Raw genomic sequence first — 55,559 nt, forward strand, 5'->3', positions numbered from 1 at the left:
TGGCGCCGACGCGCGGCGCGGCCTGGGCGCTGGCCCGCTTCGGGCCCGAGCGGGCGCTCTGCACCGATCCGCTGCCGGCCTTGGCGCCGCTGCCGGTCGCCGGGCTGCGGCTTTCGGGTGAAACCCTGCTGCTGCTGCGCCGGCTGGGGCTCAAGACCATTGGCGATCTGGCGGCGATTCCGCGGCTGGCGCTGATGCGCCGCTTTGCCCGCGCCGCGGCGCAGGACAATCCGCTGATCCGCCTCGACCAGGCGCTGGGGCGCGCGGCCGAGCCGCTGGACGCGCCCGAGCCCGCACCGGCATTCGCCGCCGAGGCCCGGCTGGCCGAGCCGGTGATGGACCCCTCGGACTGGCTGCCCGGGCTGCTGGAGACACTTTGCGCGCAGATGGCGGCGGCGGATCGCGGCTGCCGGCGGCTCTGCCTGTCGGTGTTTCGCGTCGATGGCGAACGGCGCGACATCCGCGTCGCCATGGCGGCGCCCACGCGCGAACCCGGCCATCTGCTGCGCCTGTTCGACGGCCGGCTGGAGCGGCTGGACCCCGGCTATGGCTTCGACCTGATCCGCCTGGCCGCCGAGGCCGTCGAGCCGCTGGCCCAGGCCCAGCCCGGCCTGGACGGCGCCGCACCCCAGGGGCTGGCGCTGGCGCGGCTGGTGGACCGGCTGGCGGCGCGCTTCGGCACGGCGGCGATCAGCCGCCCGCTGCCGCGCGAAAGCCATGTCCCCGAACGCGCCCAGACGCCCGGCCCGCCGCTGGCCACCATCCCCGCCCCACCCGCCCGCCCCGAGCGGCCGATCCGCCTGCTGACCCCGCCCGAGGAGATCCGCGTCCTGTACGCCATCCCCGAGGGGCCGCCGGCGCAGTTCCTCTGGCGCCGCCAGACCCTGCGCATCGCCCGCCATGCCGGGCCCGAGCGCATCGCCCCGGAATGGTGGCACGACCGCCCCGGCACCCGGCTGCGCGACTATTTCCGCATCGAGGACGACAGCGGCCTGCGGCTGTGGATCTATCGCGAGGGGCTGGTCCATGACGGCCGCGGCGGCACGCCGCGCTGGTTCCTGCACGGGATCTTCGCCTGATGCCCGACCATCATGCCCGCCCCGAGATCCCGCTGCCCCCCGTCGAGCACCCGAACCCGCCCGCGGATTACGTCGAGCTGGCGGTGACCAGCGCCTTCAGCTTCCTGCACGGCGCCTCGCACCCGCGCGAGCTGGCGCTGGCGGCGCATCTCATGGGCTATGACGCGCTGGGGATCGCCGACCTGAACAGCCTGGCCGGGGTGGTGCGGCTGCATGCCGCGGCCAGGAAGCTGCAACTGCGCCCGGTGATCGGGGCGCGGATCGTGCTGGCGGACGGCACCGCTTTCCTGGCCTATCCGACCGACCGCGCGGCCTATGGCCAGCTCGCCGCGCTGATCACCAAGGGCCGACGGCACGATCTGGACGGGAACTGGCAGCAGAAGGGCCGTTGCGACCTGAGCCTCGACGATCTGGCCGGCCATGCCCGGGGGATGCGGCTGATCTGGCTGCCGGGCAAGGATCTTGCCCCCCTGCCCGACCTTGCCGCGCGGCTGCCGCAGCTCACGCATGTCGCGGCCAGTTGGCTTTACCGCGGCGACGACCGGGCGCGGATCAACCGCCTTGACCGGGCGGCGCGGGCGGCGGGCCTGTCGATCGTCGCGGTGAACGACGTGCATTACCACGCCCCCGACCGCCGGCCGCTTCAGGACGTGATGACCTGCATCCGCGCGGGCACCACCATCGCCCGGGCCGGGCTGCTGCTGGCGCAGAATGCCGAACGTCACCTGAAGCCCCCGGCCGAGATGGCGCGGCTGTTCGCCGACTGGCCCCATGCCATCCGCGCCACGCGCCAGATCGCCGACAGCTGCCGCTTCTCGCTGGACGAGCTGCAATACGAATATCCCCGCGAAAGCGTGCCGCCGGGCCTGACGCCGCAGCAGCATCTGGAAAACCTGACCTGGCAGGGCGCGGCCTGGCGCTATCCGGCGGGCGTGCCCGGGAAGGTCCGCGCCACGCTGGAAAAGGAACTGGCGCTGATCGGCGGGAAGAAGATCGCGCAATATTTCCTGACCATCCACGACATCGTCCGCTATGCCGAAGACCAGGGCATCCTGAACCAGGGCCGCGGCTCGGCGGCCAATTCGGCGGTCTGCTACGTCCTCGGCATCACCCCGGTCGATCCCGCCAAGCATGAGCTGCTGTTCGAGCGGTTCATCAGCCAGAACCGCAAGGAGCCGCCCGACATCGACGTGGATTTCGAGCATGAGCGGCGCGAGGAGGTCATCCAGCACATCTACAAGCGCTACGGCCGCCACCGCGCCGGACTTTGCGCCACGGTGATCCATTACCGCCCGCGCAGCGCCATCCGCGAGGTCGGCAAGGTCATGGGCCTGTCCGAGGACGTGACCTCGGCCTTGGCCGATACGGTCTGGGGCAGCTGGGGCAAGGACATCCCCGCCGCCTCGGCCGATCAGGCGGGACTGGACCTGGACGACCCCTTGCTGCGGCGCACGGTCCGGCTGGCCGAGGAAATGATCGGCATGCCGCGCCACCTGTCCCAGCATGTCGGCGGCTTCGTGCTGACCGAGGGGCCGCTGTCCGAGACCGTGCCCATCGGCAATGCCGCCATGCCGGAGCGGAGCTTCATCGAATGGGACAAGGACGACATCGACGAATTGCGCATCCTCAAGGTCGATGTGCTGGCGCTGGGGATGCTGACCTGCATCCGCAAATGCTTCGAACTGGTCCGGGTGCATTACGGCAAGACACTGACGCTGTCGGATTTCGACCGGGACGACCCGGAAACCTATGCCATGCTGCAAAAAGGCGACAGCATCGGCACCTTCCAGGTCGAAAGCCGGGCGCAGATGGCCATGCTGCCGCGCCTGAAGCCCAAGGAATTCTACGATCTGGTGATCCAGGTCGCCATCGTCCGCCCCGGGCCGATCCAGGGCAACATGGTCCACCCCTATCTGCGCCGCCGGGCCGGGCTGGAGACGGTCGACTACCCCGGTCCCCGGGATGGCGACCCGGACGAGCTGAAGAACATCCTGTTTCGCACCGAAGGCGTGCCGATCTTTCAGGAACAGGCGATGAAGATCGCCATGGTCGCGGCGCAATTCTCTCCCGACGAGGTGGACGAGTTGCGCAAGGCCATGGCCACCTTCCGCTCGCGCGGGACCATCGGGCGATTGCAGGGCCGCATGGTCGGCAAGATGGTCGAACGCGGCTATGACCGCGAGTTCGCCGAACGCTGCTTCAACCAGATCAAGGGCTTCGGCGATTACGGCTTTCCGGAAAGCCATGCCGCGGCCTTCGCGCATCTGGCCTATGTCTCGGCCTGGTTGAAATGCCATCACCCGGCCGCCTTTGCCGCGGCGCTGCTGAACAGCCAGCCGATGGGCTTTTACGCGCCCGCCCAGATCGTGCGCGACGCCCGCGACCACGGCGTCGGCGTGTTGCCGGCCGATGTGAACATCAGCGCATGGGACAACACGCTGGAGCCCTGCGACGGCAGTTTCGCCCTGCGCCTCGGCCTGCGCCAGATCGACGGGCTGTCGAAACCGCTGGCCGAGCGCATCAAGAAGGCGCGGCGAAGCGAACCCTATGCCGACCTGGCCGATCTCAAGACCCGCGCCGGGCTCGATGCCCGGGCCATCCGGCTGATCGCGGCGGCGGATGCGCTGCGCTCGATGGGGCTGGACCGGCGGGCGGGGCTGTGGCAGGCGCGGGCGCTGCGCGATGCGCCGGACCTGCCGCTGTTCGGACGCCGCGACGAGGGGGCCGAGCCCGCCGTCACCCTGCCCGCCATGCCGCTTTGCGAACATGTCACCGCCGATTACCAGACGTTGCGGCTGTCGCTGAAAGCGCATCCCATGGCCTTCCTGCGCCGCAGCCTGACGGCGCAGGGCTATGTTTCGGCCGCGGACCTTGCCGCCCTGCCGAACCGGGCCAGCCTGCGCATGGCCGGCATCGTGCTGGTGCGCCAGCGCCCCGGCAGCGCCAACGGCACCTGTTTCGTCACGCTGGAGGACGAGACCGGCGTGGCCAATCTGGTGATCTGGGAAAAGACCTTCGCGCAGTTCCGCAAGGTGGTGATGACCGCCCGCCTGCTCGAGGTCCAGGGCCGGCTCCAGCGCGCCGAGGGCGTGACCCATATCGTCGCGCATGGGCTGGGCGACCGGTCCGACGCGCTGCTGCGCCTGGCCGGAGAGGCGCCGGCCGCGCTGCCCCAGCCCCGGCCCAGCCATCCGCGCCAGGTGCGCATCCTGCCCAGATCGCGGGATTTTCACTAGCCGGCCGGGCCAGCGCGCCTTGCAGCGGCAGAAACGGCTGGAGCCGCGCGGGCCCTGCCCCCGAACCGGCTTTGCCTGCGCGCGCAAGCGCAAGCCCGGACGGCCGCCTTCCCCGCCCGCGGGCAGGGATTCCCGCGTATGCCAGCCGAAGCCCTGGCAAAGCCGCGCCGGATCGGGCCCGCGACCCTGATCCGCGCCCATGCGGAAACCGCGCCCCTTGCGGGACGCGGTTCCAAAGTTCTTCCGTCAGGGGCAGATCTTACTTGATCTTGCCTTCCTTGTACTCGACATGCTTGCGCACAACCGGGTCGTATTTGTTGACCGTCATCTTTTCGGTCATCGTGCGGGCGTTCTTCTTGGTGACATAGAAGTGCCCGGTCCCGGCGCTCGAGTTCAGACGGATCTTGATCGTCGTCGGCTTCGCCATCTGTTTCGCTCCTGCTGCGGGGCAAAGACGCGTGGCGCGGACCCCGTGGAATTCTCTTGAAGCCCGCCTTTTAGCGGCAGAACCGACGGAGTCAACCGGGAATCGGCCGGAAATCGGCGGCTTCGCGGCGAAAAACGCCTGGCCTGGAACGGACCGCCGGACGCCCTGCCGGACGCCCCGCAGCCGGCCGTATCGGCGGGATGCGGGGAAATTTGCGCGGATGGCCTGTAAGCCGGATTTTGTTCCGGGGTCGCCCCCTTCGATGACCATTCCTCTGGCCCCGCCATTGCTGACGGGATCTAGCTGCCAACCCGGACCTGCTGGGGCGAAGGCGGCCCTGTCTTGCGACGCGCGGTCCCTATTCGGCATTGCTCCCGGTGGGGCTTGCCGTGCCGGGCCTGTTGCCAGCCCCGCGGTGGGCTCTTACCCCACCGTTTCACCCTTGCCCATGCGCGCATGGGCGGTCTGTTCTCTGTGGCGCTTTCCCTGGGGTTGCCCCCGCCGGGCGTTACCCGGCACCGTACCTTCATGGAGTCCGGACTTTCCTCGACGTTGCCGCCGCGGTCATCCGGCCATCCGCGCAGCAAGGCAGATAGAACCGGTGGCGGCCAAGGTCAAGCGCCGCGCCGGTCGCGCCGCCGCAGGGGTACTGAAGAAACGGTGAAAGGGTCAGGCTCGCGTCCAGCCCCGCGCGCTCCGGAGCCGCGATCCTCGATCCAGCCCGGCCGCACGCCAACCCGCGACGCCGCCTCGTGCCCCAGGGGCGTCAGCGCCTATCCCGCATGCGGCGGCACGGTCCGGACGACGGCCGCATCCCGTCGCGGCTGATCGGCCGGCCGATCGCGGCGCTGGCCGAGGCGGTGCGCGCCGCGCTTCAAAACGGCACGTTGTCCAGCCCGCCCGCCTGCGCTGCGGGCTGCACATAGCCCGCCTTGATGGTCCTGAAACCGGTGGAAAACTCGACGGTCAGCGTGTCCTCGGCGATGCCCATGATCGTGCCGTTGCCGAACTTCTGATGGAACACCCGGTCACCGACCGCAAACCGCGCCGCCGGCTCGGCGTCGATGACGACCGGCGTGCGGTGTACGGGCTGTGTACGCTCGGCGGACCGCTCCTGCATGCGTTTCCAGCCCGGCGAATTATAGACATCCGCCCGCGCCGCGCGCTCGTGCATCACCGATTGCGCAAAAGGCTGCGCCGCCGCGCCGTAGCCGCCGCCATAAAGGCCGGGCGGCGTCAGCACCTCGACATGATCCTCGGGCAGCTCGTCGATGAAGCGCGAGGGCAGCGAGGACTGCCATTGCCCATACATGCGGCGGTTGCCGGCGAAGCTGATCGTCACCACTTCCTCGCCGCGGGTAATGCCGACATAGGCGAGGCGGCGCTCCTCCTCGAGCCCCTTCATGCCGCTTTCGTCCATGCTGCGCTGGCTGGGGAACAGCCCGTCCTCCCAGCCCGGCAGGAAGACGACGGGATATTCCAGCCCCTTGGCGGCATGCAGCGTCATGATCGAGACCTCCTCGGACTGCTCGCCCTTGTCATTGTCCATGACCAGCGCGACATGTTCGAGGAAACCCTGAAGGTTTTCAAATTCTTCCAGCGCCTTTATCAATTCTTTCAAGTTGTCGAGCCGCCCCGGCGCATCGGGCGACTTGTCGTTCTGCCACATGGCGGTATAGCCGGATTCGTCCAGAATCCGCTCGGCCAGCTCGACATGGCGCACCCGGCTGTCCAGCGCATCGGCATGCCAGCGGCCCATGGCCTCGGTGAACTGCCGCAGCGCCCCGGCACCCTTGCCGCCAAGCGCGCCGGCGGCCACGGCCGAGGCCGCGCCCTCCAGCAGCGACAGGCCGCGGTCCCGCGCCTCGCGCTGGATGGTCTGCACCGCCTTGTCGCCGAGGCCGCGCTTGGGCACGTTCACGATGCGCTCGAAGGCCAGGTCGTCGGTGGGGCTGACCACCAGCCGGAAATAGGCCATGGCGTCGCGGATTTCCTGGCGTTCGTAGAAGCGCGGGCCGCCGATCACCCGATAGGGCAGGCCGATGGTCATGAAGCGGTCCTCGAAGGCCCGCATCTGGTGGCTGGCCCGCACGAGGATGGCGATGTCGTTCAGGCTGCGCCGGCCGACGCTGTGGCGGTGGCCGCCGTGGAAAGCCTCGATCTCCTCGCCGATCCAGCGCGCCTCGGCCTCGCTGTCCCAATGGCCGATCAGCCGCACCGGCTCGCCTTCGGTCGCGTCGGTCCACAGCGTCTTGCCGAGCCGCCCCTTGTTGGCCGCGATCAGCCCCGAGGCGGCGGCCAGGATATGCGGGGTCGAGCGGTAGTTCTGTTCCAGCCGGATCACCTGGGCGCCGGGGAAATCGCTCTCGAACCGCAGGATGTTGCCGACCTCGGCGCCGCGCCAGCCATAGATCGACTGGTCGTCGTCGCCGACGCAGCAGATGTTGCGATGCGCCTGCGCCAGCAGCCGCAGCCACATGTATTGCGCGACGTTGGTGTCCTGGTATTCGTCCACCAGGATATAGCGGAACCGGTCCTGCCAGGTCCGCAGCACGTCGGGATGCGCCTGGAACAGGTTCACGCAATGCATCAGCAGGTCGCCGAAATCGACCGCGTTCAGCTCGAGCAGCCGGCGCTGATAGGCGGCGTAAAGCCGCCCGCCGCGGCCGTCGAAGGCGCGCTCCTCGCCCCGGGGCAGCCTGGCGGGCGACAGGCAGCGGTTCTTCCAGCCGTCGATCAGATGCGCGAGCTGCCGGGCCGGCCAGCGCTTTTCGTCGATATTCTCGGCCTGGATCAGCTGCTTGAGCAGCCGGATCTGGTCGTCGGTGTCGAGGATGGTGAAGCTGGGCTTCAGGTGCAGCTCGGCATCGCCGATCAGTTCGGCATGGCGGCGCAGGATCTTGACGCTGATCGAATGGAAGGTGCCAAGCCAGGGCATGCCCTCGACCATCTCGCCCAGCAGCCGGCCGATGCGGTCCTTCATCTCGCGCGCGGCCTTGTTGGTGAAGGTCACGGCCAGGATCTGCCCCGGTCGTGCCTTGCCGAGATTCAGCAGATGCGCGATGCGCGTGGTCAGCGCCCGGGTCTTGCCGGTGCCGGCGCCGGCCAGCAGCAGCACCGGCCCGTCCAGCGCCTCGACCGCGTCGCGCTGCGCCGGGTTCAGCCCGTCCAGATAGGGCGCCGGCCGCGCGCCCAGGGCGCGTTGTGAAAGCGGCACCGGCGCGGCTGCGGCCTCGAAGGCATCCGAGTCGTCGAAATTGCTCATGCCCGCACCATAGCCGCTGCCGGCGCGTCGGGAAAGCCCGTGTTCACGCCTTGTTCACATCACGCCCTGAGGCCGGCGAAGATCGCGGGGTCCAGGCTGGCATGGGCGAAGGTCTCGCCCTGGGTCAGCACCGAAACCGCGTCATGCGAATGCAGCGATTCCTGGTGGCTGGCGACGACGCGGAAATCGCCGATGCGCGGCTCGGCCATCAGTTCGGCGGCAAAGGCGCGCACCGCGTCCTCGACGAAGATCGGGTTCGCGGCGTTCAGCTCGGCGAAGGCCTGCTCGTCCTCGCGCTTGACCATGACCTGGGTTTCGGTGGCGACGGCCCGGCGGCACAGCGCCACCAAGTCCTCGAACCACAGCGTGTCGCCCTGCATCACCACCGAGATCCGGGCGATGCTGCGCTGCGAATGCGGCGTCGCCAACTGGCCGCGCATCTGCCGGGCGTGCTCGCTGAGTTCCAGCGAGCAGGGGCAGGTCGAGGAATAGACATAGTCGAAATGCATGATCCGCAGCCGCTGCCCGGCCTTTTCGACCAGTTCCAGCGCGATGTCGTAATATTGCCAGCCCGACAGGCCCGAGCGCAGCGATTCGACCTGCATCGGGTAGCTCAGCCGCATCTGGATGCGGGCGTCGATGCTGTCGAGGTCGGATTTGTAGTCGTCCAGCGCCGCCTGCAGCACCCCCATCGAGAACTGCTTGTCCGCATGGGCGTAGAACGAGCGCATGATGCGGCTCATGTTGATGCCCTTGCGGTCGGCTTCCAGGCTGACGGTGCCGGTGACCGAGGTCTCCAGCGTGATCTCGCCGCCATGATCGGCCGAATCGGGGCGGGTCTGGTAGCGGATCGGCAGGCGGAAATTCGAGATGCCGACATGCTGGATCGGCGCGCGGGCGCCGACGATCAGGCTGGCCGGACCATTCTGCAGGTCCGGCAGGCTGGCCTTGTAGCGGTCATCCACCCGGAAATCGGCCGGATATTCGCGGTTCAGCGCCGGATAGGCGCGGTCGGTGGCAACGGGGCGGGCCTCGGTCATGGTCGTCCTCGCTTGGCGGTCGGCAACAATTTGGGGACTCGTGACCGGAAAGGAAAGAGGCACCCGGCAAGTTCGGGTGCCAATGTGTCAGCTTAGCGACTGGCGAAGGTCCGCGATCAGGTCTCCGGCATCTTCGAGTCCGATGGACAGGCGCAGCAGGCCGGGGGTGATGCCGAGACCCGAACGCACCTCCTCGGACAGGCGCTGGTGGGTGGTGGTCGCCGGATGGGTGACGATGGATTTCGCGTCGCCCAGGTTGTTCGAGATCTGGAAGACGCGCAGCCGGTTCATCGCCGAGAAGGCCGCCTCCTTGCTGCCCAGATCGACCGCGACCATGGTGCCGCCCGCCCCCATCTGCCGCTGCACCAGATCGTGCTGGGGGTGATCGGCGAGACCCGGATAGAGGATGCGGGCGACCTTGGGCTCCTGCTTCAAGGCGGTGGCAAGGCGCAGGGCGCTTTCCGTCTGGGCACGCACGCGCAGCTCCATCGTCGCCAGCCCGCCCAGCATCAGCCAGGCGTTGAAGGGGCTGATCGCGCCGCCGGTATGTTTCAGATAAGGTTCGGCCACCTGGCGCACGAACTGCCGGGTGCCGCAGATCACCCCGCCCAGGCAGCGGCCCGAGCCGTCGATATGCTTGGTCGCGGAATAGACCACCACGTCGGCGCCCTGCGCGACGGCGCGGGAATAGACCGGGGTGGCGAAGACATTGTCCACCACCACCAGCGCGCCGACCGCATGGGCCAGCTCGGCCACGCCGGCGATGTCCACCACCTCCAGCGTCGGGTTCGACACCGACTCGAAGAACACCGCCTTCGTGCCGGGCCGGATCGCGGCGCGCCATTGTTCCAGCTCGGTGCCGTCGACATAGGAGACCTCGACCCCGAAGCGGGCCAGCACGTCCAGCACGTAGAGGCAGGAGCCGAACAGCGCCCGCGACGAGACGATGTGATCGCCCGGCTTCAGGAAGCACATCAGCGCCCCGTTGACCGCCGCCATGCCGCTGGCGGTGGCGAAGGCATCCTCGGTGCCTTCAAGATTGGCGATCCGGTCCTCGAACATGCGCGAGGTCGGATTGCCGTAGCGGGCATAGATGAATTCGTCCGGGCCGGCCTTGATGAAGCGCGCCTCGGCCTGCTCGGCGCTGTCATAGGAAAAGCCCTGGGTCATGAACAGCGCCTCGGCCATCTCGCCATACTGGCTGCGACGGATGCCGTGATGAATGGCGCGGGTGCGCGGCTGCAAGGGCTGGTTCGACTCCTGGGACTTCGACTCCTGGGACATGGCTCGCTCCTATGGTCAGAAGCTCCGGTTACTCCCGCCCGGACAACCGCGCAAGGGCGCAGCGGGCGCTATTCGCCGTCGCGAGGCTGCGCGTGGCGCTCGAACAGCCGGGCATTGGCGACGAAGAACACCACCATGATCGCCGGCAAGCCGAAGGTCTTGAAATTGACCCAGGCGGTTTCCGACATCAGCCGCCAGACCGCCTCGTTCGCGGCGGCCAGGCCCAGGAACAGCGCCGCCATCCGCAGCGTCAGGATGCGCCAGCCCTCGGCACTCATCGGCAGCGCCTCGGCCATGACCAGCTGCAGCCAGTTGCGGCGCAGCGCCAGGCTGATGCCCAGCAGGGCAGCGAAGATCAGGTAGATGATCGTCGGCTTCATCTTGAAGAATTTCGGGTCGTTCAGCCAGACGGACAGCCCGCCGAAGACCACCACCAGCACCAGAGTGGCGATCTGCATCGGCGACAGCCGGCCGGTCAGCCGCCACAAAGCCAGCGTGGTCAGCACCAGGACCGGGATGAAGACCAGAGTCGCGAGGATGAAGCCGGAATATTCCCGCCCCGCCAGCGTGACCGCATGGTCGCGAAAACGCGAGAAAACGAGAAAGAACAGGATGAGCGGGCCGAATTCCAGCGCGGCCTTGAGCCAGGGATTGATCTTGCGGGCTTCGGTCAAGGCAGGTTCCTCTCATGCCGGGGTGGCGCGGTTTTGCCCCGGGCGCGGCCGCGACGCAAGCGGCGCGCGTCAGTCCAGCCGGATCGCCGCCAGGATCGGCCCGCTGGCCGAGCGGGGATCGCCGGCGCCCAGCTCCTGCGCCAGGATGGCGTGGCGGGTATCGGCGGGGAAGGCGTCGCCGCTGCGCGGATCCGGCTTCACCGTCAGGCGCAGCGGCGCCCGGCCATCCCATTCCGCGATGCGCTCGGCCGCCAGCACGACATTGCGATAATCCAGCGCGATGCCGCGATTCTCGCCGGCCTTGATCTCGACCTTCCGTGCCGGCGCATAGCGCACCAGGATGATCGCCACCCGGTCGCGGATGGCGCCGCGCGGTGTCAGCTCGATGCGATAGCCCCCTTCTTCGCGGTTGCTGGAGGAGACCATGACCATCGGCGGGCGGGCCATCTGCGCCTGCAGCAAGCCCATCAGCTCGGCCGGGCGCAGGGCGATCAGCGTGTCGGTACCGCCCACGACCATCTGCGGGGTGTAGATGGCGCGTTCGCCCGATTGATGCGCATAGGCCTGCTGGCGGCGGGTGAATTCGGGGCGGGCGAATTCGTCCGCCCAGCCAAGATAGTCCCAGTAATCGACATGCCAGGACAGCGCCAGCACATCCTCGCGGTCGGCGAGGTCGGCCAGCATCTCGTCGGCGGGCGGGCAAGAGGAACAGCCCTGCGAGGTGAACAGCTCGACCACCACCGGCGGATGGTCGATGGGACCGAACATCCGCCGCGCCTGCACCTCGGCGAAGGAGGCCACGCCCGGCGCGGCGAAATCGCTGACCTGCATGCCCGGCGGCAGCAGCTCGGCAGGCATGCCGGGCAGGCCCTCGGGCGCCTCGATCAGGCCGATCACCCCGTCATCCGCCGGTTCCGGCTCGGCGGCGGCGGGGCCGGTAGCGGCAAAGGGGTCGGTGACGGCATCGGCATGCGCGGGCCCGCCGGCCGGGGCGTCCAGTCCGGTCCAGCCCGACTCGGGCCCAAGACCCGCCGCGGGGCCGGACTGCGGCGCGGCGGAAAACCCTGACAGGCCGGGATCTGCCGCCCCGCCCAGCCCTGCGTCCTGCGCCAGCAGCGGGCCACCCGCCCCCATCGCCATGATCCAGGCCGCGCAGGCCATGCCCAGAAGCCGGGCCGGCCGGCCCTGTCGCCCCCGAGATGTCGTCTTGTCGCGCGTCACCGCCATATTCCGTGCATTCCCGGCCCTTCCGATCCCGCCCCAGCTAACCCGCCGGCCGCGGGAACGACAAATCAATGGTTTGTTAGCACCGCGTTCCCTTGGCGTGACCGTGATGGAAAGCCCACATCTTGCAGTCGCAGCAAAAAATTGGCATACAATGGCATACAACGCCTGTCCCGCCCCCTTGAACCCCATCCGGAAAAGGGGCAAATGGCAGGCAGCACCGCCATTCAGCCACCTTTTTCAAGGATAGGGAGCCGAGTCATGCCCATCGAAACCGGAACCGACACCGCAAGGACGCGCCGCCAGCTCGAGGTGGGCGGCGCATCCTATGCCTATTACTCGATCGACGCCGCGACGGAAGCGGGACTGGGCGATTTCTCGAAGCTGCCGGCTTCGCTGAAGGTCGTGCTGGAAAACCTGCTGCGCTTCGAGGATGGCGGCCGCACGGTCAGCGTGGACGACATCAAGGCCTTTGCCGAATGGGCGGAAAAGGGTGGCCAGAACCCGCGCGAGATCGCCTATCGCCCGGCCCGGGTGCTGATGCAGGACTTCACCGGCGTTCCGGCGGTGGTGGACCTGGCGGCGATGCGCGACGGCATCAAGGCGCTTGGCGGCGACCCGCAGAAAATCAACCCGTTGAACCCGGTGGACCTGGTCATCGACCATTCGGTGATGATCGACGAATTCGGCACCCCCCGCGCCTTCCAGCGCAACGTCGAGCTGGAATACGAACGCAACCTGGAACGCTATACCTTCCTGAAATGGGGGCAGAACGCCTTCAACAATTTCCGCGTCGTGCCTCCGGGGACGGGCATCTGCCACCAGGTGAACCTGGAATACCTGGCCCAGACCGTCTGGACCGATACCGACCAGAAGGGCGAAACCGTCGCCTATCCCGACACGCTGGTCGGCACCGACAGCCACACCACCATGGTCAACGGCCTGGCGGTGCTGGGCTGGGGCGTCGGCGGCATCGAGGCCGAGGCGGCGATGCTGGGCCAGCCGATCTCCATGCTGATCCCCGAGGTGGTCGGCTTCAAGATCACCGGCGCGCTGCGCGAGGGCGTGACCGCCACCGACCTGGTGCTGAAGGTCGTGCAGATGCTGCGCAAGCACGGCGTGGTCGGCAAGTTCGTCGAATTCTACGGCGACGGCCTTGACCACATGCCGCTGGCCGACCGCGCCACCATCGCCAACATGGCCCCCGAATACGGCGCCACCTGCGGCTTCTTCCCGATCGACAACGAGACCCTGCGCTATCTGCGCCAGACCGGCCGCGACGAATCCCGCATCGCCCTGGTCGAGGCCTATGCCAAGGAGAACGGCTTCTGGCGCGGCGCCAATTACGCGCCGGTCTACAGCTCGACGCTGGAACTGGACCAGGGCGATGTCGTCCCGGCGATCTCGGGGCCCAAGCGGCCGCAGGACCATGTGGCGCTGACCGACTCGGCCTTCGAGTTCCGCAAATATATCTGCGGCACCCGCAAGCTGCCCGAGCCCACCGTCACGGCCGAGAAACGCTGGAACGGCGAAGGCGGCGCCCCGGCCCCCAGCGACCTGCCCGGCCATCACGAGGGCTACAAGTCCGGCCCGGTCGAGGGCCAGGATTACCAGCTGCACGACGGCTCGGTGGTGATCGCGGCGATCACCTCCTGCACCAACACCTCGAACCCCTATGTGCTGATGGCCGCGGGCCTGGTCGCCCGCAAGGCGCGCGCGCTCGGCCTGACCCGCAAGCCCTGGGTCAAGACCTCGCTGGCCCCCGGCTCGCAGGTGGTGGCGGAATATCTGGAAGCGGCGAACCTGCAGGACGACCTGGACGCGCTCGGCTTCAACCTGGTCGGCTTCGGCTGCACCACCTGCATCGGCAACTCGGGGCCGCTGCAGCCGGAAATCTCGAAGTCGATCAACGAGAACGACCTGGTGGCGGTCTCGGTCCTGTCCGGCAACCGCAACTTCGAGGGCCGGATCTCGCCCGACGTGCGCGCCAACTATCTGGCTTCGCCGCCGCTGGTCGTCGCCTATGCCATCGCCGGCGACATGAACATCGACCTGACCACCGAACCGCTGGGCCATGGCAAGGACGGCCAGCCGGTGTTCCTCAAGGACATCTGGCCCACCTCGAAGGAAGTCGCGGAACTGGTCGAGACCGTCGTCACCCGCGAGATGTTCCAAGAGAAATATGCCGACGTCTTCAAGGGCGACGAGCGCTGGCAGGCGGTCGAGGTCACCGACAGCGAGACCTATGACTGGCCGCCCAGCTCGACCTATATCCAGAACCCGCCCTATTTCCAGGGCATGTCCAGGGACAAGGGCGCGATCCACAACATCCACGGCGCCCGGGTCCTGGCGCTTCTGGGCGACATGATCACCACCGACCACATCTCGCCGGCCGGCTCGTTCAAGCCGACGACGCCCGCGGGCAAATACCTGACCGAGCGCCAGGTCGCGCCCAAGGACTTCAACAGCTACGGCTCGCGCCGCGGCAACCACGAGGTGATGATGCGCGGCACCTTCGCCAATATCCGCATCAAGAACGAGATGCTGGACGGCGTCGAGGGCGGCTATACCAAGGGCCCGGATGGCGGCGAGACCTCGATCTACGACGCCGCCATGGCCTACAAGGCGGCCGGCATCCCGCTGGTCGTGGTCGGCGGCATCGAATATGGCGCCGGCTCGTCGCGGGACTGGGCGGCGAAGGGCACCAACCTGCTGGGCGTCAAGGCGGTCATCGCCGAAAGCTTCGAGCGCATCCACCGCTCGAACCTGGTCGGCATGGGCGTGATCCCCTTCGAGTTCACCGGCGGCGACAACCGCAAGACGTTGGGCCTGACCGGCAACGAGGTGATGTCGATCGACGGGCTGGAAGGCGACTTCAAGCCGCTGTCGCTGGTGCCCTGCACCATCCGCTATGCCGACGGCAGCGAGAAGGTGATCCAGATCAAGGCCCGCGTCGATACCGAGGTCGAGATCGAATATCTCGAAAACGGCGGCGTGCTGCATTACGTGCTGCGCAACCTGGCCCGGGCCTGATCCGCATTCCCGGCATGCGCAACGGGCCGTCCCTTCGGGGGCGGCCTTTTCGCTGGCGGACCCTTGCGGAACGAAGACGCCGGGGCGCCTGGCAGAGCCCTTGCAGGAATATTCGGGAACGGTCGAAGGCGCCGGCCTATTCCTCGGCGCAATACCACATGCTTCCGCCGACGGCGGCCGAGCCGATCACCATCGAGCCGACCGCCACCGGCGAGGCGGCCATGCCCATGGCCGCCGCCCCCGCCGCCTCCAGCGTGCCGACCATCTGGCCCGAGCCCGCCGCCAGGATCGCGGCGCCGGGCCGCTGCGTTACCGCGTCATAGCCCGCCACCGCCAGCGCATTGGCATTGCGGAAGGTCGCCTGCCGCGCCGAATTCACCCTTTCGCAGAAGGTCTTGCGGCACAGCGCATTGCTCTTGCGCGGGCCTTTCTGCGCGCCGATATAGGTGTCGTTCTGCTTGTCCCAGAGCAGGCAATAGCTGCCGTCATCCCCCATGGCGTTGCGCCGCAGGATCTCGCGCAGGGTGACATAGCCGGGGCACGAGATCCGCCCCCAGCCCGAGAAGTTCTTCTCGAGCCGGCCGACATTCTCGCGGAATTCGGCATCGCGGACATAATTGATCTCGGTCTTCTCGCCGGCGATCGAGGTCTCGCAGGTCCAGAGCCGCTCGTCCCTTGCCGGCTTTTCCTGCGCCACGGCAGGCAGCGCAACTCCCAACACCAAAGCCACAACAAGCCCGCGCATCGCCTTCTCCATGTCCTTTCCGCATCCTCTTCGCGCGGCCGTTTTCGCCAAAGCGCCGCCGCCATGCAAGCCGCCGGACCCGGGCTTTCCGGATTGTGAACGGGTGATCCGCCTCACCGTTTTCCAAATACCCCGGCAACGGCGCGGCAAAAGAAAAGGCCGCCCCGAAGGGACGGCCTGAAAACGCTGCGATCCCGGAAAGGATCAGTTCTTCGCGTAGAATTCGACGACCAGGTTCGGCTCCATCTGCACGGCATAGGGCACGTCGCCCAGGGCCGGAGTGCGCACGAAGGCCGCGGTCATCTTGTTGTGGTCCACTTCCAGATAGTCCGGCACGTCACGCTCGGCCAGGCCCACGGCTTCCAGCACGATGGCCAACTGGCGCGACCGCTCGCGGATCGAGACGACATCGCCTTCTTTCACGCGATACGAGGCGATGTTCACGCGCTTGCCGTTCACCTCGACATGGCCGTGGTTCACGAACTGGCGGGCGGCGAAGATGGTCGGCACGAACTTGGCGCGATAGACCACCGCGTCCAGGCGGCGCTCCAGCAGGCCGATCAGGTTCTCGCCGGTATCGCCCCTGACGCGCTCGGCCTCGGCATAGATGCGGCGGAACTGCTTCTCGGTCAGATCGCCGTAATAGCCCTTCAACTTCTGCTTGGCGCGCAGCTGGGTGCCGAAATCCGACAGCTTCTGCTTGCGGCGCTGGCCGTGCTGGCCGGGACCGTATTCGCGCTTGTTCACCGGCGACTTGGCGCGGCCCCAGATGTTCTCGCCCATGCGGCGGTCGATCTTGTACTTGGCAGCGGTGCGTTTGGTCATCGCTGATCTCCTTCTTGTCAGTTGTCGAAGGGCGTTGTCCTTTGGCATAATGCCCGACAGGGTTCCCCTTGCGGGGTCCACCAACACCAATGAAGCGGCGCTTATAGCCGCCCCGCGCCCGGTGTCAAGCACCCCTTGAGCGGCGGCTCCGTTGCCCCTAAATGAAAGGCAGCGAACAGAAAAGGCCCGAGATGTTTTCGATCCCCGGCAAGTCCCCCGTCACCATCACCCAGGCGGCCGAGCGGCAGATCGCCCGGTTGATGGCCGCGAAATCCGCCAGCGGCCTGCGCATCGGCCTGAAAAAGGGCGGCTGCGCCGGCATGGAATACACCATGGAACTGGCCGAGGCCGCCCAACCCGGCGACGAGGTCGTCGAACAGGGTCAGGCCCGGGTGCTGATCGCCCCCACCGCGCAGATGTTCCTGTTCGGGACCGAGATCGACTATGAGACCGGCATGCTCGAATCCGGCTTCAAGTTCCGCAACCCGAACGTGACCGACGCCTGCGGCTGCGGCGAATCGGTCAGCTTCGCCCTGCCCGGCAGCGCCGCCCGCGCCTGAGTTTCGCCGCGTTAGCGCACCCATCCTTGATCCGCCCCGGCAGCCGGCCTAAGCCCCTCGCAGCACAACATGGGAGAGGCAGATGGCCCCGCGCAAACTCGCCGCCGGCAACTGGAAGATGAACGGAACCCTCACCTCGCTGGCCGAGATCGACCGGCTGCTGGCCGATCACCCGGCGCCCGGCTGCGACGTGCTGATCTGCCCGCCCGCCACGCTGGTCCAGGCCATGGCGGCCAAGGGCATCGCCACCGGCGGCCAGGATTGCCACGCGAAAGCCTCGGGCGCGCATACCGGCGACATCGCCGCCGCGCAGCTCCGCGACGCGGGTGCCAGCCACGTCATCCTCGGCCATTCCGAGCGCCGCACCGACCATGCCGAGACCGACGCCCAGGTCGCCGCCAAGGCCGTCGCCGGGCATGAGGCGGGCCTGGTCGCGGTGATCTGCGTCGGCGAGACCGAAGCGCAGCGCGACGCCGGCGAGACGCTGGACGTGATCTCGGCCCAGCTCGCCGGCTCGGTGCCCGACTGCGCCACGGCGGCGAACACGGTGATCGCCTATGAGCCGGTCTGGGCCATCGGCACCGGCCGCACGCCGACCTCCGGCCAGATCGCCGAGGTGCACGCGCTGATGCGCGACCGCCTGTCGGCGCGCTTCGCCGACGGCGCCGACTTCGCCCTGCTCTATGGCGGCTCAGTCAAGCCGGGCAATGCGGCCGAGATCTTTGCCATCCCGCATGTGAACGGCGCGCTGGTCGGCGGCGCCAGCCTGAAGGCGGCCGATTTCGGCCCGATCATCGTCGCGCTTTCCGCAGCGTAACGGGCCCGAAAGGAACGCCATTCCATCCGGCCGGCCCGCTTTGGAATGGCATTGCCGTTTTGCGGACCGCCAGCCCCTTGCCAAGCCCGGCCCGGCGGGCATAGGTCTCGCCTGACAGTCAAGGCAGGGGCGATGACAGGGCCGGCAATCTCATTTCAGGGCGTGACGCGCCGCTATCCGCAAAAGGGCGGCAGCGACGTCGTGGCGCTGCACGACATCTGGCTGGACGTGCCGCAGGGCGCGATCACCGGCATCATCGGCCGGTCCGGCGCCGGAAAATCGACATTGCTGCGCATGGTGAACGGGCTGGAACGTCCCAGCGCCGGCAAGGTGATCGTGAACGCGCGCGACGTCGGCGCCGCCTCGGACGCCAGCCTGCGCCGCATCCGGCGCGAGGTCGGGATGATCTTCCAGCATTTCAACCTGCTGGCCAGCCGCACCGTGGCCGAGAACATCGCCCTGCCGCTGGAGATCGCCGGCGAGGACCGCGCCAGGATCGCTCCCCGCGTCGCGGAACTGATCGAGCGGGTCGGCCTGACCGCCCAGGCCGGACGCCATCCGGCCGAGCTTTCGGGCGGGCAGAAGCAGCGCGTCGGCATCGCCCGGGCGCTGGCCACCGGCCCGCGCGTGCTGCTGTCGGACGAGGCGACCTCGGCTCTCGACCCCGACACCACGCGGCAGGTGCTGGACCTGCTGCAGGCCATCAACCGCGACCTCGGGCTGACCATCCTGCTCATCACCCACGAAATGGCGGTGGTGCGCGACATCTGCAGCCATGTCGCGGTGATCGAGGGCGGACGCATCGTCGAGGCCGGCGGAACCTACGAGGTGTTCTCGAAGCCCGTCCATGCCACCACCCGCTCGTTCCTGACCGGCGTGACCGGCGTCGCCGTGCCGCAATTCGTCGCCGACCAGATGCACGAGACGCCGCAAGGCCCCGGGGCCGAGGCCGTGGTGCAGATCACCTTCATCGGCAGCCATGCCACCGACCCGATGCTGGCCCGGCTGACCTCGGAACGCGGCGTCAGCGTCAACATCCTCGCCGGCGCCATCGAGGAGATCGGGACCAGGCCCTTCGGCAGCCTGATCGTCGCCCTGCCCGCCCAGAGACTGGAGGAATCGCGCCGCTTCCTGGAAGAACACGGGCTTCTGACCGAGGTGCTTGGCCATGTCGGCTAACCTGATCCCGATCCTGTGGCAGGCGACGCTGCAGACGCTCTACATGGTCGCCATGTCCACCCTGCTCGGCACGCTGATCGGCGGGCCGCTGGGCGTGTTCCTCGCCACCTCGCGCCGGGGCGAACTGCTCTCGGCGCCCTGGCTGAACACCGTCCTCGGGCTGATCGTGAACGCGGCGCGCTCGACCCCGTTCATCATCCTGGTGGTGGCGATCATCCCCTTCACGCGGCTGATCGCCGGCACCTCGATCGGCACCACCGCGGCCATCGTGCCGCTGACCATCGCCAGCGCCCCTTTCATCGCCCGCCTGATCGAGACCGCGATCCGCGAGGTCGATGCCGGCCTGATCGAGGCCGCCCGCGCCATGGGCGCGACGCCGGGCCAGATCGTCAGGAAGGTGCTGATCCCCGAGGCGATGCCCGGCATCATCCTGGGCCTGACGCTGGCCGTGGTCAGCCTGATCGGCTATTCCGCCATGGTCGGCGCCGTCGGCGGCGAAGGGCTGGGCGATCTCGGCATCCGCTACGGCTACCAGCGCTTCATGCCCGAGGTGATGCTGGCCGTCGTGGTGATCCTGATCGTGCTGGTGCAACTGGTGCAATCGGCCGGCGAATGGATCGCCGCCCGTTTCGACAAACGCGCGCCCCGCAACCGGGGCCGATAACCGGAAAGGACATCCTCCCATGCGCTCATTCCGCCTTGCCGCCCTGACCTCGGCGCTCGCCCTCTCTGCGACCCTGACCGCCGGCATGGCTGCGGCCGAGGAAATCAAGGTCGGCGTCTCGCCCGGCGAACATGGCGAGATCATGGAAGAGGTCGCCAAGGTGGCCGAAGCCAAGGGCCTGACCATCGACATCGTCGAATTCACCGATTACGTGGTGCCGAACCAGGCGCTGGCCGATGGCGACCTGCAGGCCAACAGCTTCCAGCACCAGCCCTATCTGGACAACCAGATCAAGGATCGCGGCTTCGACCTGGTCAGCATCGCCAAGACCATCACCACGCCGATGGGCGTCTATTCGGAAAAGCTGAAATCGCTGGACGAGCTGCCCGATGGCGCCAAGGTCGCGATCCCGAACGACCCGACCAATGGCGGCCGCGCCCTGCTGATCCTGCAGGACAAGGGCGTCATCACGCTGGCCGACGGCACTGGCCTCACCCCCTCGGCGCTGGACGTGACCGGCAACCCGAAGAACCTGAAATTCCTCGAACTCGAGGCCGCGCAGCTGCCGCGCGCGCTGGCCGATGCCGACATCGCGGTGATCAACACCAATTACGCGCTGGATGCCGGCCTCAACCCGAACGAGGACGCGATCGCCATGGAAAAGGCCGACAGCCCCTATGCCAACGTCATCGTGGTGCGCAAGGGTGACGAGAACGCGCCCTGGGCCAAGGCGCTGGTCGAGGCCTATCACGACCCGGCGGTGAAGACCTTCATCGAAGAAAAATACCGCGGCGCCGTCATCCCCGCCTGGTGATCTTCACCGTTTCCCCAATACCCCGGGGGAGTCGCGGCACGCGACGGGGGCAGAGCCCCCACCCCCGCGCCACGGAACCAGCGCCCCGCCGATGCAGCGGGGCGTTTCTTCATTCCGGCCTCATGCTGCCGGTGCGGCGCAGCCGGTCGTGCCAGATCAGCGCCTCCTCGATCAGATGCGGCGTATGGCCGCCCCGCGCCAGCGCCCGGTCGTGGTAATCCGCCAGCGCGTCGCGCCATTCCGGGGCCACGCAGTTCTGCAGCACCAGCCGCGCCCGCTCGCGCGGCGCCAGCCCGCGCAGATCCGCCAATCCCTGCTCGGTGACCAGGATATCCACGTCATGCTCGGTATGGTCGACATGGCTGACCATCGGCACCACCGAGGAAATCCGCCCGCCCTTGGCCATGGACTTGGTAACGAAAACCGACAGATAGGCGTTGCGCGCGAAATCGCCCGAACCGCCGATGCCGTTCATCATCTGCGTGCCCATGACATGGGTCGAGTTCACATTGCCGTAAAGGTCGACTTCCAGCGCCGTGTTGATGCAGATCAGCCCCAGCCGCCGCACCACCTCGGGATGGTTGGAAATCTCCTGCGGGCGCAGCACCAGCCGCGGCTTGAACTCATGGAACCGCGCCATCACCTCGCGGTATTTCGGCGCCGACAGCGTGATCGACGAGCCCGAGGCAAACACCATCTTGCCGGCATCCATCAGGTCGAAGGTCGAATCCTGCAGGACTTCCGAATACATGGTCAGGTCGTGGAACGGGCTGTCGATGAAACCGTGCAGCACCGCGTTGGCGATGGTGCCGATGCCGGCCTGCAAGGGGTGCAGATGGCTCGGCAACCGGGAATGCGCCACCTCGTGTTTCAGGAACTCGGTCAGGTGGCCGGCGATGGCGCGGGTATCCTCGTCCGGGTCCAGCACGGTCGCGGACGAATCGAGCTTGGTCGAGACCACGATGGCCGCGATGCGCTCGGGCGGCACCGGGATGAAGGGAAAGCCGACCCGGCTTTCCGGCGTCACCACCGGGATCGGCGTGCGGGTCGGGCGATAGGTCGGGATATAGATGTCGTGCAGCCCCTCCAGCGCCTCGGGCTGACTCAGGTTGATCTCGACGATGACCTTTTCCGCCAGCAGCGCGAAGCTCGCCGAATTGCCGACCGAGGTGGTGGGGACGATGCCGCCGGTCTCGGTGATCGCCACCGCCTCGACGATGGCGATATCCACCGGCGGCAGCTGTCCGGTGCGCAGCTGCTCGACCGTCTCGGAAAGGTGCTGGTCGATATACATCACCTCGCCGGCATTGATGGCGCGGCGCAGCGCCGGGTCGGACATGAACGGGATGCGGCGCGACAGCACCCGCGCCTCGGCCAGGGTCTTGTCGAGATCGTTGCCGAGCGAGGCGCCGGTCATCAGCGTGACCTTCAGCGGCTGGGCCTTGGCACGTTCGGCCAGCGCCATCGGCACCGCCTTGGCCTCGCCGGCGCGGGTAAAGCCCGACATGCCCAGCACCATGCCGTCGCGGATCAGGCTGGCGGCCTCTTCGGCGCTGACCACACGCTCGCGCAGGGCCGTGTGACGGATGCGGTGAAGGTAATCCTCGGTCATGGCAGCCTCCCTGATCTGGGCGGGATGATTAGGGCCTCTGCGCCGCAGTGACAAATCAACCCAGCCATGCACGCAAGGAAAGGCCGGCCCGAAGGCCGGCCCTGGCAAGATCGTTTCGCGAAGCGCTCAGCGGCGCCGGCCCACCGACCAGGCCCCGTCGCCCAGCAGCGCCAGCGCCAGCATGGTCACGGCCCAAAGCACCGGATATTCCCAGCCGCCGCCCGGGTTGCTGAAGGTGAAGCCCGCGCCGCCATGGCCGAACCAGGCCGCGCCCAGCAGCACGGCGGCCAGCGCCAGCGCCACCTGGCGGGTGAAGATGCCGGCGATCAGTGCCAGCCCGCCCAGGATCTCGGCCAGCATGGTCAGCGGGCCCAGGATGCCCGGCAGGCCGATGGACTGGAAATAGCCGGCGGTGCCCGAAGGCGTGAAGACCAGCAGCTTGATCAGGCCGTGGACCAGGAACCAGGTTCCGGTCGAGGCCCGCAGGATGAAGGCGGCGATATCGGCATTGCGCTCGGCCAGGGCCGGGGCGCTTTGGCTAAGGTCGGTCATGATGTGTTTCCTTGCAACTGTTCGCTTGTCCGTTGCCCGACAGATAGTGCTTGGAGATTGTCGCGAAAATTGCCATATTCATGGAAATATTGTCGCCGATACGAGGATATAATGGACAGGATCGACGGCATCCGCGCCTTCGTCGCCGTGGTCGATGCCGGCTCGTTCACCCGGGCGGGCGAACGGCTGGGAATCTCGAACAAGCTGGTCAGCAAATATGTCGCGGCGCTGGAGGGGCAGCAGGGCGTCACGCTGCTGAACCGCACCACGCGCGCCCTGTCGCTGACCCCCTCGGGCGAGCGGTATCTGGTCGCGGCGCGCCGCGTGCTGGCGGCGGTCGAGGAACTGGACGCGCAGGCCCATGCCGAGGAAGGGGTGCTGACCGGGCGGCTGCGTATCTCGGCCCCCGTGGCCTTCGGCGAGATGTTCGCCACCACCCTGACCCGCGACTTCACCGCCAGCCATCCGGGGATCGAAATCGACCTGAACCTGACCGACCGCTATGTCGATCTGGCGGCCGAGGGCTTCGACCTGGCGTTGCGCATCGGCCAGTTGACCGATTCCAGCCTGATCGCCCGCCGCATCGGCCAGGCCGAGGCCTGGGCGGTGGCCAGTCCCGCCTATCTGGCCGCACATGCGCGCCCCGCCCGCCCCGAGGATCTGCGCGAGCATGTGAACATCCGCGACAGCAATACGCAGAATCCCGGCCGGGCGATCTTTCTGATCGAGGACAAGCCGGTCAGCATCGCCCTGCCCGGCCGCATCACCGTGAACAGCGCCCAGGCGGTGCGGCAACTGGTGCTGGAGGCCGAGGGCGTGGCGCTGATTCCCAGCTTCGTCGTGGCGCAGGACGTGGCCCAGGGCCGGCTGCAGCGGCTGCTGCCGGATTTCGCCCGGCCGCAACTGGACATCCAGGCGCTTTACCTGCCGCAGCCCTTCATGCCGCCGCGGCTCTCGGCCTATCTGGACCACCTGCGGGCGCGGCTTACGCCGCTGCTGAAAGCACCGCGCCCGGATTCATGATGCCCAGCGGATCCAGCGTGGCCTTGATCGCCCGCATCGTCCTGAGCCGCGCCGGATCGGCCCAGCGTTCCAGATCGCCGACCTTCAGCCGCCCGATCCCGTGCTCGGCCGAGAAGGAGCCGCCGCGATCCACCACCATCTGATGCACCAGATGCGACAGCGCCTTGCGCCGGTCGTCGTAATCCGCGCGATGGCGGCCCGATGCCGGGAACAGGTTGTAATGCAGGTTGCCGTCGCCCAGATGCCCGAAGCAGTTGATGCGCAGCCCCTCGCCCACAAGCCGCGCGCCGGCGTCGCGGATGAAGCCGGCGATTTCCGACAATGGCAGGCTGATGTCATGGCTGGCGACGGCGCCGATGCGGCGGTTCGCCTCGGGGATATGCTCGCGCAGGTGCCAGAAGCCGGCTGCCTGCGCCCCCGATTGCGCGATCACCCCGTCGGTGACCAGGCCGCGCTCCAGGGCGTCGGGCAGCAACCCCTCCAGCGCCGCCTCGGGGGCCAGCCCCTCGGGCAGGCCGACCTCGATCAGCACCGACCATTCCGCGCCGGGCAAGGGCTGGCGGATCTCGGGCAGCACCTCGGCCAGGAAGGCCAGGCCCTGGCCGCCGATCAGCTCGAAGGCGGTGACGCCGCCGGCCATGCGCCCCTCGGCCAGCGACAGCAGCGTCAGCGCCGCCTCGGGCGAGGGCACCTGCAGCATGGCGGTGCCGATCCCCGGCGGCGGCACCACCAGCTTGAGGCTGGCGGCGGTGACGATGCCCAGCGTGCCCTCGGCCCCGACCAGCAGATCGCGAATGTCGTAGCCGGTATTGTCCTTGCGCAGCCGCTTCAGGTCGTGGACGATCGAGCCGTCGGGCAGCACCGCCTCGATCCCCAGGCACAGCGCCCGCGCCGTGCCATAGCGCAGCGCGGTGACGCCGCCGGCATTGGTCGCAAGGCAGCCGCCGATGGCCGCGGTGCCCTGGCTGGCCAGCGACAGCGGGAACAGCCGGCCCGCCGCTTCGGCGGCGTCGCGCACCGCCTGCAGGGTCATGCCGGCCTCGGCCACCAGCACGTTTTCCTCGGGAAAGACGGCCCGCAGCGCGGTCATGCGTTCCAGCGACAGGATCAGCGGCGCCGGCCCATCCGGCATGACCTGCCCCGAGACCAGGCCGGTGCCGCCGCCGCGCGGGACGATGCCGACCCGCGCTTCGGCGCAGGCGCGGACCACGGCGGCGACCTCATCCGTGCCGCGCGGCGCGGCGATCAGCCCGGCGCGGCCGAAATAGCGGCCGCGCGGTTCCTCCAGATAGGCGGGCGTCACCTCGCGCAACACGCCAGCGGGCAGGCGCGCGGCCAGCGCGTCATCGGCGGGGTTCAGCATCAGCGCACCTCGGTCTTGCCGCGTCGGTCGTGGCGCAGGTTGGAATAAAGCACATGGTTGCGCCAGCGGCCGTTGATCTGCAGATAGCTTTGTGCCACGCCCTCATACTTGAAGCCCGAACGCTCTAGCACCCCGCGCGAGGGGGTGTTCTCGGGCAGGCAGGCGGCCTCGATCCGGCTCAGGTCCATCTCGGTGAAGGCGTGCTGCACCAGCGCGCCGATGGCCTCGCGCATATAGCCCTGCCGGGCGAAGGGCTGGCCGATCCAGTAGCCGATGGTCGCCGATTGCGCGGGGCCGCGGCGGATGTTGTCCAGCGTGATCGCCCCCAGCAGCATGCCGTCGCGCCGGATCAGGAACAGGGGCAGCGCCGTGCCGTTGCGGCTGGCGCGCTGCGCCCAATAGACCCGGTTGGTGAAGCTGCGCTTGGACAGGTGGTCGGCCGCCCAGACCGGCTCCCACGGGGTCAGGAAGGCGCGGCTTTCGACCCGCAACGCCACCCATGGCCCGAAATCCGCATGCGCCGGCAGGCGCAGCACCATCCGCTCGGTTTCCAGACGCGGCGGACGGCGGCGCGAGAACATCAGGCGGCAAGCCTTTCGGCCAGCACCTCGCGCGAGGGGGCGCCCTCGACCGGCCCGTAAAGCGCCAGCGCCGGACGGGCATGGGCGATCAGCTGCTCGGCATGGGCGCGGATGTCGGCCACGGTCACCGCGTCGATGCGCAGGGCCACCTCAGCCGGGTCGGGCACCCGGCCCCAGATCGCCAGCGACCGCGCCATGCGCTCGGCCTGGCCGGTCGGGCTTTCCAGCCCCATCAGCAGCCCGGCCTTGAGCTGCGCCCGGGCGCGGGCCACCTCGGCCTCGCTCATGTCCTCGGCCGAGCGCTTCAGCTCGTCCACGGTCAGCGTCGCCAGATCGGCGATCTGCTCGCCCGAGGTGCCGGCATAGATCGTCACCATGCCGGTATCGTCGTGGAAACCCGACTGCGCGAAGATCGAATAGCACAGGCCCTTTTCCTCGCGCAGCTTCTGGAACAGGCGCGAGGACATGCCGCCCCCCAGCGCCGAGGTCCAGATCTGCGCGGCATAGAAATCCGGCGCCTGATAGCCCGGCCCCTCGAAGGCCAGCGCGAAATGCGCCTGCTCCAGCCCCTTGACGCGGCGCGCCTCGGCGCCCTGCCAGCGGGCGGGCTCGCGCGTGGTCAGGGCGCGGGCCGGCAGATGGCCGAAGATCGCCTCGACCTGGCGCAGGATGCGGTCGTGATCGACCGCACCGGCGGCGGCGACGATCATCCGCTCGGGTCCGTAATGCTCACCGATGAAGCCCGACAGGTCGGCGCGGTCGAAGCGGCTGACCCGCTCGGCCGGGCCCAGGATGGTGCGGCCCATGGGCTGGTTCGGATAGGCGGCCTCTTGCAGCCAGTCGAAGATCACGTCGTCGGGCGTGTCCAGTGCCTGGCCGATCTCCTGCAGGATGACGCCGCGCTCGACCTCGATCTCGCGCTGGTCGAAGACCGGGTTCATCACGATGTCCGAGATGACGTCCAGCGCCAGCTCGACATCCCCCGCCAGCACCCGCGCGTAATAGGAGGTCACGTCGCGCGAGGTATAGGCGTTGATATAGCCGCCCACATTCTCGATCGACTCGACGATCTCCAGCGCGCTGCGCCGGGCGGTGCCCTTGAAGGCCATGTGTTCCAGGAAATGGGCGATGCCGTTCTGCTCGGCGCGCTCGTCGCGGCAGCCGGCATTGACCCAGATGCCGATGGCGGCGGAATGCAGGCCGGGCATGTCGCGGCTGACGACGCGCAGGCCGTTCGGCAAGGTGCTGATGCGGATCTGGTTCAAGCTGTTCTCCGTTCAAGGATCAGCGATTTAATGGCCTCGGCGTCGTTTGCAATACGGGTGATGCGCTCGTCCCGGTCGAAAAGATCGGCCATATGCGGCGGCAGAGGCGGGCGGATGCCCACGGCGGCCTCGACCGCATCGGGGAATTTCGCCGGATGCGCGGTCGACAGCGAGATCATCGGCACGCCCGGCCGCAGATGCTCGCGCGCCACCTTCACGGCGACGGCGGTATGCGGGCAGATCACCTCGCCCGTCTCCGCGCGGATGGTGGCGATCATCGCGGTGGTTTCCTCCTCGGAAACGCGGCCCGAGACATAGATTTCGCGCAGCGCCTGCAGCGCCCCCTGGCTGATGGCGAAACCGCCGGATTTCAGTTCCTCCATCAGCGCCGCCACGGCATTGCCGTCATAGCCATAGGCCAGCCACAGCGCCCGCTCGAAGTTCGAGCTGACCTGGATGTCCATCGAGGGGCTGATCGAGGGCGCGACCGTGCCCACCCGGTATTCGCCGCCGGTCAGCGCCCGGTGCAGGATGTCGTTCTGGTTGGTGGCGACCACCAGCCGGCCGATGGGCAGGCCCATGGCCTTGGCGATGGACCCGGCGAAGACATCGCCGAAATTGCCGGTCGGCACGGTGAAATCCACCGCGCGGCCCGGCGCGCCCAGGCTGACGGCGGCGGTGAAGTAATAGACGATCTGCGCCAGCACCCGCGCCCAGTTGATCGAGTTCACGCCGGCCAGCCCGACCGCGTCGCGGAAACCGTGGTCGTTGAACAGATCCTTGAGCCGCGCCTGGCAATCGTCGAAGGTGCCGTCGACGGCCAGCGCATGGACATTGGCCTCGGAGGGCGTGGACATCTGCCGGCGCTGCACCTCGCTGACCCGGCCATGCGGATACATGATGAACACGTCGACGTTGGGCAGGCCCCGGAACGCCTCGATGGCGGCCGAGCCGGTATCGCCCGAGGTGGCGCCCAGGATCGTGACCCGCTGCCCCGAACGCGTCAGCGCCAGCTGGAACAGCTGGCCGATCAGCTGCATGGCGAAGTCCTTGAAGGCCAGCGTCGGGCCGTGGAACAGCTCGAGCAGGTGATGGCCGGGGGCAAGCTGGACCAGCGGGGCGCGGGCGACATGGTCGAAGCCCTGATAGGCGCGGGCGATGGCGCCGCGCAGCTCGGCATCGCTGAAGCATTCGCCGACGAAGGGACTGGCGACGCGGCGCGCGACCTCCTCATAGGGCAGGCCCTCGAAGCGGGCGATCTCCTCGGCCGAGAACATCGGGATCGCCTCGGGCAGATACAGCCCGCCGTCGCGCGCCAAGCCGGCCATCATCGCCTGTTCGAAGTCCAGGACCGGAGCCCGCCCCCGAGTCGAAACGTAACGCATTGCGTCCCCCTAGAATTGCCGCTGCCTGATACGCCAGATCAGCGCCACTGTCATCCCTGCCCAGACCGCCGCGATCATGAACCATTGCACCGCATAGCTCAGGTGGTTGTTCGGGATGCCCTCGACCGCGACCGGGATCGGCTGCACCCCCTGGGCATCGCCGCGCACCTCGGCCGCGACCACCAGGATCGGCTCGGTCCCCAGCGCCTTGGCCATGGCCGGCACGTCGCGGGCGAACCAGACATTCTTGGTCAGGTTGGGCTCGGGCGTGGCGCTGCCCTTTTCGTCGGGCCAGTGCAGGTTGCCCGCCACGTCCAGCCGCGTGGCCGGGCGCGGGTCGCGCTTGTGGTCCTGATCGACGAAACCGCGATCCAGCAGGATCCGGCGCCCGTCATCGGTGACGAAGCCCGAGACGACCTGATAGCCGCCGCCCGACTCGCGCGTGCCGGAGAGCACGTCGATCTCCTCGCCCGTGGTCTGGCCCGAGACCAGCACCGGCTGGTATTTCATCGACGGGTCCACCGCCGCCGGCAGGGGTACCGGTGCGCCCACGATGCGGCTCTGGATCTGGGCGATCATGCCCTCTTTCCAGTCCAGCCGCTTGAGCTGCCAGAGCCCGAGCGAGATCAGGATGGCGCAGCCCAGCACGCCGACGATCAGCGGAAACAGGTATCGGCGCATGGCGGGCCTCCAAAGCAAACGGCGCGGGAACTGCCGTCCCGCGCCGCGCAAATGTCAGTCGGGATCAGCGGCCCCAGATATAGATCACGACGAAGAGGAACAGCCAGACCACATCGACGAAGTGCCAGTACCAGGCGGCGGCCTCGAAGCCGACATGCTGCTGCTGGGTCATCTGGCCGCGCAGCAGGCGGATCAGGCAGACGAACAGGAAGATCGTGCCGATGATGACATGCGCGCCGTGGAAGCCGGTGGCCATGTAGAAGGCGCCGGCATAGACCGTATCGGCCAGGCCGAAGGCGGCGTGGCTGTATTCATAGGCCTGCAGCCCGGTGAAGCAGATGCCCAGGATCACCGCGACGATCAGGCCGTTGATCGTGGTCTTGCGGTCGCCGTCATGCACGAAGGCGTGGTGGGCCCAGGTCACCGCGACCCCCGAAAGCAGCAGGATCAGCGTGTTGATCAGCGGCAGGTGCCAGGGGTCGAAGGTGACGATGCCTTCCGGCGGCCAGACGCCATCCTTGATCGGGCTGTCCGGCCCCATCGGATACATGGCGTTCTTGATGAAGGCCCAGAACCAGGCGACGAAGAACATCACCTCGGACATGATGAACAGGATGAAGCCGTATTGCAGACCGATGCGCACCACCGGGGTGTGTTCGCCCGACTCGCCCTCGCGCACCACGTCCGCCCACCAGCCGAACATGACATAGAGCACGCCCACCAGACCGATCAGGAACAGCCAGGGGCCGCCGCCCTTCATCCACATCACGGCGCCGGTCAGCATCACGAAGGCGCCGATCGCACCGAAGAGCGGCCAGATCGATGGCGGCAGAATCTGATAGTCGTGGTTCTTTACATGGGCCATGGCTGCATTTTTCCGGCTGTTGCTGGTTCTTGTTGCTCAGTTTACGGTCGGGTCCGGCGTCGCGTCCAGCGCCGCCTGTTTCGGCGCCGGCGGATCGGTCCGGTGGAAGGTATAGGACAGGGTGATGTCGCGGATGCGACCGGCATCGCGATCGTTCACCAGATCGGCATCGACGAAGAAACTGACCGGCATCTCGATCCGCTCACCCGGGGCAAGCGTCTGCTCGGTAAAGCAGAAGCATTCGATCTTGTTGAAGAAATAGCCGGCCGCGTCGGGCGCGACGTTGTAGCTGGCGGTGCCGGTGATCGGCTCGTCGGTATTGTTGATCGCCTCGTAGAAGGCGATGGCGTTCTCGCCGATGCGCAGTTCCATCTCGCGCTGCAAGGGCCGGAAGGTCCAGCCCAGGTCGCTGTCCACATTGGCATCGAAGCGCACGCGGATCTTTTCGTCCAGCACGGTGTCCGAGGCGGACTCGGCCACGTTGGTGGTGCCGGCAAAGCCGGTCACCCGGCAGAACCAGGAATAGAACGGCACCGCCGCCCAGCTCAGCGCACCCATCAGCACCACGATGCCGGCCAGCATGCCGACGGTACGCCCGTTCGATCTGGTGGGCTTGGCGGTCATCGGCCTGCCTCCTCTGCGCCGCCCTGCACGGCCGCCGGGGTGCCCGGCGCCGCGACAGGCGCGGGATTGCGCGCCGGCGGGTTCGGATCCGCAGGCAGCATGGACGGGCGCGGGCGGTGGTCATAGCCCTGCATCATGTCGCCCTGGGTGATCTTGACCACCGAAAGCCCGAAGACCAGCGCCACGAACCCCAGCAGCACGACCAGAAGGCCGATGTTGCGGCTGCGCCGGCGCTTGTGCAATTCATGCTCGACCTGAGGCAGCATCACCATCCCCCAACCCAATGCTGGATCAGCAGCGCCAGGAAATGCAGGAAGGTGTAATAGAGCGACAGGCGGAAATAGCGCTTCTCGACCTTGTAGCCATCGGCCTGGGCCTGCTCCTCGCTGCGGCGCAGGATACGCCAGCCGCCGGCAATGAACATCACGTTCAGCACCACCGAGACCGCCATGTAAAGCGGGCCGCCGACCGAGGTGAGGCCCAGCCAGATCGCGAAGGGCGCCAGCACCAGCGTATAGGCGAAGATGTGGCGGCGCGTCACCTTGCGGCCGTGGGTCACGGTCAGCATCGGCACGCCGGCCTTGGAGTAATCCTCCTTCATGAACAGCGCCAGCGCCCAGAAATGCGGCGGCGTCCAGAAGAAGATCAGCGCGAACATCAGCAGCGATTCCAGGCTGATGCCGCCGGTGGCGCAGGCCCAGCCGATCATCGGTGGGAAAGCCCCGGCCGCGCCGCCGATGACGATGTTCTGCGGCGTCGAGCGCTTCAGCCAGATCGTGTAGACCACGGCATAGAAGAAGATGGTGAAGGCCAGGAATCCGGCCGCGAACCAGTTCGCCGCCAGCCCCAGCATCATCACCGACAGGCCGGACAGCGCGATGCCGACCGCCAGCGCCTCGTCCGAGGTGACGCGGCCCGAAGGCACGGGCCGGCCGGCGGTGCGCTTCATCACCGCGTCGATATCGGCATCATACCACATGTTGAGAGCGCCCGACGCCCCGCCCCCCAACGCGATGAACAGCACCGCGCAGAAGGCGACGAAAGGGTTGACCGGCTGCGGCGCGATCCACAGCCCGACAAAGGCCGTGAACACCACCAGGGACATGACGCGCGGCTTCAGCAGCGCGACATAGTCGCCGAAGCCCGCCTCTGCGGGCCCCTCATATGCGTTGATCTCGGCCACGGCCCGACCTTATTCCGCCAAGGCCAGCTGGACGGGCTTGGCCGGCAGGTAATCCGAGGCATCGGCAGCGAATTCTTCCTTCGCACCGGCCAGCCAGGCGTCGTATTTTTCCTGGCTGACGGCTTTGACGACGATGGGCATATAGGCGTGGTTGATGCCGCAAAGTTCCGAGCACTGGCCGAAATACACGCCTTCCTGATCGACCGAGAACCACAGTTGCGCGATGCGGCCCGGCACGGCGTCCTGCTTCACGGCAAAGGCCGGGACGGTCCAGCTGTGGATCACGTCGGTGGCGGTGACCTGCACCAGCACCTTCTTGCCCACCGGCACCACGACCGGGTTGTCGGCGGCGAGCAGGTATTCGTCCTCGGAGTAACCGGCATCCGCCAGCGCGTCCTTTTCCAGCATCAGCGCATCGAAGGCGACGCCGTCATTGGGATATTCATAGGACCAGTACCACTGATGGCCGATGGCCTTGATCACCAGGTCCGGGTCGTTCGGCATTTCCTGGCTGCGGAACAGGATCGGCAGCGAGAAGGCGCCGATGGCCACCAGGATCAGCACCGGCACCAGGGTCCAGATCACCTCGATCGGGGTGTTGTGGGTGAAGCGGGCCGGCACCGGATTCGCCCGGCGGTTGTAGCGGACGATGCAGATCAGCAGCAGAAGGCAGACGAAGATCGTCACGGCCGTGATGATATAGAGCACGAAATGATCCAGCCATTGCTGATCATGCGCCAGCGGGCTCGAGGCCGGCTGGAAACCCATCCCACCATTATGCGGCTTACCGATCACCGGCAGCTCGCCCAGCACGTCCTGCGCCATGGCCGGAATGGCCGCCATCGCTGCAAGTCCAAGGCCAGTTACCGCCGCCAGTCCGCGGCGCATCGTCGCAATTGCCATCATCCCATCCCGTTGCCTATCATGCCGCCGGCAGGCCATGACTCCTCGGACCGCCGGCAATCGGTCCTGCACCAGAACCATATCTTACCCCGCCGGGCAAGCCTATAGGTATCGACTTGCTACCAAAAAACCCCTAGGCGAGGCATCCAGCAAGGATGGGCCCCATGACAGACGCTGCGTTTTCCCCCTTTGAAACCCATCTCGATCAGGGCCGCGCGCTGCGCATCCTGCAATCGGCGCTTGGCGGTGCGGATGATGGCGAGTTGTTCCTGGAACGCTCGCGCTCCGAGGCGCTGGTCTTCGACGACGGCCGGCTGCGCACCGCCAGCTACGATGCCGAGCAGGGCTTCGGCCTGCGCGCCGTGCGGGGCGACGTGACCGGCTATGCCCATTCGACCGAGATCGACGAGGCGTCGCTGAACAAGGCCGCCGAGACGGTGCGGCTGGCGGTCGGCGATGGCGGCGGCACGCTGGCCCTGCCCCCCGGGGGCGAGATCCGGCGGCTCTACGCGCCCGTGGACCCGGCCGAATCCGTGCCCTTCGCCGCCCGCGTCGCCTTGCTGCGCGAGATCGACGCCTTCGCGCGCGGGCTCGACCCGCGGGTGGTGCAGGTCTCGGCCAGCATCGCCACCTCGGTGCAGGAGGTGGCGATCCTGCGCCCCGAAGGCGGGCTTGCCACCGACATCCGGCCGATGGCGCGGCTGAACGTCTCGGTGATCGTGGAATCCAACGCCCGCCGCGAATCGGGCACCGCCGGCGGCGGCGGCCGCATCGCGCTCGACGGGCTGGTCGCGGCCGAACACTGGCAAGGCCTGGTGCGCGAGGCGCTGCGCATCGCGCTGGTCAACCTGCGCTCGGTCCCCGCCCCCGCCGGGGTGATGGATGTGGTGCTGGGCCCCGGCTGGCCCGGCATCCTGCTGCACGAGGCCGTGGGCCACGGGCTGGAAGGCGATTTCAACCGCAAGGGCCATTCCGCCTTTGCCGGCCTGATGGGCCAGCGCGTCGCCGCTCCGGGCGTGACCGTGGTCGATGACGGCACCATCCCCGACCGGCGCGGCTCGATCTCGGTCGATGACGAGGGCACGGCGCCCGGCCGCAACGTGCTGATCGAGGACGGGATCCTGACCGGCTACATGCAGGACCGCCAGAACGCCCGGCTGATGGGGGTCGAGGCGACCGGCAACGGCCGGCGGCAAAGCTATGCCCATGCGCCGATGCCGCGCATGACCAACACCTTCATGCTGGCCGGCGCCGAGGATCCCGCCTCGATCCTCGCCGGGCTCGAGGACGGGATCTATGCCGTGGGTTTCGGCGGCGGCCAGGTGGACATCACCAACGGCAAGTTCGTGTTTTCCTGCACCGAGGCCTACCGGGTCAGGAACGGCCAGGTCGGCGATCCGATCCGCGGCGCCACGCTGATCGGCGACGGCGCCACGGCGCTGCAGCAGATCCGCGCCATCGGCAACGATCTGTCGCTGGATCCGGGAATCGGCAATTGCGGCAAGCAGGGGCAATGGGTTCCGGTCGGAGTCGGCCTGCCCACGCTGCGCATCGGCGGGCTGACCATCGGCGGTTCCGCGGCATGATTTCATGTTATATCAATATAGTGCAGGAATCTTTTCGCGGCTAACCCATTCTTAACCATTGCCATGCCATGACTCGGCCTGCGGATGAGGCAAAGGCACGGGATCATGGCAGGACCACTTTCTTTCGACCCCCACCACACCCCACTCACCCCGAAGGGGGACGGGCTTGCCGCCCTGCGCCTCATCCGCTCTCGCAAGGTCGGGCCGGCGACCTTCCATAGGCTGCTGGCCGAACATGGCAGCGCCGAGGCAGCGCTGGACGCCCTGCCGGAAATCGCCCGTGCCGCGGGGATCGCGGGTTACGCCCCCTGCCCTGCCGCAATGGCCGAGGCCGAGCTTGCGGCCGGTCATCGGGCCGGCGCCCGGCTGCTCGGCTGGAACGACCCCGACTATCCGGCGCTGCTGCGCATGGTGGCCGAAGCGCCGCCGGTGCTCTGGGTGCGCGGCAGGCTTGCGGTTCTGGACAGGCTGCCGGTGGCGGTCATCGGGGCGCGCAATGCCTCGTCGCTGGGGCTGCGCATGGCGCGCGGCATGGCCTCGGGGCTGGCGCAGGAAGGTGCCGCCGTCATCGCCGGTCTGGCCCGCGGCATCGACACCATCGCGCATGAAGCGGCGCTGAGCACCGGCACCATCGCGGTCATGGCCGGCGGCATCGACATGATCTATCCCAGCGAAAATGCAGCCCTTGCCGAATCGATCTGCGAGACCGGGCTGCTGGTCACCGAACAGCCCCCGGGAACCGAACCGGTCGCCCGGCATTTCCCGACCCGCAACCGCATCATCTCGGGCCTGTCGCGGGCCGTGGTGGTGGTCGAGGCCGCGCATCGCTCGGGCAGCCTGATCACCGCGCGCTGCGCGCTCGACCAGGGGCGCGAGGTCATGGCGGTGCCCGGCCATCCGATGGATGCGCGGGCGGGCGGCTGCAACGCGCTGATCCGCGACGGCGCGCTTCTGGTGCGCAATTCCGCCGATGTGCTCGCCGCCTTGCAGGCGAACGCCACCGCAGTCGAAGCCGCATGCCCGGCGACGGAACCCGTCCCCGAACGCAAGGCTCGGGTCATGCAGCCTGCCGCCGTGGCCAGCCGTCTGGCGGCGTTGGGGCATCGTCCGGCCTCCCCCCCGCCACGCTGCCCTCGCAAGGCGGGCCGGTGGCGCTCGAGGCGCCGATCCTCGCCCGCTTGGGTCCGAGCCCGACCGAGGAAAACCTGCTGATCCGCGACCTGGGGGTTCCCGCCGCCGTCATCGCCCCGGCCCTGCTGGCGCTGGAGCTGGCGGGACGCGTGCAACGCCTGGCTGGCGGGAAACTGGCGCTGCTCGGCGCCTGAACCGGCCGCGTGGCGGATATTGGCCTGATCCGGCCATCACGGTCCGGTCACGCGGTTGTTGGGGAACCCCGGCCTTCGGCTTCGGGTTTGGCCGCAACAACGCGACCATCGGAAGAGGACCGTCATGCGCCGCATTTACAACACAACAACCGCGATCGTGGCCTGTCTGTCGCTGATCGCCCCGCAGCTTGCGGTGGCGCAAGAACAGCAGGGCGAGAGCGGCGGCGAACAGCAGATCCTGCCCCGCCCCAAGAAAGATGCCGAGGCACCCGTCCGGCAGGGCGGGAAACCGGAGCCCAAGGCGGCCGAGCAGCGGGAACGCCCGGCCGAACAGCCGCAGCGCCGGCAAGGCCAGGCCCAGGAGCAATCCCAGCCGGAGCAGGCCCAGCCGGAACGGGCCCAGCCGGAGCAGGCTCAGCCGGAGCAGGCTCAGCCGGAGCAGGCTCAGCCGGAACGGGCCCAGCAGGACCAGGTTCAGGAAACCGCTCCGCAAGCGCAGCCCGAACAGCCTGCAGGCACCGCCGCGCCGGGCGCGGGCGAAGACCAGCCGCGTCGGCGGCAGGCCGCACCCGAACCGCAGCCCGAGCCGAAGCCCGAGGCCCAAGCCCGGCAGCAGGAACAGGCCCAGCCCGAGCCGGCACAACCTGAACAGGCCGAGCCCGAGATCGCGCCCGCGGTCGAGCCGCAAGCCGGCGATCAGCCTGGCGGCGAGACGCCCCGCCGGGCCCAGCAGCAAGGCGAGGCGCCCGTGCCCAAACCCGAGGTGACCCAGGCGCAGGAACCGCAAGCCAAACCTCCGGTCGTCCAGGCCGAAACGCCGAAGGACGAGCCCCGGGACGCCGCCGAAGCGGGCGCGCGCCGGGACAAGGCCCAAGATAAAGCCCAGGACGACGCGCGGGGTGGCGCGCAGGGCGAGGCACAGAAGCAGCCCGAACCCAAGCCCGATACGCCCGCGGCGGCAACGGAATCGGAACCTGCGCCGGACCAGAAGCCGCGCCAGGACGATCCGGCGGTGCAGGCCCGGCAGCCCGCAGGAGAAAGCGGCGCGAATCCGGATGCGGAAGAACTGAAGAAGGCGCTGGAAGCCAAGACCGGCGGCGACGCCCGGCCGGAACCCGGCCAGCCGCAGCCGGGCGAGGATCGCGACGCGACGCAGGCCCAGACCCGCGACCGGGTGCCCGACCCGCAGAAGCCGCCGCAGCGCGCGGACGGCGCGGACGGCAAGGCGCCCGATGCCGAGGAACTCGGCCGCCGCCTGCAGGAACGTCAGCAGCAAGAGCAGGGCGGCCAGCAGGACCAAACCCAGCAGGCGCAGCAACCGCCGGTGGCCCAGCCGGGTGAGCCGCAGCCTGGCGAGCGCGAGGAGGTCCAGGCCCCCGAAGCCCGGGTCAAGCCCAGCGAGGTCGCCAAGCGCGCCGCCGAGCAGCAGTCCCCCGCCGATGCCGCCGCCCTCGCCGCCCAGGCCAACGGGGACGAGGCCGAAGGGCAGGTGGACGAGGTGCAGATCACCCAGGAAAACGCCCGCCGCTCGGACGAGGATTTCGAGACCGCGATCATGCAGGGATTGCAGCAGCGCAGCCAGCAGGATGAGCAGCAGCAGGCGCGCGACGACGACGATGACGACAACCTGAAGGACATCGGCAAGCTGCTGCTCGCCGGCGCGGCCGGGTTCGCCGTGGGCAAGATGCTGTCCAACGACCGGCAGGTGGCGCTGAATACCGGCGACCGGGTGGTCGTGACCCTTCCCGATGGCAGCCAGCAGGTGATCAAGGACGACAATGCCCTGCTCTACCGCCCCGGCTCGAACGTGCGCACCGAGAACTTCGAGGACGGCTCGACCCGCACCACGGTCCTGCGCGAGGATGGCAGCCGCGTGGTCACCATCCGCGACGCCAACATGAACATCCTGCGCCGCACGCTGGTGCGCGCCGATGGCACCGAGATGCGGCTGCTCGACAATACCGAGGTGCAGCCGGTCGAGATCTCGACCCTGCCCGCCCCGCCGCCGGTGGTGCTGAACCGCGGCCCGCTGGACGAGGCCGCGCTGCGCGAGGCGCTGCGCCGCGAGGCGGCCGTGGACCGGCGCTTTACCCTGGGGCAGATCCGCAACATCCCCGAGGTCCGGGCGCTGGTCGCGCCGGTGAACGTGCCCGAGATCACCTTCGACACCGGCTCATCGGCGATCACCCCGGACCAGGCGCAGCAGCTTGCCACGCTGGGCAAGGTGATTCGCGACAGCATCGACCAGAACCCGCGCGAGATCTACATGATCGAGGGTTATACCGACGCGGTCGGCTCGGACGCGGCGAACCTGGCGCTGTCGGACCGCCGGGCGGAATCGGTGGCGCTGGCGCTGACCGAATATTTCGACGTGCCGCCCGAGAACATGGTGGTGCAGGGCTATGGCGAGCAGTTCCTGCTGGTGCCGAGCGAGGGCGCCGAGCGCGAGAATCGCCGCGTCGCGGTGCGCCGGATCACCGACCTGCTGGAACAGGCACAGAACTGAGGAAAAAGCGTAGCCGCGGCCCCAAGGCGCCGCGGCTGCCCGATGTTTCGGCGGCGGGCGTGGGAAATCCCGCGCCCGCCTTGGTTTGCAAAACCGCGCGCCTGCGCCGCCGTCGCCCGCGCGCGGTCAGGACCGCCGCGGGACGGTCGACGGAAGCTCAACCCAGCGAATAGCCGGTGCCGCGCACGGTGCGAACCGGGTTGTCGCCGCCATGCGTCATCAGCGCCTTGCGCAACCGGCCGACATGCACGTCGATGGTGCGGGTGTCGACATAGATGTCGCGGCCCCAGACCCGGTCCAGAAGCTGCTCGCGCGTCCAGACCCGGCCGGGCTTCTCCATCAGCGTCGAAAGCAGCCGGAACTCGGTCGGGCCCAGGTGCAGCGGCTGGCCGGCACGGAAGACCCGGTGCTCGGCCGCGTCCAGGATGATGTCGCCGAAGCTCAGCCGCTCGCCCATCGAGGCCGGGCGGGTGCGGCGCAACTGGGTGCGCAGCCGCGCCATCAGCTCGACCACGGAATAGGGCTTGACCACGTAATCGTCGGCGCCGGTTTCCAGCCCGCGCACCCGGTCCACTTCTTCCGAGCGGGCCGAAAGCATGATGATCGGGATCTGCCGGGTCGAAGGGTCGGCCTTGACCCGCCGGCAGATCTCGATGCCCGAGACATTGGGCAGCATCCAGTCGAGAACGATCAGGTCGGGTTGCTCCTCGGCCACCAGCAACATGGCCTCGTCGCCGTTCTCGGCCATGACCACCTGGAAGCCTTCGGATTCGAGGTTGTATTTCAGAACCTCGCGCTGCGCGCCCTCATCCTCGACCACCAGAACACAGGGTTGCGACTGCGCCATGGATCAGGCCCCCTCCAGACGCGGCACGCTTTCGCCCTTGGGGCGCGGATCGTCGGGCAGCTCGCCGGTGGCGATGTAGATGACCTGCTCGGCGATGCCGGTGGCGTGGTCGCCCATGCGCTCGATGTTCTTGGCGATGAAATGCAGATGCATGCAGGCGGTGATGTTGCGCGGATCCTCCATCATGTAGGTCAGGAACTCGCGAAACAGCGCATTGTACATCTGGTCCACTTCCAGGTCGCGCTTGCGCACGTCGCCGGCCAGCGCCGCATCGCGCTGGATATAGCTGTCCAGCGCGTCCTTCATCATCGCCTCGACCGTGGTGGACATGCGCCGCAGCGCCATGCCGGCACCCTCGATGGCGGGCATGTCGGCCAGCACGTTGCTGCGCTTGGCGATGTTCTTGGCGTAATCCCCCACCCGCTCGAGGATATGCGAGATCTTGATCACCGACAGCACCATGCGCAGATCGGTGGCGCGCGGGGCACGCAGCGCGATCAGCCGCGCCGCTTCCTCGTTGATCTGCATCTCCAGCTCGTCGATGGCCTTGTCGCGGCGCCGGACCTCCTCGGCCAGTTCGTCGTCGCGGGTTTCCAGCGCAATGGCGGCGTCGTGGATGGCGGTTTCGACCATGCCGCCCATCTTGACCACCAGCGCCTGGACGGTTTCCAGGTCGCGGTCGAAGGCCGAGAGGATATGGCGTTCGTTGTTCATGTCAGATCCCTTTCCGGCCTAGCCGATACGGCCCGAGATGTAGCTTTCGGTGCGCGGGTCGCGCGGATTGGTGAAGATGTCGTCGGTGCTGCCGTATTCCACCAGGTTGCCAAGATGGAAGAAGGCGGTCTTCTGGCTGACGCGCGCGGCCTGCTGCATCGAATGGGTGACGATCACCACCGAGAATTCGGCGCGCAGCTGGTCGATCAGCTCCTCGACCTGGCTGGTGGCGATCGGATCCAGCGCCGAGCAGGGCTCGTCCATCAGCAACACCTCGGGCTGGGTCGCCACGGCGCGCGCGATGCAAAGCCGCTGCTGCTGGCCGCCCGACAGGCCGGTGCCGGGCTCTTGCAGCCGGTCCTTGACCTCGTTCCACAGCGCGGCGCCGCGCAGCGATTTCTCGACGATCTCGTCCAGCTCGGCGCGGTGGCGCGCGAGGCCATGGATGCGGGGGCCGTAGGCCACGTTGTCATAGATCGTCTTCGGGAACGGGTTCGGCTTCTGGAACACCATGCCGACGCGGGCCCGCAATTGCACCGGATCCACCCGCCTGTCGTAGATGTCCTCGCCGTCCAGGGTGATCCGCCCCTCGACGCGGCTGATGTCGATGGTGTCGTTCATGCGGTTCAGGCAGCGCAGGAAGGTCGACTTGCCGCAACCCGAGGGGCCGATGAAGGCCGTCACGGTCTTGTCCAGCAGATCGACGTTCACGTCCTTGATCGCATGCTTGTCGCCATACCAGACCTGCACGTCCCGGGCCGAGATCTTGATTTCCGTCTGGTCCACAGCGCGCTCCAGCAAACTCATGTCGTTCATATCGGGTCTCCTTTCCGGGATTACCACCGGCGCTCGAACTTGCGACGCAGGAAGATGGCCAGAAGGTTCATGCAGAGCAGGAACACCAGCAGGACGATGATCGCCCCGGAAGCGCGTTCCACGAAGGCGGGGTCGGCGCGCTGGGTCCAGTTGTAGACCTGGACCGGCAGCGCCGAGGCCGGCTCGAACAGCCCCTCCGGCGGCGCCGAGGGGTAGTTCTTGACGAAGGCCACCATGCCGATCAGCAGAAGCGGCGCGGTCTCGCCCAAAGCCTGGGCCAGGCCGATGATGGTGCCGGTCAGGATGCCCGGCATGGCCAGCGGCAGCACATGGTGGAACACCGACTGCATCCGGGACGCCCCCACCCCCAGCGCCGCGTCGCGGATCGAGGGCGGCACCGCCTTCAGCGCCGCACGGGTGGCGATGATGATGGTGGGCAGCGTCATCAGCGTCAGCACCAGGCCGCCGACGATGGGCGCCGATTGCGGCAGACCGGCAAAGTTGATGAAGGCGGCAAGGCCGAGGATGCCGAAGACGATCGAGGGCACGGCGGCGAGGTTCGAGATGTTCACCTCGATGATGTCGGTCCAGCGGTTCTTGGGCGCGAATTCCTCGAGATAGATCGAGGCCGCGACGCCGATCGGCACCGCCAGCACCAGCACCACCAGCATCATGTAGAGCGAGCCAAGGATGGCGATGCCGACGCCGGCGGCCTCGGGGCGCTGGTCCGAGGCGTCGGCGCTGGTCAGGAACGACCAGTTCCATTCCGTCGCCAGCATCCCCTGCGCCTTCAGCGCATCGGCCAGTTGCAGCTGCGCGGGCGAGGTATTGGCGTCGCGCGCCGCGCTCTCCATGCTGACGCGGCCCTTGTAATAGCCGTCGATGCGGCCGTTCACCAGCACGCGGCTCTCGACGGTCTGGCCGATCAGTTCGGGATCGGCCAGCACCCGGCTGCGCAGCTGCGCCGCCGCCTCCTTGGAAATCAGCGTCGAGATGTCCTTGTCCGACAGGTCGGGAACGGCGATGCCCTTGTCGGCGATGGTGTTTTCCAGCGATTGCTGCAGGAGTTTGCCATAGGTGAGGGTCAGCACCTTCTTGATCTGCTCGGGGTCGCGGCTGCCGCTCTTGTCAAGCTGCGCGGCGTCCAGCGTGACCGGGATCTCCAGATAGGTCTGGCGGAAGGCGCCGATGCCGCCGGTCAGGATGGTGAACAGCAGGATCACCAGCATGATCATCGAGATCACGATGGCGCCCAGCCCGTAGGCGCGGAAACGGGCTTCGGCAGCGTTGCGCTTGCGGGTGCGGGGATCGGCGGCCAGAAGCGAGCTCTTGCCCTGCGGAAGCGCCGCTGCCGGCATGGCTGCGTCGGTCATTCGTACTGCTCCCGGTATTTGCGCACCACGTAAAGGGCGATGATGTTCAGCCCCAGGGTGACGACGAAAAGGGTCAGGCCAAGCGCGAAGGCGACCAGCGTCTCGGGCGCGGCGAAATCGGTGTCACCGGTCAGCTGGCTGACGATCTTCACGGTGATGGTCGTCATGGCCTCGAACGGGTTCAGGCCCATCTGCGCGGCGGCGCCGGCGCCCATGACCACGATCATCGTCTCGCCGATGGCGCGCGAGGCGGCCAGCAGGACGGCACCGACGATGCCCGGCAGGGCCGCGGGCAAAACCACGTTCCTGATGGTTTCCGAATGGGTCGAGCCCAGCCCCAGCGCGCCGTCGCGCAGCGATTGCGGCACGGCGTTGATGATGTCGTCCGAAAGCGAGCTGACGAAGGGGATCAGCATGATGCCCATCACCAGCCCCGCGGTCATCACCGAGGAGCCCGAGCTGCCCAGGCCCAGCGGTTGCGCGAACCAGTCGCGCAGCAAGGGGCCGACGGTGATCAGCGCGAAAAGGCCATAGACGATGGTCGGGATTCCCGCCAGCACCTCGATCGCCGGCTTGGCGATGCCGCGCAGTCGGGGCGAGGCGTATTCCGACATGTAGATCGCCGCGAACAGCCCGATCGGCACCGAAACCGCCAGCGCGATCACCGAGATATACAGGGTGCCCCAGACCAGCGGCAGGATGCCCAGCTGCGAGCCGCCGCCGAAGCGCGGCGACCAGGTGGTGCCGAAGAAATATTCCTGCCAGGGATATTGCCGGAAGAAATGCCCGGTCTCGAACAGCATCGACAGCACGATCCCGGCGGTGGTCAGGATCGCGATGCTGGAACACAGGATCAACAGACCCTTGACCATGCTTTCGACGGCATTGCGGGCGCGGAAGCCCGGCGCGGTGCGGCTCAGCGCGAAGCCAAGGCCCGCGGCGGCCAGGACCAGGGCTGCGGCCGACACCAGCAGGGTATCGGCGCCCGGCTGGAAGAAGCGCCAGAGCGCGATCAGGAAAAGCGCGGGCAGCGCCGTCAGCAGCGCCGCGTTCCAGCCGTAATAGCTGGGGCGCGAATGCAGCCGCCGGATGTCGCCGGACGCCAGGGCGATGGCGCGCGACCGGGTGGCAAGATAGCCCGCGACCGCCAGGGCAAGGACGATCAGCAAGGTCCAGGAGACAGGCATGTGAGCCTCGAGACTGGGAAATGGAAAAGGCGCGGGGAACCTCCCCCGCGCCCGTCAGATCATTGGGCGAGCGTCACTTCGTCGGCCACCGCCTGCTGCGTCGCCGCAAGCTCGGGATCCGAGACCAGGCCATAGGCGGCCAACGGGCCCTCGGGGCCGGCCAGCTCGTCCGAGACGAAGAACTCGGCGAATTCCTTCAGGCCCTGGATCTCGCCGATATGCTGCTTCTTCACATAGAAGAACAGCGGCCGCGAGACCGGGTATTCGCCCGAGGCGATGCTTTCGGTCGAGGGCGTGACGCCGCCGATGGTCGCGACCTTCAGCTTGTCGGTGTTGTTCTCATAGAAGGACAGGCCGAAGACGCCGATGCCGTTCTTGGCCGACTGGATGCGGGCCAGGGTCTCGGTATAGTCGCCGTCGATGTCCACGGACTTGCCGTCGGTGCGCAGCGCCATGCAGGCCGCCTCGCCCTCGTCCTCGCCCAGCTCGGCCTTGAAGACCTCGGCGGCGCCCGATTCCTCGCAGCCGGCGGCGATGACCTTCTCCTCGAAGACTTCGCGGGTGCCGTGCTTGGTGCCGGGCACGAAGGCGAGGATCTCCTGATCCGGCAGGTCGGCGCGGATCTCGTTCCACTTGGTCGCGGTGTTGTCGACCACCTTGCCGTCCTTGACCACCTTGGCGGCCAGGGCGCTGAACCAGTCGGCGGCGGTGAACTGGAAGTCGTTGCCGGCGATGTCGCTGGCAAAGACGATGCCGTCATAGCCGATGCGGACTTCCATGATCTCGGTCACGCCGGCGACCTTGCAGGCCTCTTTCTCGCTGTCCTTGATCGGGCGCGAGGCATTGGCGATGTCGATGGTGTTCTCGCCCACGCCCTCGCAGAACTTCTTCAAACCGGCCGAGGAGCCGCCCGATTCGACCACCGGGGTCGGGAAGTCGCTGTTCTCGCCAAAGGCCTCGGCGACGATGGTGGCATAGGGCAGCACCGTGGACGAACCGGCGATCTGGATCTGGTCGCGCGCGGCGGCAGCCGTGGCCGAGGCCGCAATCACGGCCAGCGCCGACACGGTGAGTTTCGCGGATTTCATAGGATCACTCCTGACATTTCCTGGGGGCCGTTGCGGCCTGCCCGCTCTCTAGAACGACGATGCGACGGTTATGCGAAAGGATTGTGTCAGTTGCGTAACAATCGCCGAAGCATATGCAGAACGGCGAAAGCCAGGCGCCGCGCCCCGCTTTCGCCGTTTTGCAAATACCCCAAGGGGTGAATTGTCCCGCGCGCGGGACAAGAGGGGAACTGGGTTCCCCTCCCTTGCGCGCCGCGGACACGGCGCCTATATTCGGACCGTTCGGCGTCAGTCGGACTATGGACATAAACGCGCAGGTAATAAGCGGATCGGACCCGGGGGCGGTACCCGGCGGCTCCACCATCATCCCTCGTTGGGGGCGCATGGGGTCGAAACAGGATCGACGAACGTCTAAAGCTGTTTGCTTTGTCTCGGTGAGCTACCACCGTCATCGGTGCAAAATGTACAGTTGCCAACGACAACCGTGCTCCGGTGGCTCTGGCTGCGTAAGCAGCTCGGGTAACCGAAACTTAAGCCCTTCCGCCTAGCAGCGTAAGGCGGGGCCCGCAGGAGCCTGGCAACAGAATCCTGCACCTTCCCCCTTTAATCTCTGGTTTTCCGGCTCCGGCGGGCCTATCTCAGGCCACATGCAAGGGAATGCCGCCATGAAAGACCTGACCACTTCCGATGCCGATGCGCTGATCGCGGATCTGGGGCAGAAGGCCCGCGCCGCCGCCGCCGCGCTGGCCGAAGCCTCGGCCGAACGCAAGCACGCCGCCCTGATCGGCGCGGCCGAGGCGATCCTCCGCGCCGAGGACGCGATTCTCGACGCCAATATCCTCGACATGCACCATGCCGAGGAAAAGGGCCTTTCCCCCGCCATGCTGGACCGGCTGAAGCTCGACCCGGCGCGCATCCGCGCCATGGCCGACGGGCTGCGCTCGGTCGCGGCGCAGGAGGATCCGATCGGCAAGGTGCTGGCAGAGTGGGACCGGCCGAACGGGCTGCACATCCGGCGCGTCGCGACGCCGCTGGGCGTCATCGGGGTGATCTATGAAAGCCGGCCCAATGTCACCGCCGATGCCGCGGCGCTGGCGCTCAAGGCCGGCAATGCCGTCATTCTGCGCGGCGGCTCGGAAAGCCTGAACAGCGCCGCGGCGATCCACGAGGCGCTGGTCCTGGGCCTGAAGCAGGCCGGGCTGCCCGAGGCCGCTGTCCAGATGGTGCCGACCCGCGACCGCGCGGCCGTCTCTGCCATGCTGCGGGCGCAGGAGTTCATCGACGTGATCGTGCCGCGCGGCGGCAAGGGCCTGGTCGGACTGGTGCAGAAAGAGGCCCGCGTGCCGGTCTTTGCCCATCTGGAGGGCATCTGCCATGTCTATGCCGACGGCGACGCCGATCTGGACAAGGCCCGCCGCGTGGTGCTGAACGCCAAGACCCGGCGCACCGGCATCTGCGGCGCCGCGGAATGCCTGCTGATCGACCGGCAGTTCTATACGAAACACGGCGCCGTGCTGGTGCAGGATCTGCTGGATGCCGGCGTCGAGGTCCGCGCCGAGGGCGAGCTTGCCAAGGTGTCGGGCGCCATGCCGGCCGAGCCCTCGGATTTCGGGCAGGAATTCCTGGACAAGATCATCGCCGTCAAGCTGGTCGATGGGGTCGAGGAGGCGATCGCCCATATCCGCCGCTATGGCTCGGGCCATACCGAATCGATCCTGACCGAGAACGACGCCACCGCCGAGCGCTTCTTCAAGGGCCTCGACAGCGCCATCCTGATGCGCAACGCCTCGACGCAATTCGCCGATGGCGGCGAATTCGGCATGGGCGCCGAGATCGGCATCGCCACCGGCAAGATGCATGCCCGCGGCCCGGTCGGCGCCGAGCAGCTGACCAGCTTCAAGTATCTGGTCACCGGCGACGGCACCATCCGCCCCTGATGGGTGCCGAACGGCTGCACCAGGACCGGCGCCACCGCATCACCCTGTTTCGCGGCGCCGGCGACGGGGGCCGCGCGATGGTCGGTTTCGAGCATGGCCGCGACCGCGCCATGCGCGGGTTCGAGCCGCCGGTCTGCCCGCGCTTTGCGCAAAGGCTGGGCATCGACGCGCTGGTGGTGCAGACGGCGCGGCGGGACTGGTTCGTCTCGGATCGCAGCCCGGCGCTGGCCGAGGCCCTGGAGCGCGCGACCCGCGACTATGACGAGGTCGTCGCGACCGGCTTCTCGATGGGCGGTTATGCGGCGCTGCTTTATTCGGCGGCCTGCCATGCCCGGCGGGTGATGGCGGTGTCGCCGCAATACAGCATCGACCCCGAGGTCGCGCCCTATGATCCCGGCCGGCACCCGAAATTCGCCCGTATCGGCATGACCATGCCGCGTCCCGAGGATCGGGGCGCGCGCGACGTGACCGGGCTGCTGATCTACGATCCCGCCATCGCTGCCGACCGCGCCCATGCCGCGCGCATCGGCGCGGCCTTTCCGCGGCTGACCGCGCTGCCGCTGCCGCATGGCGGCCATCCGGCCACCGGCGTGCTGGCCCAGGCCGGCCGCATCGGCAAGCTGGCCGAGATGCTGGTCGAGGACCGCATCGACGCCGCCGCGATCCGCCGCGACCACCGCGAGGCCCGGCGCAAGGCCGAACCCTATCGGCTGAACCTAGCCATCGCCGCCCTGCCCCGCCACCCGGCGCGGGCCTTGCCGGAATTGCGCCGGCTGGCCCGCCAGGGCAGCCCGCGCGGCCGGTTCGAAGCCGGGATGGCAATGCTGGATCATGCCGAGGACGAGGCGATGGCACTGCTCGGCGCCCTGCTGGAGGAGGGGCCGGAGCTGCCGCCCGGCCTGTTGAACCGACTCAGGCGGCGGCTGGTCGATCGGCTTTAGAAGGCGATTTCGCCGCCGGTCTCGTCCAGTTCCCAGGCCAGCGGCCGGTTCGCGGCGCGGGCGAAACCGGCCAGCAGCGGGAAATGCACCTCGGAGGAGGTCGGCTCGGGCCGCTCGCGCCCCGGATCGGCGTCCAGCCAGGACCACAGGGCCGGGTCAAGCCGGGTGCGGCTTGCCTCGGCGACCAGCCGCCAGCCGCTGGCGCCGCGGCAGATCAGCACGCTGCCGCCCCAGGGCATCGCCGTTTCCAGGCACATCAACCCCAGCAGGATCATCCGCGCCTCGATGCGCGGCAGGTCGCCCCCGGCGTCCAGGCGCAGGCGGATGCGCCCGCCCTTCTCGACATCCGCCAGCAGCGCGGAAAGCTCGGCCAGGCTCAGCCGCTGGTCCGCCGCGGCATGGCCGAAGGCCATGCGGAACCAGCGCACCCTGGCGCGGGCCGCCTCGACGCTTTCGACGATCAGCTGCATCTCGTCGCAGGCGGCGATGCCCGGAAACGCGCCCGAAAGCTGCAGCAGCTCCAGCCCGTTGCCGATGGCCCCCAGCGGCGAGACGATGTCGTGGCAGAGCCGCGAGCTGACCAGGGCGGCCATGCGCTCGGCCTCGAGCGCCGGCGGCAGGGGACCGTGCGACGGCGGATCGCGGTAGATTGTCAGATCATCCATGGAAGGCTAGCCTGCACTGTGCCGCAAGAAGGGGCGAAAGATGAATGAAATCCTGGAACCGGGCATGATGGTGCGCCATCCCGGCGCGCCGGAATGGGGCATCGGGCAGGTGCAATCGCGGATCGGCGACCGCATTACCGTGAACTTCACCAATGCTGGGAAACAGGTCGTGGACGGCAGACATATCAATCTTGAACTGGTCACGATGGACCCCTATTAGGCGACATTTTCAAGTTAATTCAACTTTTGCGCGAGTCAATCCGTCTTGATGCCGAAGAGCGGCACTGGATCGGGCCGCGGTTGCAATGTCACCCTTGCACGCCTAGACACATGCCAGATCGCAACCAGACAGGGTGCCAGGCCGGACGATGACGCCCGAGACTTCCTTTTTCGAGACGCGGCTCGCCACGGACGAAGCCGATCTGCTGGCTGCGCAGCGGCTGCGATACCGGGTCTTCGTCGAGGAACTGGGCGGCGACGGCGCGCTGGTGGATCACGAACAGCAATTGGAGCGCGACGAGTTCGACCCGGTGGTCGATCACCTGGTGCTGGTCGACAACCGCCGCTCGCGCAGCGAGCTGGACCATGTGGTCGGCGTCTACCGCCTGCTGCCCGGCGAGCGGGCCGAAACCTTCGGCCGCTTTTATTGCGACGGCGAATACGACCTGACGCCGCTGCGCCGCAGCGGCCGCTCGCTGCTGGAGCTGGGGCGATCCTGCATGGACCCCGCCTTTCGCGGCGGCTCGGGCATGTTCCTGCTGTGGAACGCGCTGGCCGATTACGTGCTGGCCCGCCAGATCGAGATCCTGTTCGGCGTCGCCTCGTTCCATGGCACCGACGTGCAGGCGCTGGCCCAACCGCTAAGCTGGCTGCATCACCACCACCTGGCGCCGCCGACGATCCGGCCTCGCGCCCGACCCGAGGGCTACCAGGCCATGGACCTGGTCCCGGCCGAGCAACTGGACCGCCGCGCCGCCATGGCCGGCATGCCGGCGCTGATCAAGGCCTATCTGCGGCTCGGCGGTTCGGTCGGCGAAGGCGCCTATCTGGACCGGCCCTTCAACACCACCGATGTCTTCCTGCTGGTCGACACCGGGGCCATGTCGGAACGGCATCGCAAGTTCTACGAAACCCGGCAGGGGCAATGAGCGGGCCGTCCGGCGACACCCAGTCCCGCGGCACCTGGCGCGGCGAGGATCCGCCGCCCGCCATCCCGCGCCCCGGCCCGCTGGGCTGGCTGCGGGTGGCGCTGCGCGGCACCGGCATCGTGCTGGTGCTGGTGCTGGGCGTGCTGCTGATCCTGCCCATCCGCGGCGTCGAGCGGCTGTTCGCCGGCGCGTGCCGCCCGGTGACCGGGCCGCATGTGCAGATCGTCTGCCGCATCTGCCTGTGGATCATGGGGCTGAAATGGCGCTGCGAGGGCCGGCCGATGCGCGGCCCCGGCGCCATCGTCGCCAACCATTCCAGCTGGCTCGACATTTTCGTGCTGAACGCCGCCCTGCCGGTGTTCTTCGTCTCCAAGGCCGAGGTGGCGGGCTGGCCGGGCATCAACGTCCTGACCCGCGTCACCGACACGCATTTCGTCGCCCGCGACCCGAAGCTCGCCCGCGCCCAGGCCGAGGAATTCGCCGAGCGCACCCGCGCCGGCCACCGGCTGCTGTTCTTCCCCGAGGGCACCAGCAGCGACGGCCGGCGGGTGCTGTCCTTCAAGCCGACGCTGTTCCAGGGCTTCCTGGACCCCGCCCTGCCCCAGGGGCTGGCGATCCAGCCGATGAGCGCGGCCTATCGCGCCCCGAAAGGCCGCGACCCGCGCTTCTACGGCTGGTGGGGCGACATGGATCTGGGCCCGCATCTGCTGGCGGTGCTGGCGCAATACCCGCAAGGCTCGGTCACGGTGCGGCTGCACGCCCCGATCCCGGTGGCGGGCGAGACGCGCAAGACGCTGGCGGCGCGTGCCGAGGCCGAGATCCGCGCCGGCTTCGACGCCGGCTAAGGCCGGGGGCCGACCGTCCTGCCGCGGCGCGATCCGTCAATCGTCGTCGTCATCATCATCATCGTCGTCGTCGTCGCGATCACCCCTGCGGCGGCGTGGGCGATCATCGTCGTCGTCGCCCCAGCCGCGATAGCGAACCCGGCGCCGGTCGTCGTCGTCATCGCCGCGCCAGACCGGATATGCCCAGCCGCCGAGACCGCGCAGCAGCAGCCGCTCGATCCCCGGACCGGGCGCGTAGCGCGGGGCGTCATCATCATCCGCATATGCCGGCGCCGGAAGCGCCGCGGCCGCGGCGATGCCTGCCATCAGAACCATGCGAAGGGCTTTCATGCGTTTCATCCTTTGACCCAGAGCACCCCAGAAGGGGGCAAGGGGTTTACGGCCCGGCAGCCCGCCTATTCCCGGGAGCGGCGCTTTTCTTCGAAACCGGCCGACGGCCAGGCCCCTGCGGCTGCCGGGAACAATCCCCGGCAGCCCGCGTTCGGATTCCGAGCATCTGATGGGAGAGGACATCATGAAAGGCATCATCGCCTGGCTGCTGGGGGTTCCGATCTTCGTGATCATCCTGCTGTATCTGACCGGCATCTTCTGACCGGATCAGGCCCGGCCACGATCCCGCCCGCAGCGTTTCTCGGGGCGTTTGCCTGTCCGGCTGCTGGACGCCCCCTGCCCGCGCGGCTAAGCAGGGCTGCCCAACGTTCCGGAAAGGCCGCGCATGACCGATACCCTGCTGATGCTCGTCGCCGGTTTTTTCGGCGGGATGCTGAATGCCGTCGCCGGCGGCGGCACCTTCATCACCTTCCCGGCCCTGGTCGCCGGCGGCGTGCCGGTGGTCTCGGCCAATGCCACCAGCACCGTCGCGGCGCTGCCGGGCTATCTGTCGGCGGCCCTGGGCTTCCGGCGCGAGATCGCGCAGATCGAGCGCGCGCTGGTGCTGCGGCTGACCTTCTGGACGCTGGTCGGCGGTGTCGCCGGCTCCTGCCTGCTGCTGGTCTCGTCGAACCAAGCCTTCGCGGTGCTGGTGCCCTTCCTGTTGCTGGCCGCGACCTCGGTCTTCATCTGGGGCGCCAAGGTGCGGGAATGGGCAGCGCAGCACCGCAACGCGGTGGCGCCCTTCGGCGCCGGGACCATGGTGCCGGTCGCGGTCTATGGCGGCTATTTCAACGGCGGGCTGGGCATCGTGCTGCTGGCGCTGTTCGCGCTTTGGGGCATGACGCAGCTGAACCAGATGAACGGGCTGAAGAACTGGCTGTCCTTCGCGCTGTCCGTGATCTCCTTCGCGATCTTCGCGGCGGGCGGGCAGGTGGCCTGGGGTCCGGCGGCGGTGATGAGCCTAGGCACCGTGCTCGGCGGCTATCTGGGCGCGCCGGTGGCGCGGCGCATCCCGATCGGCGCGTTGCGGGCATTGATTGCGGCCATCGGCTTTGGCATGACGGCGCTGTTCCTCTGGCGGCTTTTCTGACGCCGGCCCAACCCGAAAGGATTTTCCATGTCCGAGATCAAGCGTATCGAGACCGGCCCCCGCATGAGCCAGGCGGTCGTCCATAACGGCACCGTCTACCTGGCGGGCCAAGTCGGCAAGCCCGGCGAATCGGTGACCGAGCAGACCCGCGCGGTGCTGGCCCAGATCGACCGGCTGCTGGCGGAATGCGGCTCGGACAAGACCCGCATCCTTTCGGCCCAGGTGTGGCTGGCCGACATGGCTGATTTCGCCGAGATGAACGCGGTCTGGGACGGCTGGGTCGCCGCCGGCCACGCCCCGGCCCGCGCCACCGGCGAATCGGCGCTGGCGACGCCCGACTACAAGGTCGAGATCATCGTGGTCGCGGCGCAGAACTGATCGCCGCCATGACCGAACGCGCGGCGCGCAAGCCCGGAGGTTCGCCGCCGCGCCCCAACCGCTCCATGGTCAGCGCCATGGCGGCAAGCTGCGCGCCGCGCTCCTCGGGATCCTCGATCAGCCGGTAGAGCGCCTGCGACATCGGCCCCGGCTGGCAGTTGCGGCCCAGATATTCCGGCACCGCCCGGGTCTCGCTGACCAGGTTGACCAGCGTCACGGTGTCGGTGCGCAGCAGCATCCCGATGATCAGCCGGCTGAGCGGCGCCACGTCATAGCCGATCACCATGGGCACGCCGTTCGCGGCCAGATCCAGGCTGACCGTGCCCGAGGCGGCCAGCGCCAGGTCGGCGGCGGCGAAGGCCGCGCGCCTTTCCTCGGGGCTTTCGATCACCACCGGCGCGGTCGGCCAGCGCCGGGCCATGTCGCGCACCAGACCCGAGACGCCGCGCACGGTCGGGATCACCACGCGAATCTCCGGCACCCGGTCGCGCAGCCGCATCAGCGCCTCGTCGAAGCGCGGGCCAAGCCGGCCGACCTCGGTCCGGCGCGAGCCCGGCAGGCACAGGACCAGCGGCGCATCCGGCGCGATGCCGTTCGCGGCGCGAAAGGCCGCCGCCTCGGCCGCGCCCGCCACCGGCTCGGCGACGATGGGATGGCCGACGAAATCGCACGTCATGCCGGCGGCCTGCATCAGGGGCGGCTCGAAGGGCAGGATCGCCAGCACATGGTCGATGACCTCGGCCATCTTTCCGGCCCGGCCCGGCCGCCAGGCCCAGACCGAGGGCGCGACGTAATGGATGGTGCGCAGATCCGGGGCCAGCGCCCGCGCCTGGCGTGCCACGCGCAGGCAGAAATCCGGGCTGTCGATGGTGATCAGCGCATCGGGCCGGGCCTCGACGACGGCGCGGGCGGTCTCGGCGATCCGGGCCTTCAGCGCCCGGTATTTCGGCAGCACCTCCCAGATGCCCATCAGGCTCAGCTCTTCCATGGGAAAGCGGCTCGCGAGCCCCTGCGCCGCCATGGCCGGGCCGCCGATCCCCAGGAATTCGGCGCCGGGATCGAGGCTGTTCAGCCCGGCCATCAGCGCGCCGCCCAGATTGTCGCCCGAAGGCTCGCCCGCGATCAGGAAGAACTTCATCGCGTCGCTCCGCTTGCCATGTCCCGACATGAGTCTTTGCAAAACAAAGAAGCCTCCCGGTCTTCACCGTTTTCCAAATACCCTGCTGCCGCTGTCGCGGCACCGTCATTTGGGTATTTGGAAAACGGTGAAGCAAGCCTCATTTCCGCTTTCCCAACACCCATTCACCCCCGCGACCACAGAAACAGCCCCGCTGCCTGGGCGCGGCGCACCGCCTCGGCGCGGTCCAGCAGGATAACGCTGCCCGCCTCCCAGGCGATGCCGGCCAGCCCGGCCTCGGCAGCCTGGATCACGGTATCGGGCCCGATGGTCGGCAGGTCGATGCGGCGGTCCTGGCCGGGCTTGGGCGCCTTGTAAAGCACGCCGCCCGCCCCCTTCGGATCGGGTTTCAACCCGACATGGAGCCGGGCGAATTCCAGCATCGCCTGGGTGCCCGGCAGCGCCTCGACCGCAAGGCAAAGCCCCTGCGCCACCACCGCGCCCTGACCGATGTCGAGCGTGCCGAGGCCCCGGACGATCTCGGCGGCGCGGGCGGCGTCCTTCTGGTCGCGTGGGCTCGGCTCGCCCGCCAGCACGCCTTCCCCAGGCACCAGATCCGGCAGGATCTGATCGACAGAACAGATGGTTATGCCTGCTTCCTCGAATACGTCGAGCACCGCGCGCAAGGCGGCGTCATCGCCCGACTGCATCCCCATCAGGATGCGCGGCACGATGGTCAGGGTGCGCGGGTCGAAAAGCTCGGGCTCGATCTTCGGGCGGCGGATGGCGCCGGCGAAAACCGCCTGCGTCACCCCCTGGTCGACCAGCTCGTCCAGGAAGGGCACCAGCCGTTCCAGGCGGAAGGGCCTGGCCTCGAGCTGCGGTTTCAGGTTGTCCAGCGCATAGACCAGCGGCTGGTCCAGCGCGGCGGCGATGGCGGGGGCAAGGCAGCCCTCGCCGGCGATCAGGGCGATGCGGCTCATGGATGTGCTCTCACGGATGTGGGGCCAGGAAGCTGCGGTCCGAGGGGCCGAGGATGAAATCCAGCACCTCGCGCACCATCGGGCCGTGATCCTCGTCCGCCAACTGGCGGGCGGTGTCGCGGAAGCTGCCCCGCCCCAACTGGCCCAGCATGTCGCGCAGCGCGTGGATGTCTTCGCGCGAGGCGCCGCGGCGCTTCAACCCGACCAGGTTCAGCCCGTCCAGATGGCCGCGCGGCCCCTGCACCAGGCCGAAGGGGATCACGTCGGCGGTCACCATGGTCACCGCGCCGATCATCGCGCCGCGGCCGATGCGCACCCATTGATGCACGCCGGACAGGCCGCCGACGATCACGTCGTCTTCCAGCACGCAATGGCCCGCCACCGAGGCGTTGTTCACCAGGATCACCCGGTCGCCGATCCGGCAGTCATGCGCCACATGGCTGCCGGCCATGAACAGCCCGTCGTCGCCGACCCGGGTGACGCCGCCGCCGCCCTCGGTGCCGGGGTTCATGGTCACGTATTCGCGGATGCGGTTGCGGGCGCCGATTTCCAGCCGGGTGCGTTCGCCGCGGAACTTCAGGTCCTGCGGCACCTCGCCCAGCGAGGCGAAGGGGAAGACGACGGTCTCGTCGCCGATCCTGGTCTCGCCCGTCACCACGACATGGGATTTCAGCACCACGCCGCGGCCGAGGCTGATCTCGGGGCCAACGACGCAGAACGGGCCGATCTCGCAACCCTCGCCGATCCGCGCGGCGGGGTCGACGACGGCCGAGGGGTGGATCACGGTCTCAGCCATTCTCGCCACGGTTCAGCATGGCCATGACCTCGGCCTCGGCGGCAAGCTGGCCGTTCACGATGGCGCGACCCTCGAATTTCCAGACCTTGCCGCCGCCGCGCAGGGTCTTCATGTGCAATTCCAGCACGTCGCCGGGCACCACCTTCTGACGGAAGCGGCATTTGTCGATCGACATGAAATAGGTGCCCATACCCTTGCCGGCCAGATCCAGCGACACGCCGACCAGCACCGCCGCGGCCTGGGCCATGGCCTCGATGATCAGCACGCCCGGCATCACCGGCTCTTGCGGGAAATGCCCCTCGAAATGCGGTTCGTTCGAGGTGACGTTCTTGATGCCGACGCAGCTTTCCATCGGCACGATGTCGCGGACCTTGTCCACCAGCAGGAAGGGATAGCGATGCGGCAGGATGCGCTTGATCATCGCCAGATCGACTTCGGTCGGCGGGATATAGGCGGTCTCGTCGGAAGCCATGCGGTCCTCTTGGAATGTTTTCATTTGCCTAGCAACGGGGGGCGAACTTGGCAAGTTTTGCCGGCGCTCAGGCGCGGCGCAGCCGGCCGCGCCCCTCGGCCAGCCAGCCGGCCAGCGCCAGCCCGGCGATCAGCGCCAGCCAGGCCCAGCCCGGCAGCAGCGGCCGGTGCGTCATGCCGCTGACCGATGCAGCGTCGCGCGGGGTGATGGCGATCCAGGGGCCGGCCACGCCCTGGCCATGCGCCGGCCGGCCTTCGCGCACCGTGCGCAGCGATGGGACGCCCTCGGAGAGCGGCAGCACCGCCCCCTGCGTCGCCTCGGCCAGGGGGCCCAGCACCGCGCCCGAGGCCACGGTTTCCTCGAATTCCCGCGGTGCCGCCGGGCCGAGCGCCAGGACGCGGCTGATCTCGCCATCGGCCAGCCGATACAGCCCCGGTCCCGGCGCCGTCCAGCGCGCGGTGAAACGGCCCGGCCCGGCCTCGGCCAGCGGC

53 protein-coding genes and 2 other RNA genes (1 of these 55 running past the window's edge) are annotated in these 55,559 nt (G+C 68.3%); 21 read left to right on the top strand and 34 right to left on the bottom strand.

The genetic code is table 11. The features are described from left to right. A partial coding sequence (locus ACFOMP_RS02065) for a DUF6504 family protein (protein ID WP_379027712.1) occupies positions 1 to 1,079 on the top strand: 1,079 nt, incomplete at its 5' end. Continuing rightward, positions 1,079 to 4,315, top strand: a complete 3,237-nt coding sequence (locus ACFOMP_RS02070; protein WP_379027713.1) for an error-prone DNA polymerase — start codon at positions 1,079 to 1,081, stop codon at positions 4,313 to 4,315. The genes ACFOMP_RS02065 and ACFOMP_RS02070, both read left to right, overlap by 1 nt. A 259-nt stretch (positions 4,316 to 4,574) precedes the next feature. On the opposite strand, the gene rpmG is transcribed toward ACFOMP_RS02070, so the two are convergent. The 7 genes from rpmG to ACFOMP_RS02105 all read right to left on the bottom strand — a co-directional run bounded on the left by rpmG (position 4,575) and on the right by ACFOMP_RS02105 (position 12,232). Continuing rightward, a complete protein-coding gene (gene rpmG / locus ACFOMP_RS02075) occupies positions 4,575 to 4,742 on the bottom strand; it encodes a 50S ribosomal protein L33 (RefSeq protein WP_101752137.1) in 168 nt (55 codons plus the stop codon). 212 nt (positions 4,743 to 4,954) lie between these two features. Next, an RNA gene (gene rnpB / locus ACFOMP_RS02080) (RNase P RNA component class A) lies at positions 4,955 to 5,322 on the bottom strand. A gap of 294 nt (positions 5,323 to 5,616) precedes the next feature. Beyond that, the gene (locus ACFOMP_RS02085) at positions 5,617 to 8,007 is read right to left on the bottom strand and encodes an ATP-dependent helicase (protein WP_379027714.1); all 2,391 of its coding nucleotides are present in this window, start codon (positions 8,005 to 8,007) and stop codon (positions 5,617 to 5,619) included. Between the two features lie 59 nt (positions 8,008 to 8,066). Next, positions 8,067 to 9,131 carry a GTP cyclohydrolase FolE2 gene (gene folE2, locus ACFOMP_RS02090; RefSeq protein WP_379027790.1) on the bottom strand — a complete coding sequence of 355 codons (1,065 nt, stop codon included), beginning with the start codon at positions 9,129 to 9,131 and terminating at the stop codon, positions 8,067 to 8,069. Between the two features lie 3 nt (positions 9,132 to 9,134). Next, complete coding sequence (metZ, locus tag ACFOMP_RS02095) at positions 9,135 to 10,331, bottom strand: O-succinylhomoserine sulfhydrylase (RefSeq protein WP_289893458.1); 1,197 nt, start codon at positions 10,329 to 10,331, stop codon at positions 9,135 to 9,137. A 68-nt stretch (positions 10,332 to 10,399) separates the two neighbouring features. Next, positions 10,400 to 11,005: an inner membrane-spanning protein YciB gene (locus ACFOMP_RS02100; protein WP_289893457.1), complete on the bottom strand. Its 606-nt coding sequence runs from the start codon at positions 11,003 to 11,005 to the stop codon at positions 10,400 to 10,402. Positions 11,006 to 11,074: 69 nt separating this feature from the next. After that, entirely contained in the window at positions 11,075 to 12,232 is a 1,158-nt protein-coding gene (locus ACFOMP_RS02105; RefSeq protein ID WP_289893456.1) for a DUF1223 domain-containing protein, read from the bottom strand. Between the two features lie 258 nt (positions 12,233 to 12,490). Between ACFOMP_RS02105 and acnA the strand changes: the two genes are divergently transcribed. Further along, positions 12,491 to 15,262: an aconitate hydratase AcnA gene (acnA, locus tag ACFOMP_RS02110; RefSeq protein WP_379027715.1), complete on the top strand. Its 2,772-nt coding sequence runs from the start codon at positions 12,491 to 12,493 to the stop codon at positions 15,260 to 15,262. Positions 15,263 to 15,398: 136 nt separating this feature from the next. On the opposite strand, the gene ACFOMP_RS02115 is transcribed toward acnA, so the two are convergent. Both ACFOMP_RS02115 and rpsD read right to left on the bottom strand, forming a co-directional pair. Further along, positions 15,399 to 16,007: a hypothetical protein gene (locus ACFOMP_RS02115; protein WP_379027716.1), complete on the bottom strand. Its 609-nt coding sequence runs from the start codon at positions 16,005 to 16,007 to the stop codon at positions 15,399 to 15,401. Between the two features lie 204 nt (positions 16,008 to 16,211). Continuing rightward, positions 16,212 to 16,832 carry a 30S ribosomal protein S4 gene (rpsD, locus tag ACFOMP_RS02120; RefSeq protein ID WP_289893453.1) on the bottom strand — a complete coding sequence of 207 codons (621 nt, stop codon included), beginning with the start codon at positions 16,830 to 16,832 and terminating at the stop codon, positions 16,212 to 16,214. Positions 16,833 to 17,023: 191 nt separating this feature from the next. Between rpsD and ACFOMP_RS02125 the strand changes: the two genes are divergently transcribed. The 5 genes from ACFOMP_RS02125 (at position 17,024) to ACFOMP_RS02145 (ending at position 20,866) form a co-directional block, all read left to right on the top strand. Further along, entirely contained in the window at positions 17,024 to 17,392 is a 369-nt protein-coding gene (locus tag ACFOMP_RS02125) for a HesB/IscA family protein (RefSeq protein ID WP_289893452.1), read from the top strand. An 82-nt stretch (positions 17,393 to 17,474) separates the two neighbouring features. Continuing rightward, positions 17,475 to 18,209: a triose-phosphate isomerase gene (gene tpiA / locus ACFOMP_RS02130; RefSeq protein ID WP_379027717.1), complete on the top strand. Its 735-nt coding sequence runs from the start codon at positions 17,475 to 17,477 to the stop codon at positions 18,207 to 18,209. Between the two features lie 132 nt (positions 18,210 to 18,341). Further along, positions 18,342 to 19,388 carry a methionine ABC transporter ATP-binding protein gene (locus ACFOMP_RS02135; protein ID WP_379027718.1) on the top strand — a complete coding sequence of 349 codons (1,047 nt, stop codon included), beginning with the start codon at positions 18,342 to 18,344 and terminating at the stop codon, positions 19,386 to 19,388. After that, positions 19,378 to 20,052, top strand: a complete 675-nt coding sequence (locus ACFOMP_RS02140) for a methionine ABC transporter permease (protein ID WP_289893449.1) — start codon at positions 19,378 to 19,380, stop codon at positions 20,050 to 20,052. The genes ACFOMP_RS02135 and ACFOMP_RS02140 overlap by 11 nt, the downstream gene beginning before the upstream one ends. A 19-nt stretch (positions 20,053 to 20,071) precedes the next feature. Then, a complete protein-coding gene (locus tag ACFOMP_RS02145; protein ID WP_379027719.1) occupies positions 20,072 to 20,866 on the top strand; it encodes a MetQ/NlpA family ABC transporter substrate-binding protein in 795 nt (264 codons plus the stop codon). Between the two features lie 109 nt (positions 20,867 to 20,975). Here the strand turns inward: ACFOMP_RS02145 and ACFOMP_RS02150 are convergent, their stop codons facing one another. Beyond that, a complete protein-coding gene (locus ACFOMP_RS02150) occupies positions 20,976 to 22,478 on the bottom strand; it encodes an acetyl-CoA hydrolase/transferase family protein (protein WP_379027720.1) in 1,503 nt (500 codons plus the stop codon). Positions 22,479 to 22,604: 126 nt separating this feature from the next. Beyond that, positions 22,605 to 23,030, bottom strand: coding sequence for a DoxX family protein (locus ACFOMP_RS02155; protein ID WP_289893446.1), 426 nt, complete (start codon positions 23,028 to 23,030; stop codon positions 22,605 to 22,607). 111 nt (positions 23,031 to 23,141) lie between these two features. On the opposite strand from ACFOMP_RS02155, the gene ACFOMP_RS02160 reads away from it, so the two are divergent. Next, positions 23,142 to 24,053 (top strand): LysR family transcriptional regulator, encoded by a 912-nt coding sequence (locus tag ACFOMP_RS02160; RefSeq protein WP_379027721.1) that lies wholly within the window; start codon positions 23,142 to 23,144, stop codon positions 24,051 to 24,053. Here the strand turns inward: ACFOMP_RS02160 and ACFOMP_RS02165 are convergent. The 10 genes from ACFOMP_RS02165 to coxB all read right to left on the bottom strand — a co-directional run bounded on the left by ACFOMP_RS02165 (position 24,016) and on the right by coxB (position 32,906). Beyond that, on the bottom strand, positions 24,016 to 25,416 hold the full coding sequence (locus tag ACFOMP_RS02165; RefSeq protein WP_379027722.1) for an FAD-binding oxidoreductase: 1,401 nt from the start codon (positions 25,414 to 25,416) through the stop codon (positions 24,016 to 24,018). The genes ACFOMP_RS02160 and ACFOMP_RS02165 overlap by 38 nt on opposite strands. After that, on the bottom strand, positions 25,416 to 25,997 hold the full coding sequence (locus ACFOMP_RS02170; RefSeq protein ID WP_379027723.1) for a GNAT family N-acetyltransferase: 582 nt from the start codon (positions 25,995 to 25,997) through the stop codon (positions 25,416 to 25,418). Before ACFOMP_RS02170 ends, ACFOMP_RS02165 begins: the two co-directional genes overlap by 1 nt. Next, positions 25,997 to 27,262 (bottom strand): M16 family metallopeptidase, encoded by a 1,266-nt coding sequence (locus ACFOMP_RS02175; RefSeq protein ID WP_379027724.1) that lies wholly within the window; start codon positions 27,260 to 27,262, stop codon positions 25,997 to 25,999. Before ACFOMP_RS02175 ends, ACFOMP_RS02170 begins: the two co-directional genes overlap by 1 nt. Continuing rightward, entirely contained in the window at positions 27,259 to 28,647 is a 1,389-nt protein-coding gene (gene thrC / locus ACFOMP_RS02180) for a threonine synthase (RefSeq protein ID WP_379027725.1), read from the bottom strand. The genes ACFOMP_RS02175 and thrC overlap by 4 nt, the downstream gene beginning before the upstream one ends. A 9-nt stretch (positions 28,648 to 28,656) precedes the next feature. Then, complete coding sequence (locus ACFOMP_RS02185; protein ID WP_379027726.1) at positions 28,657 to 29,328, bottom strand: SURF1 family protein; 672 nt, start codon at positions 29,326 to 29,328, stop codon at positions 28,657 to 28,659. 64 nt (positions 29,329 to 29,392) lie between these two features. Further along, the gene (locus ACFOMP_RS02190; protein WP_289893440.1) at positions 29,393 to 30,193 is read right to left on the bottom strand and encodes a cytochrome c oxidase subunit 3; all 801 of its coding nucleotides are present in this window, start codon (positions 30,191 to 30,193) and stop codon (positions 29,393 to 29,395) included. 36 nt (positions 30,194 to 30,229) lie between these two features. Continuing rightward, a complete protein-coding gene (locus tag ACFOMP_RS02195) occupies positions 30,230 to 30,817 on the bottom strand; it encodes a cytochrome c oxidase assembly protein (RefSeq protein ID WP_289893439.1) in 588 nt (195 codons plus the stop codon). Further along, complete coding sequence (locus ACFOMP_RS02200) at positions 30,814 to 31,089, bottom strand: hypothetical protein (RefSeq protein WP_289893438.1); 276 nt, start codon at positions 31,087 to 31,089, stop codon at positions 30,814 to 30,816. The genes ACFOMP_RS02195 and ACFOMP_RS02200 overlap by 4 nt, the downstream gene beginning before the upstream one ends. Beyond that, on the bottom strand, positions 31,083 to 32,000 hold the full coding sequence (gene cyoE / locus ACFOMP_RS02205) for a heme o synthase (RefSeq protein ID WP_379027727.1): 918 nt from the start codon (positions 31,998 to 32,000) through the stop codon (positions 31,083 to 31,085). Before cyoE ends, ACFOMP_RS02200 begins: the two co-directional genes overlap by 7 nt. A gap of 9 nt (positions 32,001 to 32,009) precedes the next feature. Continuing rightward, entirely contained in the window at positions 32,010 to 32,906 is an 897-nt protein-coding gene (coxB, locus tag ACFOMP_RS02210; protein WP_019352801.1) for a cytochrome c oxidase subunit II, read from the bottom strand. Positions 32,907 to 33,067: 161 nt separating this feature from the next. Here coxB and tldD point away from each other — a divergent pair, with 161 nt between their 5' ends. From tldD to ACFOMP_RS02225, 4 genes are all read left to right on the top strand, one after another. After that, entirely contained in the window at positions 33,068 to 34,489 is a 1,422-nt protein-coding gene (tldD, locus tag ACFOMP_RS02215; protein WP_289893436.1) for a metalloprotease TldD, read from the top strand. Between the two features lie 105 nt (positions 34,490 to 34,594). Next, positions 34,595 to 35,701, top strand: a complete 1,107-nt coding sequence (dprA, locus tag ACFOMP_RS02220; RefSeq protein ID WP_449302603.1) for a DNA-processing protein DprA — start codon at positions 34,595 to 34,597, stop codon at positions 35,699 to 35,701. Continuing rightward, a complete protein-coding gene (locus ACFOMP_RS19850) occupies positions 35,668 to 35,814 on the top strand; it encodes a DprA-like winged helix domain-containing protein (RefSeq protein WP_449302604.1) in 147 nt (48 codons plus the stop codon). The genes dprA and ACFOMP_RS19850 overlap by 34 nt, the downstream gene beginning before the upstream one ends. Before the next feature lie 124 nt (positions 35,815 to 35,938). After that, positions 35,939 to 38,320: an OmpA family protein gene (locus ACFOMP_RS02225; protein WP_379027728.1), complete on the top strand. Its 2,382-nt coding sequence runs from the start codon at positions 35,939 to 35,941 to the stop codon at positions 38,318 to 38,320. A 157-nt stretch (positions 38,321 to 38,477) separates the two neighbouring features. On the opposite strand, the gene phoB is transcribed toward ACFOMP_RS02225, so the two are convergent. The 6 genes from phoB to ACFOMP_RS02255 are packed head-to-tail and all read right to left on the bottom strand — an operon-like array spanning position 38,478 to position 44,345. After that, complete coding sequence (gene phoB / locus ACFOMP_RS02230) at positions 38,478 to 39,167, bottom strand: phosphate regulon transcriptional regulator PhoB (RefSeq protein ID WP_019352173.1); 690 nt, start codon at positions 39,165 to 39,167, stop codon at positions 38,478 to 38,480. A 3-nt stretch (positions 39,168 to 39,170) separates the two neighbouring features. After that, on the bottom strand, positions 39,171 to 39,881 hold the full coding sequence (phoU, locus tag ACFOMP_RS02235) for a phosphate signaling complex protein PhoU (RefSeq protein WP_019352172.1): 711 nt from the start codon (positions 39,879 to 39,881) through the stop codon (positions 39,171 to 39,173). An 18-nt stretch (positions 39,882 to 39,899) separates the two neighbouring features. Further along, on the bottom strand, positions 39,900 to 40,697 hold the full coding sequence (pstB, locus tag ACFOMP_RS02240; RefSeq protein ID WP_289893433.1) for a phosphate ABC transporter ATP-binding protein PstB: 798 nt from the start codon (positions 40,695 to 40,697) through the stop codon (positions 39,900 to 39,902). A 20-nt stretch (positions 40,698 to 40,717) separates the two neighbouring features. After that, positions 40,718 to 42,070, bottom strand: coding sequence for a phosphate ABC transporter permease PstA (pstA, locus tag ACFOMP_RS02245; protein WP_379027729.1), 1,353 nt, complete (start codon positions 42,068 to 42,070; stop codon positions 40,718 to 40,720). Then, positions 42,067 to 43,257, bottom strand: a complete 1,191-nt coding sequence (gene pstC, locus ACFOMP_RS02250; RefSeq protein WP_289893431.1) for a phosphate ABC transporter permease subunit PstC — start codon at positions 43,255 to 43,257, stop codon at positions 42,067 to 42,069. The genes pstA and pstC overlap by 4 nt, the downstream gene beginning before the upstream one ends. Positions 43,258 to 43,316: 59 nt before the next feature. Then, positions 43,317 to 44,345, bottom strand: a complete 1,029-nt coding sequence (locus ACFOMP_RS02255) for a substrate-binding domain-containing protein (RefSeq protein WP_379027730.1) — start codon at positions 44,343 to 44,345, stop codon at positions 43,317 to 43,319. Positions 44,346 to 44,565: 220 nt separating this feature from the next. On the opposite strand from ACFOMP_RS02255, the gene ssrA reads away from it, so the two are divergent. From ssrA to ACFOMP_RS02270, 3 genes are all read left to right on the top strand, one after another. Beyond that, positions 44,566 to 44,919: a transfer-messenger RNA gene (gene ssrA, locus ACFOMP_RS02260) on the top strand. Between the two features lie 70 nt (positions 44,920 to 44,989). After that, on the top strand, positions 44,990 to 46,261 hold the full coding sequence (locus ACFOMP_RS02265) for a glutamate-5-semialdehyde dehydrogenase (protein WP_289893429.1): 1,272 nt from the start codon (positions 44,990 to 44,992) through the stop codon (positions 46,259 to 46,261). Further along, positions 46,261 to 47,202 (top strand): hypothetical protein, encoded by a 942-nt coding sequence (locus ACFOMP_RS02270; RefSeq protein ID WP_379027731.1) that lies wholly within the window; start codon positions 46,261 to 46,263, stop codon positions 47,200 to 47,202. The genes ACFOMP_RS02265 and ACFOMP_RS02270 overlap by 1 nt, the downstream gene beginning before the upstream one ends. Here ACFOMP_RS02270 and ACFOMP_RS02275 read toward each other — a convergent pair. Continuing rightward, positions 47,199 to 47,867, bottom strand: coding sequence for a histidine phosphotransferase family protein (locus ACFOMP_RS02275; protein WP_379027732.1), 669 nt, complete (start codon positions 47,865 to 47,867; stop codon positions 47,199 to 47,201). The genes ACFOMP_RS02270 and ACFOMP_RS02275 overlap by 4 nt on opposite strands. A 40-nt stretch (positions 47,868 to 47,907) precedes the next feature. On the opposite strand from ACFOMP_RS02275, the gene ACFOMP_RS02280 reads away from it, so the two are divergent. The 3 genes from ACFOMP_RS02280 (at position 47,908) to ACFOMP_RS02290 (ending at position 49,860) form a co-directional block, all read left to right on the top strand. Next, positions 47,908 to 48,087 carry a DUF3553 domain-containing protein gene (locus tag ACFOMP_RS02280; RefSeq protein WP_019352392.1) on the top strand — a complete coding sequence of 60 codons (180 nt, stop codon included), beginning with the start codon at positions 47,908 to 47,910 and terminating at the stop codon, positions 48,085 to 48,087. 148 nt (positions 48,088 to 48,235) lie between these two features. Next, a complete protein-coding gene (locus tag ACFOMP_RS02285; protein ID WP_289893425.1) occupies positions 48,236 to 49,015 on the top strand; it encodes a GNAT family N-acetyltransferase in 780 nt (259 codons plus the stop codon). Beyond that, the gene (locus ACFOMP_RS02290) at positions 49,012 to 49,860 is read left to right on the top strand and encodes a lysophospholipid acyltransferase family protein (protein WP_379027733.1); all 849 of its coding nucleotides are present in this window, start codon (positions 49,012 to 49,014) and stop codon (positions 49,858 to 49,860) included. Before ACFOMP_RS02285 ends, ACFOMP_RS02290 begins: the two co-directional genes overlap by 4 nt. Positions 49,861 to 49,896: 36 nt before the next feature. Here the strand turns inward: ACFOMP_RS02290 and ACFOMP_RS02295 are convergent, their stop codons facing one another. Further along, complete coding sequence (locus tag ACFOMP_RS02295) at positions 49,897 to 50,199, bottom strand: hypothetical protein (protein WP_379027734.1); 303 nt, start codon at positions 50,197 to 50,199, stop codon at positions 49,897 to 49,899. A 376-nt stretch (positions 50,200 to 50,575) separates the two neighbouring features. On the opposite strand from ACFOMP_RS02295, the gene ACFOMP_RS02300 reads away from it, so the two are divergent. Together ACFOMP_RS02300 and ACFOMP_RS02305 are read left to right on the top strand one after the other, a co-directional pair. After that, complete coding sequence (locus ACFOMP_RS02300) at positions 50,576 to 51,322, top strand: sulfite exporter TauE/SafE family protein (RefSeq protein ID WP_379027735.1); 747 nt, start codon at positions 50,576 to 50,578, stop codon at positions 51,320 to 51,322. A 27-nt stretch (positions 51,323 to 51,349) separates the two neighbouring features. Then, positions 51,350 to 51,700 carry a RidA family protein gene (locus tag ACFOMP_RS02305; RefSeq protein ID WP_289893421.1) on the top strand — a complete coding sequence of 117 codons (351 nt, stop codon included), beginning with the start codon at positions 51,350 to 51,352 and terminating at the stop codon, positions 51,698 to 51,700. On the opposite strand, the gene lpxB is transcribed toward ACFOMP_RS02305, so the two are convergent. From lpxB to ACFOMP_RS02330, 5 genes are all read right to left on the bottom strand, one after another. Continuing rightward, positions 51,675 to 52,838: a lipid-A-disaccharide synthase gene (lpxB, locus tag ACFOMP_RS02310; RefSeq protein ID WP_379027736.1), complete on the bottom strand. Its 1,164-nt coding sequence runs from the start codon at positions 52,836 to 52,838 to the stop codon at positions 51,675 to 51,677. The genes ACFOMP_RS02305 and lpxB overlap by 26 nt on opposite strands. Before the next feature lie 164 nt (positions 52,839 to 53,002). After that, on the bottom strand, positions 53,003 to 53,800 hold the full coding sequence (locus ACFOMP_RS02315) for an LpxI family protein (RefSeq protein ID WP_379027737.1): 798 nt from the start codon (positions 53,798 to 53,800) through the stop codon (positions 53,003 to 53,005). A 10-nt stretch (positions 53,801 to 53,810) separates the two neighbouring features. Continuing rightward, on the bottom strand, positions 53,811 to 54,596 hold the full coding sequence (lpxA, locus tag ACFOMP_RS02320) for an acyl-ACP--UDP-N-acetylglucosamine O-acyltransferase (protein WP_379027738.1): 786 nt from the start codon (positions 54,594 to 54,596) through the stop codon (positions 53,811 to 53,813). Further along, complete coding sequence (fabZ, locus tag ACFOMP_RS02325; protein ID WP_289894859.1) at positions 54,589 to 55,068, bottom strand: 3-hydroxyacyl-ACP dehydratase FabZ; 480 nt, start codon at positions 55,066 to 55,068, stop codon at positions 54,589 to 54,591. Before fabZ ends, lpxA begins: the two co-directional genes overlap by 8 nt. A gap of 67 nt (positions 55,069 to 55,135) precedes the next feature. Then, on the bottom strand, positions 55,136 to 55,559 hold the 3' portion of the coding sequence (locus ACFOMP_RS02330) for a hypothetical protein (RefSeq protein WP_379027739.1). Its footprint extends 1,679 nt past the window's final position; only the last 424 of its 2,103 coding nucleotides appear in the window; the start codon falls outside the window, past its right edge; it ends in the stop codon at positions 55,136 to 55,138.

This window comes from Paracoccus simplex, from assembly GCF_042648325.1.
Classification (GTDB): domain Bacteria; phylum Pseudomonadota; class Alphaproteobacteria; order Rhodobacterales; family Rhodobacteraceae; genus Paracoccus; species Paracoccus simplex.

Excerpts from the sequence above, each read along its gene's own strand:
- ACFOMP_RS02070 (WP_379027713.1), top strand. The coding sequence starts at position 1,079 with ATGCCCGACCATCATGCCCGCCCCGAGATCCCGCTGCCCCCCGTCGAG.
- rpmG (WP_101752137.1), bottom strand. The coding sequence starts at position 4,742 with ATGGCGAAGCCGACGACGATCAAGATCCGTCTGAACTCGAGCGCCGGG.
- ACFOMP_RS02085 (WP_379027714.1), bottom strand. The coding sequence starts at position 8,007 with ATGAGCAATTTCGACGACTCGGATGCCTTCGAGGCCGCAGCCGCGCCG.
- metZ (WP_289893458.1), bottom strand. The coding sequence starts at position 10,331 with ATGTCCCAGGAGTCGAAGTCCCAGGAGTCGAACCAGCCCTTGCAGCCG.
- ACFOMP_RS02105 (WP_289893456.1), bottom strand. The coding sequence starts at position 12,232 with ATGGCGGTGACGCGCGACAAGACGACATCTCGGGGGCGACAGGGCCGG.
- acnA (WP_379027715.1), top strand. The coding sequence starts at position 12,491 with ATGCCCATCGAAACCGGAACCGACACCGCAAGGACGCGCCGCCAGCTC.
- ACFOMP_RS02115 (WP_379027716.1), bottom strand. The coding sequence starts at position 16,007 with ATGCGCGGGCTTGTTGTGGCTTTGGTGTTGGGAGTTGCGCTGCCTGCC.
- rpsD (WP_289893453.1), bottom strand. The coding sequence starts at position 16,832 with ATGACCAAACGCACCGCTGCCAAGTACAAGATCGACCGCCGCATGGGC.
- ACFOMP_RS02125 (WP_289893452.1), top strand. The coding sequence starts at position 17,024 with ATGTTTTCGATCCCCGGCAAGTCCCCCGTCACCATCACCCAGGCGGCC.
- tpiA (WP_379027717.1), top strand. The coding sequence starts at position 17,475 with ATGGCCCCGCGCAAACTCGCCGCCGGCAACTGGAAGATGAACGGAACC.
- ACFOMP_RS02135 (WP_379027718.1), top strand. The coding sequence starts at position 18,342 with ATGACAGGGCCGGCAATCTCATTTCAGGGCGTGACGCGCCGCTATCCG.
- ACFOMP_RS02140 (WP_289893449.1), top strand. The coding sequence starts at position 19,378 with ATGTCGGCTAACCTGATCCCGATCCTGTGGCAGGCGACGCTGCAGACG.
- ACFOMP_RS02145 (WP_379027719.1), top strand. The coding sequence starts at position 20,072 with ATGCGCTCATTCCGCCTTGCCGCCCTGACCTCGGCGCTCGCCCTCTCT.
- ACFOMP_RS02150 (WP_379027720.1), bottom strand. The coding sequence starts at position 22,478 with ATGACCGAGGATTACCTTCACCGCATCCGTCACACGGCCCTGCGCGAG.
- ACFOMP_RS02155 (WP_289893446.1), bottom strand. The coding sequence starts at position 23,030 with ATGACCGACCTTAGCCAAAGCGCCCCGGCCCTGGCCGAGCGCAATGCC.
- ACFOMP_RS02160 (WP_379027721.1), top strand. The coding sequence starts at position 23,142 with ATGGACAGGATCGACGGCATCCGCGCCTTCGTCGCCGTGGTCGATGCC.
- ACFOMP_RS02165 (WP_379027722.1), bottom strand. The coding sequence starts at position 25,416 with ATGCTGAACCCCGCCGATGACGCGCTGGCCGCGCGCCTGCCCGCTGGC.
- ACFOMP_RS02170 (WP_379027723.1), bottom strand. The coding sequence starts at position 25,997 with ATGTTCTCGCGCCGCCGTCCGCCGCGTCTGGAAACCGAGCGGATGGTG.
- thrC (WP_379027725.1), bottom strand. The coding sequence starts at position 28,647 with ATGCGTTACGTTTCGACTCGGGGGCGGGCTCCGGTCCTGGACTTCGAA.
- ACFOMP_RS02185 (WP_379027726.1), bottom strand. The coding sequence starts at position 29,328 with ATGCGCCGATACCTGTTTCCGCTGATCGTCGGCGTGCTGGGCTGCGCC.
- ACFOMP_RS02190 (WP_289893440.1), bottom strand. The coding sequence starts at position 30,193 with ATGGCCCATGTAAAGAACCACGACTATCAGATTCTGCCGCCATCGATC.
- ACFOMP_RS02195 (WP_289893439.1), bottom strand. The coding sequence starts at position 30,817 with ATGACCGCCAAGCCCACCAGATCGAACGGGCGTACCGTCGGCATGCTG.
- ACFOMP_RS02200 (WP_289893438.1), bottom strand. The coding sequence starts at position 31,089 with ATGGTGATGCTGCCTCAGGTCGAGCATGAATTGCACAAGCGCCGGCGC.
- coxB (WP_019352801.1), bottom strand. The coding sequence starts at position 32,906 with ATGATGGCAATTGCGACGATGCGCCGCGGACTGGCGGCGGTAACTGGC.
- tldD (WP_289893436.1), top strand. The coding sequence starts at position 33,068 with ATGACAGACGCTGCGTTTTCCCCCTTTGAAACCCATCTCGATCAGGGC.
- dprA (WP_449302603.1), top strand. The coding sequence starts at position 34,595 with ATGGCAGGACCACTTTCTTTCGACCCCCACCACACCCCACTCACCCCG.
- ACFOMP_RS02225 (WP_379027728.1), top strand. The coding sequence starts at position 35,939 with ATGCGCCGCATTTACAACACAACAACCGCGATCGTGGCCTGTCTGTCG.
- phoB (WP_019352173.1), bottom strand. The coding sequence starts at position 39,167 with ATGGCGCAGTCGCAACCCTGTGTTCTGGTGGTCGAGGATGAGGGCGCG.
- phoU (WP_019352172.1), bottom strand. The coding sequence starts at position 39,881 with ATGAACAACGAACGCCATATCCTCTCGGCCTTCGACCGCGACCTGGAA.
- pstB (WP_289893433.1), bottom strand. The coding sequence starts at position 40,697 with ATGAACGACATGAGTTTGCTGGAGCGCGCTGTGGACCAGACGGAAATC.
- pstA (WP_379027729.1), bottom strand. The coding sequence starts at position 42,070 with ATGACCGACGCAGCCATGCCGGCAGCGGCGCTTCCGCAGGGCAAGAGC.
- pstC (WP_289893431.1), bottom strand. The coding sequence starts at position 43,257 with ATGCCTGTCTCCTGGACCTTGCTGATCGTCCTTGCCCTGGCGGTCGCG.
- ACFOMP_RS02255 (WP_379027730.1), bottom strand. The coding sequence starts at position 44,345 with ATGAAATCCGCGAAACTCACCGTGTCGGCGCTGGCCGTGATTGCGGCC.
- ACFOMP_RS02265 (WP_289893429.1), top strand. The coding sequence starts at position 44,990 with ATGAAAGACCTGACCACTTCCGATGCCGATGCGCTGATCGCGGATCTG.
- ACFOMP_RS02270 (WP_379027731.1), top strand. The coding sequence starts at position 46,261 with ATGGGTGCCGAACGGCTGCACCAGGACCGGCGCCACCGCATCACCCTG.
- ACFOMP_RS02275 (WP_379027732.1), bottom strand. The coding sequence starts at position 47,867 with ATGGATGATCTGACAATCTACCGCGATCCGCCGTCGCACGGTCCCCTG.
- ACFOMP_RS02280 (WP_019352392.1), top strand. The coding sequence starts at position 47,908 with ATGAATGAAATCCTGGAACCGGGCATGATGGTGCGCCATCCCGGCGCG.
- ACFOMP_RS02285 (WP_289893425.1), top strand. The coding sequence starts at position 48,236 with ATGACGCCCGAGACTTCCTTTTTCGAGACGCGGCTCGCCACGGACGAA.
- ACFOMP_RS02290 (WP_379027733.1), top strand. The coding sequence starts at position 49,012 with ATGAGCGGGCCGTCCGGCGACACCCAGTCCCGCGGCACCTGGCGCGGC.
- ACFOMP_RS02295 (WP_379027734.1), bottom strand. The coding sequence starts at position 50,199 with ATGAAACGCATGAAAGCCCTTCGCATGGTTCTGATGGCAGGCATCGCC.
- ACFOMP_RS02300 (WP_379027735.1), top strand. The coding sequence starts at position 50,576 with ATGACCGATACCCTGCTGATGCTCGTCGCCGGTTTTTTCGGCGGGATG.
- ACFOMP_RS02305 (WP_289893421.1), top strand. The coding sequence starts at position 51,350 with ATGTCCGAGATCAAGCGTATCGAGACCGGCCCCCGCATGAGCCAGGCG.
- lpxB (WP_379027736.1), bottom strand. The coding sequence starts at position 52,838 with ATGAAGTTCTTCCTGATCGCGGGCGAGCCTTCGGGCGACAATCTGGGC.
- ACFOMP_RS02315 (WP_379027737.1), bottom strand. The coding sequence starts at position 53,800 with ATGAGCCGCATCGCCCTGATCGCCGGCGAGGGCTGCCTTGCCCCCGCC.
- lpxA (WP_379027738.1), bottom strand. The coding sequence starts at position 54,596 with ATGGCTGAGACCGTGATCCACCCCTCGGCCGTCGTCGACCCCGCCGCG.
- fabZ (WP_289894859.1), bottom strand. The coding sequence starts at position 55,068 with ATGGCTTCCGACGAGACCGCCTATATCCCGCCGACCGAAGTCGATCTG.